This is a genomic window from Pedobacter sp. Leaf250 (assembly GCF_920984735.1).
In the GTDB taxonomy this organism is placed as follows: Bacteria; Bacteroidota; Bacteroidia; order Sphingobacteriales; family Sphingobacteriaceae; genus Pedobacter.
In genome coordinates this window covers 230,687-288,357 of the sequence record NZ_CAKLBU010000003.1, presented here as the reverse complement: position 1 = coordinate 288,357, position 57,671 = coordinate 230,687, and the positions used below count along the sequence as shown (strand labels likewise).

At 36.7% G+C, this 57,671-nt stretch carries 45 protein-coding genes (1 of these 45 cut by a window edge); 10 read left to right on the top strand and 35 right to left on the bottom strand.

Annotation, left to right across the window (positions count from 1 at the left end; all coding sequences use genetic code 11):
- From LUA91_RS04375 to truA, 5 genes are all read right to left on the bottom strand, one after another.
- Nucleotides 1–1,048, bottom strand: the start of a protein-coding gene (locus LUA91_RS04375; protein ID WP_231424808.1) for a SusC/RagA family TonB-linked outer membrane protein. It extends 2,354 nt beyond the left edge of the window; the window shows 1,048 of its 3,402 coding nt (coding positions 1–1,048); it begins with the start codon at nucleotides 1,046–1,048; its stop codon lies beyond the left edge, outside the window.
- A gap of 68 nt (nucleotides 1,049–1,116) precedes the next feature.
- Nucleotides 1,117–2,289, bottom strand: coding sequence for a FecR family protein (locus LUA91_RS04370; protein WP_231424807.1), 1,173 nt, complete (start codon nucleotides 2,287–2,289; stop codon nucleotides 1,117–1,119).
- Between the two features lie 95 nt (nucleotides 2,290–2,384).
- On the bottom strand, nucleotides 2,385–2,972 hold the full coding sequence (locus tag LUA91_RS04365) for an RNA polymerase sigma factor (protein ID WP_231424806.1): 588 nt from the start codon (nucleotides 2,970–2,972) through the stop codon (nucleotides 2,385–2,387).
- Nucleotides 2,973–3,009: 37 nt separating this feature from the next.
- Nucleotides 3,010–4,782 carry an ABC transporter ATP-binding protein gene (locus LUA91_RS04360; protein ID WP_231424805.1) on the bottom strand — a complete coding sequence of 591 codons (1,773 nt, stop codon included), beginning with the start codon at nucleotides 4,780–4,782 and terminating at the stop codon, nucleotides 3,010–3,012.
- Between the two features lie 174 nt (nucleotides 4,783–4,956).
- Nucleotides 4,957–5,724: a tRNA pseudouridine(38-40) synthase TruA gene (truA, locus tag LUA91_RS04355; RefSeq protein ID WP_231424804.1), complete on the bottom strand. Its 768-nt coding sequence runs from the start codon at nucleotides 5,722–5,724 to the stop codon at nucleotides 4,957–4,959.
- Nucleotides 5,725–5,845: 121 nt separating this feature from the next.
- Between truA and LUA91_RS04350 the strand changes: the two genes are divergently transcribed.
- Both LUA91_RS04350 and LUA91_RS04345 read left to right on the top strand, forming a co-directional pair.
- A complete protein-coding gene (locus LUA91_RS04350; protein WP_231424803.1) occupies nucleotides 5,846–6,313 on the top strand; it encodes a DUF4293 domain-containing protein in 468 nt (155 codons plus the stop codon).
- Between the two features lie 6 nt (nucleotides 6,314–6,319).
- Nucleotides 6,320–6,790 (top strand): DUF4293 domain-containing protein, encoded by a 471-nt coding sequence (locus LUA91_RS04345; RefSeq protein ID WP_231424802.1) that lies wholly within the window; start codon nucleotides 6,320–6,322, stop codon nucleotides 6,788–6,790.
- Between the two features lie 71 nt (nucleotides 6,791–6,861).
- Here LUA91_RS04345 and LUA91_RS04340 read toward each other — a convergent pair whose 3' ends face one another.
- The gene (locus LUA91_RS04340) at nucleotides 6,862–7,329 is read right to left on the bottom strand and encodes a HEAT repeat domain-containing protein (protein WP_231424801.1); all 468 of its coding nucleotides are present in this window, start codon (nucleotides 7,327–7,329) and stop codon (nucleotides 6,862–6,864) included.
- A gap of 11 nt (nucleotides 7,330–7,340) precedes the next feature.
- On the bottom strand, nucleotides 7,341–8,567 hold the full coding sequence (locus tag LUA91_RS04335; RefSeq protein ID WP_231424800.1) for a hypothetical protein: 1,227 nt from the start codon (nucleotides 8,565–8,567) through the stop codon (nucleotides 7,341–7,343).
- Between the two features lie 555 nt (nucleotides 8,568–9,122).
- Here LUA91_RS04335 and LUA91_RS04330 point away from each other — a divergent pair.
- From LUA91_RS04330 to LUA91_RS04305, 6 genes are all read left to right on the top strand, one after another.
- A complete protein-coding gene (locus LUA91_RS04330) occupies nucleotides 9,123–11,054 on the top strand; it encodes a DEAD/DEAH box helicase (protein ID WP_231424799.1) in 1,932 nt (643 codons plus the stop codon).
- A gap of 139 nt (nucleotides 11,055–11,193) precedes the next feature.
- Nucleotides 11,194–11,622 (top strand): putative quinol monooxygenase, encoded by a 429-nt coding sequence (locus LUA91_RS04325; RefSeq protein WP_231424798.1) that lies wholly within the window; start codon nucleotides 11,194–11,196, stop codon nucleotides 11,620–11,622.
- Between the two features lie 223 nt (nucleotides 11,623–11,845).
- Complete coding sequence (locus tag LUA91_RS04320) at nucleotides 11,846–13,360, top strand: heme peroxidase family protein (RefSeq protein ID WP_231424797.1); 1,515 nt, start codon at nucleotides 11,846–11,848, stop codon at nucleotides 13,358–13,360.
- 429 nt (nucleotides 13,361–13,789) lie between these two features.
- Complete coding sequence (locus LUA91_RS04315; RefSeq protein ID WP_231424796.1) at nucleotides 13,790–15,634, top strand: alpha-L-fucosidase; 1,845 nt, start codon at nucleotides 13,790–13,792, stop codon at nucleotides 15,632–15,634.
- Between the two features lie 69 nt (nucleotides 15,635–15,703).
- Nucleotides 15,704–17,290 carry a bacillithiol biosynthesis cysteine-adding enzyme BshC gene (gene bshC / locus LUA91_RS04310; protein WP_231424795.1) on the top strand — a complete coding sequence of 529 codons (1,587 nt, stop codon included), beginning with the start codon at nucleotides 15,704–15,706 and terminating at the stop codon, nucleotides 17,288–17,290.
- Nucleotides 17,291–17,304: 14 nt separating this feature from the next.
- Nucleotides 17,305–18,390, top strand: coding sequence for an Ldh family oxidoreductase (locus tag LUA91_RS04305; protein WP_231424794.1), 1,086 nt, complete (start codon nucleotides 17,305–17,307; stop codon nucleotides 18,388–18,390).
- 84 nt (nucleotides 18,391–18,474) lie between these two features.
- Here LUA91_RS04305 and LUA91_RS04300 read toward each other — a convergent pair whose 3' ends face one another.
- The 10 genes from LUA91_RS04300 to LUA91_RS04255 all read right to left on the bottom strand — a co-directional run bounded on the left by LUA91_RS04300 (nucleotide 18,475) and on the right by LUA91_RS04255 (nucleotide 33,528).
- Nucleotides 18,475–21,150, bottom strand: coding sequence for a glycoside hydrolase family 3 N-terminal domain-containing protein (locus LUA91_RS04300; RefSeq protein WP_231424793.1), 2,676 nt, complete (start codon nucleotides 21,148–21,150; stop codon nucleotides 18,475–18,477).
- Nucleotides 21,151–21,162: 12 nt separating this feature from the next.
- Entirely contained in the window at nucleotides 21,163–22,590 is a 1,428-nt protein-coding gene (locus LUA91_RS04295; RefSeq protein ID WP_231424792.1) for an alpha-L-fucosidase, read from the bottom strand.
- A 63-nt stretch (nucleotides 22,591–22,653) separates the two neighbouring features.
- Nucleotides 22,654–24,237: a SusD/RagB family nutrient-binding outer membrane lipoprotein gene (locus LUA91_RS04290; RefSeq protein WP_231424791.1), complete on the bottom strand. Its 1,584-nt coding sequence runs from the start codon at nucleotides 24,235–24,237 to the stop codon at nucleotides 22,654–22,656.
- A 27-nt stretch (nucleotides 24,238–24,264) separates the two neighbouring features.
- Nucleotides 24,265–27,546 carry a SusC/RagA family TonB-linked outer membrane protein gene (locus LUA91_RS04285; RefSeq protein WP_231424790.1) on the bottom strand — a complete coding sequence of 1,094 codons (3,282 nt, stop codon included), beginning with the start codon at nucleotides 27,544–27,546 and terminating at the stop codon, nucleotides 24,265–24,267.
- A gap of 135 nt (nucleotides 27,547–27,681) precedes the next feature.
- Entirely contained in the window at nucleotides 27,682–28,872 is a 1,191-nt protein-coding gene (locus LUA91_RS04280; protein WP_231424789.1) for an ROK family protein, read from the bottom strand.
- A 141-nt stretch (nucleotides 28,873–29,013) separates the two neighbouring features.
- A complete protein-coding gene (gene lepB, locus LUA91_RS04275) occupies nucleotides 29,014–30,213 on the bottom strand; it encodes a signal peptidase I (protein WP_231424788.1) in 1,200 nt (399 codons plus the stop codon).
- A 119-nt stretch (nucleotides 30,214–30,332) separates the two neighbouring features.
- Nucleotides 30,333–31,067 carry a 4-hydroxy-tetrahydrodipicolinate reductase gene (gene dapB / locus LUA91_RS04270; protein ID WP_231424787.1) on the bottom strand — a complete coding sequence of 245 codons (735 nt, stop codon included), beginning with the start codon at nucleotides 31,065–31,067 and terminating at the stop codon, nucleotides 30,333–30,335.
- 10 nt (nucleotides 31,068–31,077) lie between these two features.
- A complete protein-coding gene (locus tag LUA91_RS04265) occupies nucleotides 31,078–31,809 on the bottom strand; it encodes a DUF5683 domain-containing protein (protein WP_231424786.1) in 732 nt (243 codons plus the stop codon).
- Nucleotides 31,809–32,717, bottom strand: coding sequence for a ParB/RepB/Spo0J family partition protein (locus LUA91_RS04260; RefSeq protein WP_231424785.1), 909 nt, complete (start codon nucleotides 32,715–32,717; stop codon nucleotides 31,809–31,811). The genes LUA91_RS04265 and LUA91_RS04260 overlap by 1 nt, the downstream gene beginning before the upstream one ends.
- A 7-nt stretch (nucleotides 32,718–32,724) precedes the next feature.
- The gene (locus tag LUA91_RS04255) at nucleotides 32,725–33,528 is read right to left on the bottom strand and encodes a ParA family protein (protein WP_056870038.1); all 804 of its coding nucleotides are present in this window, start codon (nucleotides 33,526–33,528) and stop codon (nucleotides 32,725–32,727) included.
- 181 nt (nucleotides 33,529–33,709) lie between these two features.
- Between LUA91_RS04255 and LUA91_RS04250 the strand changes: the two genes are divergently transcribed.
- Nucleotides 33,710–34,231, top strand: coding sequence for an NADPH-dependent FMN reductase (locus LUA91_RS04250; RefSeq protein ID WP_231424784.1), 522 nt, complete (start codon nucleotides 33,710–33,712; stop codon nucleotides 34,229–34,231).
- A 170-nt stretch (nucleotides 34,232–34,401) separates the two neighbouring features.
- Here the strand turns inward: LUA91_RS04250 and LUA91_RS04245 are convergent, their stop codons facing one another.
- The gene (locus LUA91_RS04245; protein ID WP_231424783.1) at nucleotides 34,402–35,475 is read right to left on the bottom strand and encodes a DUF2891 domain-containing protein; all 1,074 of its coding nucleotides are present in this window, start codon (nucleotides 35,473–35,475) and stop codon (nucleotides 34,402–34,404) included.
- Nucleotides 35,476–35,579: 104 nt separating this feature from the next.
- Nucleotides 35,580–36,032 carry a hypothetical protein gene (locus LUA91_RS04240; RefSeq protein WP_231424782.1) on the bottom strand — a complete coding sequence of 151 codons (453 nt, stop codon included), beginning with the start codon at nucleotides 36,030–36,032 and terminating at the stop codon, nucleotides 35,580–35,582.
- 19 nt (nucleotides 36,033–36,051) lie between these two features.
- Between LUA91_RS04240 and LUA91_RS04235 the strand changes: the two genes are divergently transcribed.
- Nucleotides 36,052–37,713 carry an ABC transporter substrate-binding protein gene (locus tag LUA91_RS04235; RefSeq protein WP_370633596.1) on the top strand — a complete coding sequence of 554 codons (1,662 nt, stop codon included), beginning with the start codon at nucleotides 36,052–36,054 and terminating at the stop codon, nucleotides 37,711–37,713.
- Between the two features lie 21 nt (nucleotides 37,714–37,734).
- On the opposite strand, the gene LUA91_RS04230 is transcribed toward LUA91_RS04235, so the two are convergent.
- The 16 genes from LUA91_RS04230 to LUA91_RS04160 all read right to left on the bottom strand — a co-directional run bounded on the left by LUA91_RS04230 (nucleotide 37,735) and on the right by LUA91_RS04160 (nucleotide 57,494).
- Complete coding sequence (locus tag LUA91_RS04230; protein ID WP_231424781.1) at nucleotides 37,735–39,819, bottom strand: prolyl oligopeptidase family serine peptidase; 2,085 nt, start codon at nucleotides 39,817–39,819, stop codon at nucleotides 37,735–37,737.
- Nucleotides 39,820–39,902: 83 nt separating this feature from the next.
- Nucleotides 39,903–41,336: a SusD/RagB family nutrient-binding outer membrane lipoprotein gene (locus LUA91_RS04225; RefSeq protein WP_231424780.1), complete on the bottom strand. Its 1,434-nt coding sequence runs from the start codon at nucleotides 41,334–41,336 to the stop codon at nucleotides 39,903–39,905.
- A gap of 11 nt (nucleotides 41,337–41,347) precedes the next feature.
- Complete coding sequence (locus LUA91_RS04220; protein WP_231424779.1) at nucleotides 41,348–44,479, bottom strand: SusC/RagA family TonB-linked outer membrane protein; 3,132 nt, start codon at nucleotides 44,477–44,479, stop codon at nucleotides 41,348–41,350.
- Between the two features lie 294 nt (nucleotides 44,480–44,773).
- A complete protein-coding gene (locus LUA91_RS04215; protein ID WP_231424778.1) occupies nucleotides 44,774–47,212 on the bottom strand; it encodes a TonB-dependent receptor domain-containing protein in 2,439 nt (812 codons plus the stop codon).
- A 269-nt stretch (nucleotides 47,213–47,481) separates the two neighbouring features.
- Complete coding sequence (locus LUA91_RS04210; protein ID WP_231424777.1) at nucleotides 47,482–48,720, bottom strand: cyclopropane-fatty-acyl-phospholipid synthase family protein; 1,239 nt, start codon at nucleotides 48,718–48,720, stop codon at nucleotides 47,482–47,484.
- An 11-nt stretch (nucleotides 48,721–48,731) separates the two neighbouring features.
- A complete protein-coding gene (locus LUA91_RS04205; protein ID WP_231424776.1) occupies nucleotides 48,732–49,568 on the bottom strand; it encodes a DUF1365 domain-containing protein in 837 nt (278 codons plus the stop codon).
- 25 nt (nucleotides 49,569–49,593) lie between these two features.
- Entirely contained in the window at nucleotides 49,594–49,890 is a 297-nt protein-coding gene (locus LUA91_RS04200) for a four helix bundle protein (RefSeq protein ID WP_304622632.1), read from the bottom strand.
- Nucleotides 49,891–50,093: 203 nt separating this feature from the next.
- Nucleotides 50,094–51,368, bottom strand: coding sequence for an NAD(P)/FAD-dependent oxidoreductase (locus LUA91_RS04195; RefSeq protein WP_231424774.1), 1,275 nt, complete (start codon nucleotides 51,366–51,368; stop codon nucleotides 50,094–50,096).
- Nucleotides 51,369–51,505: 137 nt separating this feature from the next.
- A complete protein-coding gene (locus LUA91_RS04190; protein WP_231424773.1) occupies nucleotides 51,506–52,537 on the bottom strand; it encodes a cyclopropane-fatty-acyl-phospholipid synthase family protein in 1,032 nt (343 codons plus the stop codon).
- Between the two features lie 90 nt (nucleotides 52,538–52,627).
- Nucleotides 52,628–53,422 (bottom strand): DUF1295 domain-containing protein, encoded by a 795-nt coding sequence (locus tag LUA91_RS04185; RefSeq protein ID WP_231424772.1) that lies wholly within the window; start codon nucleotides 53,420–53,422, stop codon nucleotides 52,628–52,630.
- 71 nt (nucleotides 53,423–53,493) lie between these two features.
- Entirely contained in the window at nucleotides 53,494–53,823 is a 330-nt protein-coding gene (locus LUA91_RS04180; protein ID WP_231424771.1) for a DUF1475 family protein, read from the bottom strand.
- A gap of 279 nt (nucleotides 53,824–54,102) precedes the next feature.
- Nucleotides 54,103–54,831, bottom strand: a complete 729-nt coding sequence (locus LUA91_RS04175) for an acyl-CoA desaturase (protein WP_231424770.1) — start codon at nucleotides 54,829–54,831, stop codon at nucleotides 54,103–54,105.
- A gap of 127 nt (nucleotides 54,832–54,958) precedes the next feature.
- Nucleotides 54,959–55,456: a phosphoheptose isomerase gene (locus tag LUA91_RS04170; protein WP_231424769.1), complete on the bottom strand. Its 498-nt coding sequence runs from the start codon at nucleotides 55,454–55,456 to the stop codon at nucleotides 54,959–54,961.
- A 335-nt stretch (nucleotides 55,457–55,791) separates the two neighbouring features.
- Entirely contained in the window at nucleotides 55,792–56,370 is a 579-nt protein-coding gene (locus LUA91_RS04165; RefSeq protein ID WP_231424768.1) for a hypothetical protein, read from the bottom strand.
- Between the two features lie 539 nt (nucleotides 56,371–56,909).
- Nucleotides 56,910–57,128: an Ig-like domain-containing protein gene (locus LUA91_RS20715; protein ID WP_370633595.1), complete on the bottom strand. Its 219-nt coding sequence runs from the start codon at nucleotides 57,126–57,128 to the stop codon at nucleotides 56,910–56,912.
- Nucleotides 57,129–57,494 carry a hypothetical protein gene (locus tag LUA91_RS04160; RefSeq protein ID WP_231424767.1) on the bottom strand — a complete coding sequence of 122 codons (366 nt, stop codon included), beginning with the start codon at nucleotides 57,492–57,494 and terminating at the stop codon, nucleotides 57,129–57,131.
- Nucleotides 57,495–57,671: the final 177 nt, after the last annotated feature.

Sequence of the window (57,671 nt, the reverse complement as noted above, 5' to 3'; positions counted from 1 at the left end):
CAACTCTACCAATTTTACCTTTTTTTGAGGTCAATACAATCACACCATTCGATCCTCTTGAGCCATAAAGTGCTTTAGCCGAGGCATCTTTTAAAACCGTTGCTGATTCAATATCTTCTGGATTGATCGTTTGGAAAAATCCTGCTTCAATTGGCACACCATCCAAAACAAATAATGGCGTAGATGATCCATTTACGCTACCAATACCACGAATAACAACCGATGCACTTTGACCTGGCTGGCCAGAAGTAGAAATTACACTCATTCCTGGAACACGACCTTGTAATATCTGGTCAACCGTTAAACCTGGAACAGTATTAATTTTTTCGGAAGTAACCAAAGAACTTGCCGCAGCAGATTGTGTTTTGGTGTAGTTGGTGTAGCCCGTAACCACAACATCACTTAGGGTTCCGGCAGATGGAGTTAGTTTTAAAGCACCTAGCTGCGCTTTTGCAGCCGCTTCTCTATCTGTATAACCGATGTAAGAAATTACTAAAATTGCATTTTCATCAACATTTCTGATGGTGAAATTTCCATTTGCATCGGTAACAGAAATAGCCGATTGGCCTTTTACACGCACTGAAGCACCCGGCATTGGGTTTCCATTTTCATCAACAATTTTACCGGTAACATCAATGGCTTTTGCAGCTTCATTGATGTTCGATTTCGGAAAAATCAAAATGGTATTGTCCTTAATTTCCCAACCAAAAGGTTGTGATTTTAGTGCTTGAGTTAACACATCGTTTAATTCTGCATTTTTTAAATCGATGGTTACTGGTCTTGATTTTTGCTGAACCAAATCGGTATCATACAAAAAGAAATAGCCAGTTTGACGTTTAATTTCTATTAAAACGCGTACCAATGGTACATTTTTTTGGCTAATATTAATGCGTTGAGAAAATGCATTAGCACTTACCTGAACGCAGATAACAGTCATTAGAAAAATAAAAAGTTTCATAGCCCTAATAAATTGTTGGTTTAAGTAATTGGTAGTAAAGCCCTTTGGTTTTTCGGCCGTGGGAGAACTACTTCGAGTGTAAAAGTTCATACATTCAGTTGGGTTTAATGTTAAATTGATTAGTTATTGTTTGGTGGCAGTTAAGCCGATTATTGTGTTTAGTTAGTTTTTGGGATCACTTTTAAAGTACGGTTTTCTAAAAGTTCAAATTTGATATTACCCGTTTTCTCCAGCATTTTCAAAACTTCAGAAAGCTTCGATTTTCTGGGAACCATTCCGTTATATCTTTTATCAGGTATTGAAGAATAATCAATTTTAATATCATACCACCGCTCCAATTGATTCAAGATTATTTTCAAATCAGTATCGTTGAATTGAAATAAGCCATTTTTCCATGCAATTTCATCGTCGGTATCTACCTGCGAGGTAACTTGTATCAATGCATTTTCCGAAATTCCTGATATGGCTTGTTCTCCAGGTTTTAATTTTTTGGTAGATTTCAGATTGCTAACTTTGACAGCTCCCTCTAGTAGAGTTGTTTTAATGGTGTGATCATCCAGGTAACCATTGATATTGAAGTGCGTTCCTAAAACCTCTACATTTTGATTTTGGGTAAGTACATGGAAGGGTTTATCCTTGTCTTTCGCTACTTCGAAATAAGCTTCGCCTGTTAACGTTACCGAGCGTTTTTTACCTGCAAATACTTCAGGATATTTTAAAGATGATGCAGCATTTAACCAAACTTTAGTGCCATCGGGCAATATAACCTGATATTGACCGCCCTTTGGCGTTTGTATGGTGTTGAAGGCTGTTGAGTTTGGTAGATTTTCGTTATTGACTACAGTATACACCAGCTGGCCATCTTTGGTTTTCGATATTTTTACACCATGCGTATCACTGATATTTTCTGGTGTTTGATCATCCAAAATAACTTTTGATCCATTGGCTAATGTTAAAGTGGCTTTATCAGATCCGGGAAGGATATCAAGATTTTCAATTTTAGCCAGCGAATTGGAAGGAAATTTAGATGAATTTTTATTTAATAAAAAGTATAGCCCGCCACATAATAAAATGAATATTGCAGCAGCTGAAGCATATTTATAAAAGGATAACACTTTTGATTTTTGCTGCGAAGCGATTTTTGCTTGTATGGCTTGAAAAGTTTCCTGTTCAAAATTGTTGATATCATGAGTTTCACCAATCTCATTTTCTCCTTCGCTTAAAAATGTATAGTATTTTTCAATGAATTTTATTTCTTCGGCGGTAGCAGTACCAGCCAAATAACGTTTAATAATATTCTGAAGATCTTTTTGATGAGAAAAATGACTCATGATTTCTGGCGTTTATATACACATGTACCAGAATTAGGAAAATATCCCAAAAGAATTTTAAAATAAATTCAATTAAAAACTAAAAAGAAGAATAATTATTTTAAAAACACCAAATAAAGTGCACCAGCAATAGCAAATAGATGCGTTAACCGAAATTTTAAAGCATGGGTTGCAGTGGTTAATTGATTTTGAACAGTTTTTTGTGATATATTTAGCTCGACAGAAATTTTGGCCGTTGATAATCCCTCGAAATAATGCATCAGAAAAATTTTTCTGCGTTTTTCGGGCAGGGCTTTTATAAATAACTCCAATAAACCTTTAGCTTCCCGATCTAACAAGGCGCCATCTGCCTGAAGTGGCGAAATCAACTGGTTTTCAAATGATGTAGCGAAAAAACTGTTTTTTGGTGTTCTAGCGATGTGTTTAAGAATCTGAAAACGAACAGCGGTATGTAAATAAGCTGAAGGCTTCTCAAGATCCAGCTCTTTTCTTCTGTTCCACAGATCGGTAAAAACGTTTTGAATTACGTCCTGACATTTTTCTTTTTCGGGTAAACGCTTGTAAGCAGCGTTGTAAAGTTCGACCCAATAAAGTTTATAAATTTTACCAAATGCAGCCTCGTCTCCTTGCTTTAATAAGTCAAAAAGTGCGTTATCTTGCTCACAATTTCTCGAGGGATTCAATAATTAGGTTTGTTAGGAAAACCAAACATAATCATTTTTAAGAACTTTTAGCAATCCCTCCAGATGAGAACTGCAGATCATAAAGCTTTTTGTAGTAACCATTTAGCCTCAACAATTGTTGGTGGGTTCCTTTTTCTTTGATTTCGCCTTTATCAAGAACAATGATAAGGTTGGCTTTTTGAATGGTAGATAAACGGTGTGCAATTACAATGGAAGTGCGGCCTTCCATTAAATTATCAATAGCTTTTTGAATTAAGAGTTCGGTTTCGGTATCTACAGATGAGGTTGCCTCATCTAAAACCAAAATGGCCGGATTATGAACCAAGGCACGAATAAAGGATATCAGCTGCGCTTGGCCGGCAGAAAGGGTTGCTCCCCTTTCCATCACATTATATTGATAGCCGCCAGGCAATCGTTCGATAAATTCGTGCGCACCTACTTTCTTCGCCGCATTTACAACCTCCTCAATAGTAATTTCTGGATTATTTAAAGTGATGTTATTTAAAATGGTATCCGAAAAAAGGAAAACATCCTGAAGAACTGTAGCAATGTTGCTTCTTAAATAATCGAGGTCAAAATTTTCTATCCGAATGCCATCAACTGTAATATCGCCCTTTTTCACTTCGTAAAAGCGGTTGAGGATATTTATTGTAGATGATTTCCCTGCCCCGGTGGCACCAACCAAAGCGACCGTTTCCCCAGCTTTAACCTCGAAAGTTAAATCCTTTAAAACATAATTTTCATCATTGTAGGCAAACCAAACATTTTTAAATTCGATGTTCCCTTCAAGCTTAACAGGTTTTTGAGTGCCATTATTTACAGTTACCTCATCCGTATCCAAAACCTTGAAAACCCTTTCGGCACCTACCATACCCATTTGCAGCGTATTAAACTTATCTGCCAACTGGCGGATGGGCGTAAACACCATTCCCAGATACATGATAAATTGTGTGATGGTTCCTGGGGTTACATCTAATGGCTTTGCCAAAATACTTTTTGCCCCATACCACACTAATAAACCCAAGGACATTGCAGAAATCAATTCTACAACAGGAAAAAATATGGAATAATACCAATTGGAACGAATGTTTGCATCGCGGTAGCGTTTATTAATGGCATAAAACTTTTTATATTCCTGCCTTTCTCTGGCAAAATATTGAACAATGGAAACACCTGTGATGTGTTCCTGCAAAAAGGTATTGAGGTTAGAAACTTCATTTCTGATTTCCTGAAAAGCAACTTTAATGGCTTTTTGAAATTTCCGCGTTGCGATAATCAGTAAGGGAATGGGCAACAGCACCACCAGGCTCAATTCCCAATCAGTGTAGAGCATCACCCCGACAATTACCACCACTTGCAATGAATCGCCAATCATGGAAATCAAACCTTCAGAAAAGATATCGGCTATGGTTTCCAAATCAGAAACGGTGCGGGTAATCAACTGACCGATAGGCGTTTTATCGAAATACTTTAAGCGTAAGCTGGTAATGTGGTTGAAAACTTTTATCCTTAAATCTCGAATAACTGACTGTCCTAGAGTATTGGTTAACAGCGTATGATTATATTGAATCAGCGTTTGAAGAATCAACATGAAAATCATCAATATCGTCATTTGAATCAAGCCAGCATAATTGCCCAGCAGGATATAATGATCTAACGTATACTTAATTAGAAAAGGACGAACAGGTGAGATGGCTGCCAACAAAACGGTTAAAATAACCGACCAAACGAAAACACCACGATATGGCTTTACGTATTGAAAAATACGTTTAAGCAATCCTGTATTGTATACTTCGCCTGTTACTGCCATTTTTGGGTTATGGGTTATGGGTTATGGGTTATGGGTTATGGGTTATGGGTTATGGGTTATGGGTTATGGGTTATGGGTTTAGAATTTGAACAGAGCAATGGTTTAATCAATTGTGGATTTTTATTGTTTTTTTTGCACCCAAACTGGTAACTCATAACCCATAACGTGCAACACTTATACATACGGGTATTCTACTTTCACTAAATACAAACCACAGGCAGGTACCGACTGCCCGGCTTTGCTTCGGTTTTTGCTTTCTATAATTGCTTTAAATTCTTCCAGATTAATTTCTTTCTTACCTATTCTAACCAAAGTTCCCATAATTGCCCGAACCATGTTTCGAAGAAAACGATCTGCTTCAATGGTAAACACCAAACCACCATCCGTTTCTGCGAAAATAGCTTTTGTTATTTTACAGTTATTGGTAAATGTTTGCGTATTTGATTTACTGAAACACGAAAAATCAGTGTAATCTAACAATAAAAGAGCTGCTTGATTCATGAGATCAACGTCCAATTTATCTTTAACCAACCAAGATCGATTTAATTTGAACGGATTTTTTTCAAAATGAAGATAATACTTGTATGCTCTTGCTGTAGCATCAAAACGGGCATGCGCTTCCTTATGAACAGGGATAATTTTTTTCACTGCGATTTGATAAGACAACATGGCATTAATCCCAGCAACTGCCTGTACTACTTTTGTTTCTTCTAAATCCTCAATATCAAAGTGCGCAAAAAAATCAGTGGCATGCACACCTGCATCTGTTCGTCCGCAACCCAAAGTTTCAATTGGTTGGCGATAAAATGTAGACATGGCCTTATCCAGCAACTCCTGAACGGTTATTGCATTGGGTTGAATTTGCCAGCCGTGGTATTGGCTGCCATCATAAGCAATTTGTATGAAATACCGTTTTTTACTCAAAGCGATGCAAAAGTACATTATAAGGAGCAAGGATAAAAGCACAAGGTTTAAAGATTTTATATACGAGTGCTTCACTCCTGTTTACTTACTCTTTTATCATATTAATAAAAAGGCTAAGTTTGTTGCAAATACTTAATTCATGATACAAAGAATACAAACGATCTGGTTTTTTTTAGCCACTTTAATATTAGTGTTATTATTTTTTTTCCCGCTTGCAACTAAAATGGTTGATGGCTCATTAGAACAGATTTATACAAATGGCTTACATCATTACCTTCAAGGGAAAAATGGAAAAACATTAAATGTGGAAGTATTCTTACCATTACTAATCAGCCATATCGTACTTGTGATACTGTGTTTTGTCAATATTTTTCTTTTCAAAAAGAGAAGCTTGCAAAAAAGAATTGCCTTACTAAACATTGTATTGATTATTGGCTTTTCCTTTTGGTGCAGCATATATGCAAAAGAGTTAACTGGCGGTATTGAAGGCGCAAGTTTTGGCATTGGTGCCTACCTGCCAGCTATTGCAATTTTATTTATCACATTAGCCATTTTCGGCATTAATAAAGATGAAAGATTGATTCGCTCTGCTGAGCGGTTGCGATAAAATTAAATGCTCCAAAGAATTCAATCTATATGGCTCCTATCAGCAACGATTGCTTTAGCTTCAATGTTGTTTTTTCCAATACTAACGAAAAATATTAACGGGGTATACATGCCACTTCTTTATTCAGGAAGCTATATAGAAAGCTGGGACGTTGGAGAGTTTGTAGCTATTAGGACTAAGTCTAACTATCCACTTCTAATTACAAATATAGCTTTAGCAATACTGTGTTTTGTCAATATTTTTCTTTTCAAAAAGAGAAGCTTGCAAAAAAGAATTGCCTTACTAAACATTGTATTGATTATTGGCTTTGCCTTTTGGTGCAGCATACATGCAAAAGAGTTAACTGGTGGTATTGAAGGCGCAAGTTTTGGCATTGGTGCCTACCTGCCAGCTATTGCAATTTTATTTATCATATTAGCCATTTTCGGCATTAACAAAGATGAAAGATTAATTCGCTCTGCTGAGCGGTTGCGATAATTTGAGTAAAATCTAAATCAATTCAAAAAGCCAATCAAATTACTGACTGGCTTTTTGAATTTAAAACTTTTTTACTTAATCTTTTTGATTAAATCATTTGCAAAACCCTTCACATTCAAATCGAGCTGAACCTTGCCAATATTCCCTAGTTTGGCTTTAAAATTCTTTGCAATATTTAAGCTTTCAACTGATCGGATAGCTACTTTCAGTACACCAGGATCAACATCATCAAGTGATTTATCCAAAACTTTGGAAGCATCGGCGGCACTTAATTTTTGACTTCCATACGCGGCTGCAACCCTCACTGCTGTAAATTTATTTGAGGCTGCACTATTGATTATTTCAGCCACAGAATCATGTTTTATGTAGCCAGCCAAATACGCAGCTTTAATAGCCAAATTTTCATCATTCCCTTCAATAAGTGCTTTCAGTAAGGGTAAAACTGAAGCGCCGAATTTTGCTGCTGCTGCCGGATAATCCAGTTCATCTTGCCTTAAAAAAGCAATAACCTGTTCATTTAATTCTTCTATAGTTGGCATATTTTTTACATTTAAAGTTTAACACTTAAACCACTTGCAATCATTGTACTTTGCTCTCCGCTTGCCAAATCTGGTGGTGGATTCGTAATGTTGAAAGTTCCATTACCAGTCATTAACCTATTATTGTCGTTTACATGTGGCAAACCTAAAACATGTCCGAGTTCATGACCTAATGTCCACCTCGACGCCGTTCTAACCACAACTGCCCCAGGCCTGCCACTTGGATAAGATGCACAACCATTGTAGCCAGGAACTGTACTTCTTACCATGTAAACCACTACATCGTTGGTACCAACAAAATTTCGGTTCCCAAATAAAGTAACCTGTTCTGCAGAAACACTACCCATAGTACAGCCACCAACATCAACATCATTTAGTGAGGCCAGATTCAGATTTTCTGTGGTTGCCCAATCTACTTTTATTCCTGCAACGGCATAAACTTCCTGCATGGCAGCAAATTGCTCATTCATTGTAAAGCTTATTGGCTGCGATAATATTTTAATATGAACACGCAAGCGTTCTTTTAAAACTCTGGCACCTGCAGAAGTTGACCAATAAATGCTTCCGTGTTGAAAATTTGAGATTCTAGCCGCACCACCATAAACCACCATTTCATCGGATATAGGATATCCCAGTGCGCTTCGTTCCCAGCCTAATGACGACCAGTGGTTTCTGATCCAGCCATGAACCTCAAAAGCACCTGTAAACGGACTCCAATAAATACTACCACCTTGAAAATGATTGTACTTTCCTACGCCATCCGGACAAGTACTCTCGTTTGTTAGCGGATAACCTAAAAAGCTTTTCTCCCAGCCCAACTGGGAATATTTTGCCCTGATGGAGCCATGAATTTCCCAGGCACCTGATGAAGGGCTCCAATAAATACTGCCATTTTGAAAATGATTATAACGCCCAATATTATCCGGGCATTTAGATTCATCAGTAACAGGATACCCTAACACGCTACGCTCCCAACCCATGCTTTGCCATCTTGCCCGAATAAGTCCGTGTACTTCATGCGCTCCGGTATTCGGGTGCCAGTAAATAGAGCCATTGGCATAATGCTGATACCTGCCTACGCCATCAGGGCAGTTTGATATACCCGTTAGTGCTGGTCCGAGCCAGCCAGTTGCACCACCTAACGAACTATACTTAACCGTTATAGGGTGTAAAAAAATTTGAGGGAAATCTCGTTCAATAGCGAGTTTACCAGGGTCAATTTTGATCTGTTTTGACATTTCAGAAAAGTTTTGTTAAAGTTTCTTTAAATCGAAGCGATCGGAATAATAAAGAATGGGGGGATGTGCAACTTTATTAAGGATGGAATGATAAATAAATATAGCTATTATGTTTGAAATCAAAAATATTTTTAAAAAAATTTCTACAATAACCAATTGATTTATAGACATTCATGATTTTTGCTTCTATTTTAGCCATCTAAACCCTATTGAAACGGAAATACTTTTTATGCTTTTTAAAGTTACTAACGCTTATAAGCAAAACGCCTGTTAGCGTTAGTAACTTTGCATAAAAAGATTGTAGTGTAAAGCGGGGCTGCTTAAAGCGATGTTGCACAGGTTGTGCTTTACAAAAACTTAAAATATTATTAACAATTAGTAAAGAATTATTGGCCGAATGAACTTCAATCCACCATATATTGCCAAACATCGATATTACTTCATTCGTTTCTTCCTTATTTTCAAATATTTAGCCTAAAAAACTATTTCCCTAACAATCAATAAAATACCGATTATTAACCTTACCTTTGCGGCTCAATTAAAAATAAAAGACGAATGACAAACCCATTTCAATTATTGGGGATAAGTGATGACGTCGTTAATGCCGTAAAAGAGCTTGGATTTGAAACTCCAACGCCTATTCAGGAGCAAAGTATTCCTGTACTGTTAGAAGGCACTAATGATTTTGTTGGTTTGGCCCAAACAGGAACAGGAAAAACAGCCGCATTTGGTTTGCCGCTGTTAGAACTAATCGATTTTAAAGTTAATAAACCACAGGCATTGATTTTATGCCCTACCCGTGAGTTATGCTTGCAAATCGCTAACGACCTTAAAAACTTTTCTAAAAACGTTGCTAATGCCCACGTTGTTGCCGTTTACGGTGGCGCGAACATTATGCAACAACTACGCGAAATACGCCAAGGCGTTCAAATCGTAGTGGCCACGCCCGGCCGTATGTTGGATATCATTGGCCGTAAGGCGATTGATTTTTCAAACGTTAAATATGTTGTGCTTGATGAAGCTGACGAGATGTTAAACATGGGTTTCCAGGATGACATCAATGATATTTTATCAACTACTCCTGATGACAAAAAAACCTGGTTATTCTCGGCTACCATGCCGGCAGAAGTTCGCCGTATTGCTAAAAAATACATGAACGAGCCTGTTGAATTAACCATGGGCACAAAAAATACTGGTAACGTAAACATTGAACACGAATATTATATTGTTCGTGCCCGTGATAAATACGCTGCCTTAAAACGTATTGTAGATTTCAACCCTGAAATTTTTGCCGTAGTATTTTGTAAAACCAAATTGGATACACAAGATGTTGCCGAGCATTTAATTAAAGATGGTTACAATGCTGATGCTTTACACGGTGATTTATCGCAACAACAACGTGATAAAGTAATGCAACGTTTCCGTGAGCGTAACATGCAATTGCTTATTGCTACTGATGTTGCTGCCCGTGGTATTGATGTAAACAATGTTACTCACGTAATTAACTATTCTTTACCTGATGAGATTGAAAGTTATACCCACCGTTCTGGCCGTACTGGCCGTGCAGGTAAAACAGGTATTTCAATCTGTATCATCAACTCTAAAGAATTAGGAAAAATCCGCCAGTTGGAGCGCATTATTGGTAAACAATTTACCAAAGCAGAGTTACCTACAGGATTTGATGTTTGTGAAAAACAATTATTTTCTTTGGTACACAAAGTACATAACGTAGAAGTTAACGAAGAACAAATCGATCAGTACATTCCTCGTATTATGGATGAATTTAAAGATTTATCTAAAGAGGATGTTATTAAACGTTTTGCATCATTAGAATTTAACCGTTTCTTAGAATATTATTCGAAAGCACCTGATTTAAATGCAGCTGCTGGTGATGATCGTGGTGAAAGAGGTGAGCGTGGCGAGAGACGCGGACGCGGTAGCGAAGGTTACACCCGTTTGTTTATCAACCTGGGTTCGGTAGATGAATTTACCCGTGGCGATATGTTATCATTTATCTGTAACAACGGAAAAATTGCTGGTAAAAGCGTTGGTAAAATCGATTTAAAAGGTGTTTTCTCTTTCTTTGAAGTAGAAGATGATGTTGCTGATAAAGTTTTCGAAGGATTTAAATCTGTAGAATTCAACGGCCGTCAGGTTCGTATTGAAAAGAGCGGAGATAGCGGTCGCGGTGAAGGTGCTGGCGAAAGACGCGGTGGCGGGGAAAGACGTAGCGGTGGTTTCGGCGGAGAACGCAGAGGCGGCGGCGGTGGTTACCGTGGCGGAAGCGGCGGTGGCGACAGAAGAAGTTCTGGCGGAAGCGGTCGTAGAGAAGGTGGAAGAAGTGAAGGTGGAAATGCTGGTGGTGGTTTCAGAGATTTCTCTGGACGTAGCCGTGATGAAAAAGGTGGAAGCAGAGAAGGTGGTAGCGGACGCAGAGAAGGTGGAAGCAGAGAAGGCGGAAGTGGCGAACGCAGAAAAAAATGGTAAATCACTAAAACCAAATATTTTACAACCGGTCTTGTTTATTCAAGGCCGGTTTTTTTGTTTAGGTTTTTCTGACTTGATTTAAAAATCTTAATATTACAATGACTTAATCATATCAATAATTTACAAAAAACCTTAACCTATGAAAATCTCCAAATCGATTTATAAAATAAAACTAAGTCAATCTAATTTATTGAAGTTTACATTTATTTTAGCTTTATTGACCTTTTCATTAAGCCAAAATGCAATGTCGCAAGAAAAAAAGCAAATGGTTCGATTGGCCAAAATTAAAGTAGACCCATTGCAATTGGATAAATATAACAGTGCTTTAAAAGAACAAATGACTACCGCGATCCGCCTTGAAGAAGGCGTATTAACTTATTACGCCGTTTCAGATAAAAAAAATCCTTCGCACATTACCATACTCGAAATTTATGCTGATACTGCTGCTTACCAGGCGCACATTACAACTGCTCACTTCTTAAAATATAAAGAAACGGTTAAGGATATGGTTAAATCGTTAGAACTTGTTGATGTTGACCTTATTGCAGCTGCAAAGAAACCTGACTAATCATTCAAAGCTATCGATCACATGAGATAATAAATGCCTTAACATATTGATAATAAAATTTAATGCTAAAAATTAAAACCGTTTTAATGACTAATTATTAAATTGAAAATCATACCATAAAAAGCGTATTTTGAACTAAAATCATTCGATTTATGTGATAAATATCATGTAATCAGTACTTTCCTAATTATATTTAGTTCAATCATTAACTAAATATAAAATTATGAGCAGACATGGTGCACTTTATCAGGACATCGTTCCTTTTACTTCCCGATTTTATGACAAAGGAAAATTTGGAAGGATCTTCCCCTCGCTTCCACCCTTTGCAATGGATACAACAAAAGTTCGGGAGGCTTTGAAGGATATCGGTAAAAAGGGAGGTATAATGGATGCCAAGGATGACATGAATCAAAATCCTGTTAACCTAATTACTGATCCTACCTTACAAATAAACAACCCAAATTCTCCAGTTATGGGTGCTGGAATGACTTTTCTGGGCCAATTCATTGATCATGATATTACTTTTGACCCTACTTCAAGTTTGGAGCGGCAATCTGACCCCGAATTTATTGAAAATTTCAGAACGCCAAGTTTAGCATTAGATAATGTTTATGGTAGTGGTCCAGGCGCATCACCACATCTGTATGATCAATCTGATGGATTAGGGATTAAAATGCTTCTTCATCCTTTGGGAAGCCAGGGAAAAGATGGAATTGACAAATATGATTTACCTAGGAACAGCCAGAATACAGCTTTAATTGGTGATCCAAGAAATGATGAAAATCTTATCGTATCGCAGCTCCAGGTTCTTTTTCTGCAATTCCACAATAAATTGGTTGATGCCATCCGCACCAAGTACCCAACTAAATCTCCATCTATAGTATTTAATGAGGCACAAGAGCTTGTTCGATGGCATTACCAATGGATTTTGCTTCACGAATTTTTGCCATTACTTTGTGGTGAGGATGTAGTTAGAGATGTATTGACTAATGGAAGGAAATTTTATGGATGGCACAACCAACCTTACATTCCGGTTGAGTTTTCGGTAGCGGCTTATCGTTTTGGCCATAGTCAAATACGTCCATCCTATCGTGCAAATTTCGGAACGGCCAATAAGCCTAATCCAACAGCATTTTTTGCTGATATTTTTGATTTCGCTGCCGATCATAATAGTCCAGATCCCAACGATTTAAGGGGAGGAAAGCGAGCAGAAAGACGATTTATAGACTGGCATACCTTTTTTAATCTGGGCGATGGAAGCATGAGACCAAATAAACTCATTGATACAAAATTGTCATCACCATTATTCCAGTTACCTGGTTTTGCCTCGGGCGATGTAATCTCCCTAGCATCACGAAATTTGCTGCGAAGTTTAACATTTAGCATGCCGTCTGGACAAAGAGTGGCACACGCCATGCGGTTTACACCTATTGGCGCAGAGGTTTTTAGTGATTTAAAACATTATAAAGTGAATTTTGAAAATAGTACGCCATTGTGGTTTTATATTTTGAAAGAAGCAGAGGTGCAGCAAATGGGCCTCAAACTTGGTGATGTTGGAGCCAGAATAGTAACAGAAGTTTTTGTTGGTCTTTTAGAAGGTGATAATACTTCTTTCCTAAGTCAAAATCCTTTTTGGAAACCAAGTCTTCCTTGCTGTGAAGCCTACAGAACCAATAAACACTTCACCATGGCAGATCTGTGTAGGATTGCCGAAGGAAAAACACTTGTTGAATTCTAAATTTGGTAAAAAAATACTGCTCCAATCTGATTGATAATTAAATCCGATAGAAATTTTCTATCGGATTTTCCTATTAAGATTTCTTGTTCAATTAACAATGACCCAAAGCATTGAATTGTTACATTACCAATTTACAAACACAAGCTAAAATCGCTACATTCGCAACTCATCTTTGAGTTAATATTTGGTACCAGATTCAAAAGCAATAGACTTTTAATTCAGCTCGAACAAGTACTTTTAAAAGTGCATTTAATTAAATGCACCATGAGATAAACTATTGTTCATATAAATATCCCATTAACCGCTCTAAAATTTAGGGCGGTTTTTTTTATAATATTCAATAAAGTTAATTAATGCGAAACTGTGTTATAACATAATTTAAATTTTAAAAAGTAACGATTATCTTTAATCAATAATCAACAGAAATATATGCGTATCCTAAAATGCATTTTTGCAATATTACTTTTTATAAATATAAATCTTTTAGCTCAGGAGCGTACGGATCATGATCGTAAAATGGAATGGTTTTCCAATGCAAAATTGGGCATCTTTATTCACTGGGGAATATATTCTGTAAATGGCATCTCAGAATCGTGGTCGTTTTTTAATAATTACATCAACCACGATGCCTACATGAAACAATTGAATAGTTTTAATGCTCAAAAATACAATCCGCAGGAATGGGTAAATCTTATCCAGGAAAGTGGTGCTAAATATGCCGTGATTACCTCCAAACATCATGATGGAGTAGCACTTTGGGATAGCAAAATGCCACAGGCAATAACTACAGTAAATCATAGTGCCGCAAAAAAAGATTTAATTACACCATTTGTAAAGCATTTAAAACAAGCTGGATTAAAAACGGGCTTATATTTTTCTCTCCCGGATTGGAGTAATCCAGATTATGATGTTTTTACAAGGGAACGAAAACGTTATGATATTAATAAAGAACCTAAGAAATGGGATGCATTTTTAAATTACTATCACAACCAATTAAAAGAACTTTCTACACAGTATAATCCTGATTTACTTTGGTTTGATGGAGATTGGGAACATAATGCACAAGAATGGCAAACCGATAAAGTTAGAAGTTTATTAAAAGCCAAAAATCAAAATATTATTATCAACTCCAGGCTTGATAAGCACGGCGATTACGAAACACCCGAACAGGGTATACCAGTTTTCAAGCCTAACAACAAGTATTGGGAGCTTTGTTATACCATGAATGATTCATGGGGTTATCAGCCTTATGATAATCATTACAAATCATCTAACATGATCATCAGAACTTTGGTAGACTGCATCAGCATGGGTGGTAATTTGCTGCTGGATATTGGTCCGAAACCTGACGGAACTATTGCTCCGGAACAGGTAAAAATCTTGAAAGATTTAGGTCGTTGGACTAAGAAACATGCTGAAGGAATCTACGAAACACAAGCTGGCATACCTGACGGGCATTTTGAAGGCAAAACAGCCTTATCAAAAAACAAGGATATTTTATATCTGTACGTTGATTATAAAACAAAAAATGGAATTGTATTAACAGGTATAAAATCTAAAATCAATAAGGTAGAAATTTTGGGCAATGGTGCTTCCGTTAACATAAAAAAATTAAATGAAACCGATTATATTCTTCATGTTAATGAAAGTGATTTTGATAAAGATGTTACTGTTATAAAAGTCTCGCTTAACCAAGCTATTCAACTTTCTGAAGAAAAACAGCAAGCAATTTCGGTAGAAACATTATTTACCAAAACCCAGCAAGCCGATATGTCTAATTATAATTTAAGTAAACTATCATCTGATTTAAATTCGGGAACAAATATTTTTAAAAACATTAGTCTCGTTGCAGATGGTTTGGGTTTTAAGTCTGGAGTTAAGAATTTTAATCCAACGGTCAATGATTGGGTAATTAAAAATGCAGAGGCGTTATATCAAACTAAAGCTGGAATTCCTACTGGTCATTATTCAGGAAATACGGTTTTATCAGCTGATAATCAAACCTTGTATCTTTTTGTAGAAGGACAACACACCGGTCCAATTGCCATTAAAGGGCTGGTTAATAATATCAGTAGAATACGCATTGTTGGCGATGGAACCATGTTAAGCCATGAAATTTACAATAAACTTTATTGGAGCAAAATTCCCGGTGCGGTTTACATTGATATTCCAAAAGATAAATTAGATAAACAATTAACTGTTGTTGCCCTTCTGTTAGATGGGCCTGTTAAACTTTATCGCGAAAAAGTTGGGGCTATAGAAAGCAATCTATAATTATTTAACAATTGTAAAATAGTAGTTTAGCCTCATGAATATTCTTAAATTGCAGTACTTTCGCTAATTATGCAGGCAAAATATATCTCCTACCAAGAGACTGGTTCATTTTCGAAACTGGTTTTGGATTATATCAATAACGAAGAAGTGCTAAAGCCTTTCTATAGTTATCGCCCTGATATGGAAGGTTTGGCCGAAGCCATAGAAAAACGCAATTTTTTAGGTGATCGATCGATTTTGGTCGACGTTTTAAAAAATCAATACCAGCATATTCAAACCAATAAATCGGTTACCAAAAACATCGAACTATTAGCGTTAGAAAATACATTTACAGTTACTACAGGTCATCAACTCAATCTATTTACCGGGCCTTTATATTTCATTTATAAAATTGTAACAGCTATTAATTTAGCTATCGAATTAAAAATTGCTCATCCTGATAAGAACTTTGTGCCTGTATATTGGATGGCGACGGAAGATCATGATTTTGATGAAATAAACCACGTAAGTGTTGATGAAAAAAATATCAGCTGGATCCAAACCACCAATGGTGCTACGGGTAGGCTAAGTACGAAAACGGTTGCCGCAGCAGTTACCGCTTACAAAGGATATTTAGGTATATCTAAAAATGGCAAGCACATTGCAAAGCTGGTAGAAAAAGCATATTTAGAGCATGATAATTTAGCAGATGCCACACGTTATTTGGTAAATAAACTATTTGAAAAGTATGGTTTGGTCATCGTAAATGCTGACGAGCCTTCCTTAAAAAAACTTTTCACTCACATCATTACTGCTGATATTATTGAGCAAAATAGTTCAAAGAACATCGAGCTTAGCTCTAAAAATCTGGAAGGGAATGGTTACAAAACCCAGGTTAATGGTCGCGATATTAATTTCTTTTATCTGAAAGATGATTTACGTGAACGTTTGGTTTTTGAGAATGGCAAATACCTTGTCAATCATACTGATATCAGTTTTACGGAAGCTGAACTTAAAGCAGAAATCGAATTAAACCCGGAAAGGTTTAGTCCGAATGTGGTGATGCGCCCCATGTACCAGGAAGTAATTTTACCCAATATAGCCTACATTGGTGGCGGTGCAGAAATTGCTTACTGGATGCAGCTAAAGGAAAATTTCGATTTTTATAAAGTTGATTTTCCTGTATTGTTATTGAGAAATTCTGCCTTATTAATTGATAAACGAAGCGCAGAAAACTTGTATAATCTTGGTTTTTCTTTGGAGGATGTTTTCTTACCTATTGACGAACTGAAGAATTTATGGGTAAGAAAAAACGCGACAGCGCAATTGAGTTTAGCCGACGAAACCAGGGCCATTCATAGCATTTTTGATCAGATTAAACTTAATGCATATAAAATTGATAAAACACTTTCGGTTTCAACTGATACAGCCAAACAGAAAACCAATAGGTTGATCGAAAATTTAGAGAAAAAGTTGTTCAGGGCTGAAAAACGCAAGCATGAAACCGCTTTGATCCAAATCGAAAATGTAAAGAAAAGACTTTTTCCAAATGGCACCATGCAAGAAAGAACGCTAAATATTGCGCCAATGTATGTGAATTATGGGGAAGATTTTCTTTCTTCGTGCATCGAAAACTTTGAACCATTGGGCGGCGATTTTACCTTGCTGCTGCCTTAACCGAATTGCATAAAATGAAATTTATAACCTTTAACGAATCACACTTAAGAAACTTCACATACAACGTTTTCAAAAAAATAGGCTGTTCTGATGAACATGCCGAACTTGCTACCGATGTACTTATCCGGTCTGATTTACGTGGAATTGATTCGCATGGTGTTGCAAGGTTAAGTGGTTATGTACGCTTGTGGGAAAAGAACAGGATTAATGCCACACCCGATATAAAAATCGTTCATGAAACACCGACTACAGCAACTATTGATGGCGATGCGGGTTTAGGTTTAGTTGTGGCTCCTTTTGCAATGAAAGTAGCTATTGAAAAAGCTGAGAAATATGGAAGTGGCTGGGTATCTGTGAAAAATTCCAACCATTTCGGAATCGCTGGCTACCATGCTTTAATGGCGGTAGAAAAAGATATGATTGGCATTAGCATGACAAATGCAAGTCCGCTGGTGGCGCCAACTTACGCCAACGAACGTTTGTTAGGCACCAACCCAATGTGTTATGCCTTCCCTGCCGGCAAATATCCGCCTGTAATTGTAGATATGGCTACATCGGCTGCTGCCAATGGCAAGCTTGAAATTGCGCAAAGAGCCAACAAAGCTGTTCCCAAAGGTTGGGTACAAAACAAAGCAGGGGAAAATTCAACTGATCCGAATGAGTTGAAAAGTGGCGGTTCGCTTTTGCCATTGGGCAGCGATAAAGATCATGGTAGCCATAAAGGTTATGGATTAAGTGCTACGGTTGATATTTTATCGGCAGTACTTTCTGGCGCAAATTACGGACCTTGGGTTCCGCCATTTGTGGCATTTTTAGAACCTTCTGCAAATCCAGTTGGCGAAGGTTTAGGCCATTTTTTAGGTGCCATGCGGGTAGATGGCTTCCGCCCGGTTGAAGATTTTAAAAACCATTTAGACAATTGGGTAGAACGCTTCAAAAATGCTAAAACAGTTGATCCTGACAAGAAAGTAATTATTCCCGGCGAACCTGAACATGAATTTGAACAAGAAAGAAAAGTGAGTGGAATACCCTTAATTGATGTAGTGGTAAAAGATCTAAATGAATTAGCCGAAAAATTAGGAATTAATGGGCTGAGCTAAAATAAAAAGCCGCGAGTGTAACCAGCACTCACGGCGATAACTAACTAAGTACATATGGTTAACCTACCATAAAAAGGCAAAATCTTATAAAACGCGGAGCGTTTCTTTTAGTAATAATTCTTTACTTGAAGCGCCAATCATAATTCGGAAATCACCTGGCTCCACAACAGATTTCATTTCTGCGTTTAGCATTTTTAGCATATCAGGTGTAATTACAAAGCTGATTTCTTTGGTTTCACCGGCCTTTAAAGCAATTCGCTTAAAATCTTTTAATTCTAAAACCGGCCTTACCACTGTTGCCAGCATATCTTTAATATACAATTGAACAACTTCTTCACCAGGTACAGCTCCTGTATTTTTTAATTTGAATGTTGCAGTAACTTTTTCGTCAGTTTTAATTTCCTTTTTATTGATAACCAGATCGCTGTATTCAAATTTGGTATAACTCAAACCATAACCGAATGGAAATAATGGTTCACCGCTTAAATTATTGTAGTCGTCTCCCCTGCCTGTGGGTTTATGGTTATACACCAATGGTAATTGCGATTCATGCAAAGGATAGGTAATTGGCAATCTTCCGGCAGGATTATAATCTCCAAAAAGAGTTTCTGCTACAGCATTTCCACCTTCTTCACCAGGATACCAAACATTTAAAATGGCTGGAACCTGATCAATCCAGTTATTCATTGTTATTGCACTCCCACCAACCAATAAAACCACAACGGGCTTACCTGTTTTAGCTACTTCAGTAATCAATGTTTCCTGATTTCCAGGAAGATTCAACATTGCCCGATCTTGAAATTCGCCCTCTTTAATTCCTGCTGCAATTACGATAACATCGGCTTGTTTTGCTAAGGCAATCGCTTTGGCAAGTTCTTCATCTTGTTGATTTTCTACATCAAAATTCGAAATCAGTTTGATGTAAGCATTGCCTTTTGTTTCACGAAATTCTACGCGAATGGCATATTCTTTTCCTTTGTCAAAATTGAACGAAGCCAATCGTGTGTGATAAGATGTTTTTTCCCATTGATCAACTATCAATTTATTGTTAATGAATAAGCGAAAGCCGTCATTCCCATCCAAACCAATTTTAAATTCCCCAGTTTTTGGGGCGATTAATTTACCTGTCCAACGGGCAGAATAATGATCTTTTGATAACTTCCGATCCGGCGCATAGAGTGTCCACATGAAATTTACCTGCTCATCAATTCTGGTTATTGAAGGCGTTCCTGATAAATTCAGATTATCGAAATATTCTGCTTTTAAACCGCTGGAAGTATCTGTTTTTAAATATTCTTTTGAAATGGGCTTATACCATTGTGGATCGCGGCTACTGCCTTTTGAATAGCTAACTTTTACCTTATCGCCAGCTCTGTTTTTGATTCCGTCCAAAATATTGATCTTGCCATTTCCAGAACCGCTATAGCCACCTAAACGGGCCTCAATTGCGTCTTCGCCTAAAACAAGAATACTTTTTACATTTTTAAATGGTAAAACAGACTCGTTATTCTTCAACAACACTAAAGATTTTTGGGCTGCTTGTTTTGCTATAATTTTATGGCTTTTATCGTCGACCGCTTTTTGAGCCTCTTTTTCAGAAACGTAAGGATTTTCGAATAAGCCAAGCTCAAACTTTGCCCGTAATACTCTTGAAACTGCATCATCTATCCTTTGTTGGGAAATGGAACCATCTAAAAACGGTGGAATAAATAATTTATAGTGATCGTATTCAGTCTGAAAAATCACATCAAGTCCACCTTCAATAGCTTGAATTGTTGATTGTGAATATCCACTTGCGGTATGATGCAATACACTTGCCCCGCCAACAGCGCCAGCATCAGAAATTACGAAACCTTTAAATCCCCAATCATTTTTTAATTTTTGTGTAAGCAGTTGATAGTTTGAAGTGGCTGGAGTTCCATCTAAGGAGTTATAAGCTGTCATTAATGATCTGCTTTTGCCTTGCTTTATAGTGGTTTCAAACGGAGGAAAATAAATTTCTTCCATCAATCTTTTATTATAATGTATCGGATAACTATCGCGACCTCCATCGCCAACATTGGCAATAAAATGTTTGGGTGTGGTAACGATATTTTGTTTTTCAAAGGCACTTACAAAGGCTAATCCCATTTGAGATGAAAGAAAAGGATCTTCGCCATAAGTCTCCTCGGTTCTCCCCCAGCGCACATCGGAAGCGATGTTTACCACTGGAGTAAGAATATCTCTGATTCCCCGCAATTTGGTTTCTTGCGCTATGGCATTGGCTACCTTTGCCATATTTTCTGGATCAAAACCTGCAGCCAAACCAATGGCTTGAGGAAAAGCGGTAGCACCTTGCCTTACCAAACCATGCAAGGCTTCGTCAAAAGCTATAATAGGAATGCCTAAGCGTGTTTCATTTACAAAATATTTTTGAATGGCATTTATTTTCTTGGCAAGTGTAAAGGCATTTTCGGTAGTATTATAACTTAACATTTGGTTGGCGCCACCGCCGCCCTGTGATACAGCACTTACCTGCAAACCAAATATTCCATTTTGGTAACGCTTTTTATCTACACCATCCAAATCACCAGGAATCATAAATAACTGCCAGAATTTTTCTTCCGGAGTCATTCTTGCCAATAGATCTTTTACCCGATCGTCAATACTTGCTTTTGCATCTTTGTAAATCAACTTAGATTTGTTTTGAGCGGAAGCAGATTGACCAATTATAGCGAAAAAGCCTAATCCAATAAAAAGGATGATGTTTTTTATTCTCATTTTCTTGGAATTTTATTGAGGCGTAAATTCGAAAGCCAAAGCAGCTGTTGGATTAACTTTTGGAAGAGAAACTATTGTTTCGCCATTTACATTTTGCCACTTAACTTTTTTACCGGTAGATAAAAGAATGATGTCGCCCCCTTTTTTGGGTGTATTGCCTTTCCATTTTAATACTGTCGGGGCTGATTCATTTGATTTTAAACAGTAAATGGCAAATATCTTTTTAGCATCCTTACTTTGAGTAAACCAGGTTTGTTCATTGTGGTAATCCTTTGTAATCCGCGTACCATAAATAGCTTTCCCATTTGTTGAAGTCCATTTACCAATCTCATTTAGTTGTTTGGTTACTTCATCTGGCAAAGTTCCATCAGGTTTCGGCCCTACGCCAAGTAATAAACTTCCGCCTTTGGCCACAATCTCTACTAATTTATGAACCACCTCGGTTGATGATTTATATTGATCGTTAGGAACAAAACCCCAAGCACCGCCTAAAGTCATGCAGCTTTCCCAAGGGTAATCCAGCTGCTTTTCCGGAATACGTTGTTCTGGAGTTTGATAATTTTCATAAGGGCCATGAACAGTTCTATCGACCATTAATAAGCCAGGTTGCGCCTTTCTGGCCATGTTAGCAATCTTCGGCATATCAATATCCTGACTCCATTTTGGGATGTTTGCACCCCACGATAAAACTTCTTCGTTCACGGTTTCCAAAGGACGAACCCAACCACCATCAAGCCAAAGAATATCCACGCTGCCGTAATTATTCATTAACTCGCCAATTTGGTTGTAGGTAAAATCTTTAAACTTGTTCCACCTCCACGGATATTTTCTGATATCGTAGTTATTATTTCGATCTGCCGTAGCATATTTTTGCCACCAGTAATATTGCGAGTGCCAATCTGGTTTAGAAAAGTAGGCACCAATCATGAAACCATCTTTTCTAAATGCATCAAAAACATATTTCGCAACATCAGCTTTTGGGTTATTGGCAAAAGGACCTTTGGCAATACTAAAATCACTTTGTTTAGTGTCGAACATTGCAAATCCATCGTGGTGTTTGGTGGTGAAAACCAGATATTTCATACCGGCATTTTTCCCTGCCGCCGACCATTGTTCGGGATTAAATTTTGTAGGATTAAATTGTTTGCTAAAATCCCAATACCATTTTTTATAATTTTCGTAAGAAATTGTAGAATCTCTTTCAATCCAATCTTCAGAACAAATAGACCAGGATTCGATAATTCCAGGAACAGCATACAATCCCCAGTGGATAATCATTCCAAACTTTTTATCCTGCCATTGATCTAGTTTTTCCTTAATCAACGGATCTTTTGGCCATTCGTAAGTAGCCGATTGCTGCATAATATCATTACGTTCTTGAGCATTGGCAAAAGTTACAACAAAGAGAAGTGGCAGAAAAAATTTGAAAGGGGTTTTCATTGTGATATAATTAAATCCCAGCCCTTTTTATCGAGCTGGGATTATGTGATGAATTAAAATAGTTTAGTTAACATCCCAAAATATTTTGGTAGCTAAATTATCCTTTCCAGATACCGCAGCATAATTAGCTGCGTTAAATGAGATTTCCTGTGCCGGGTAAACCCATCTAAATGGTGGTTGTTTTTGCTGACTAGAATTATCAACCTGGTAAGTTAAAGCTGGTAAATCCAATCTTCTTAACTCTGCCCAACCTTCAATTGGTTCAATTACATTATAGTGCAACCATTTCTGATTAGCAAGTAAGCCTAATTTTACGGCATTGGTTCCAGCCCAGGCAATAGCTGGTTTTGCAACATAAAGATTAATTTCTGCATCGCTGGTAGCAGTTAAAGCTCCGGCAGTATTATCATTACTCACAGTTCTAACCCAGTAATAAAAATTGATTGATTGTTTAATCCCTGCTTCGTAAGTTGATTTGGCCAAAGCATCGTTATTGGCTTTTAAGTAATATTCAGACAATAAAAAATTAACTTCTGCTGCAGTAATTAACACGCCTGGAAAGAACTGATTACGACTAACTGTCGAACGATTATAAATCGAGATTGTTCCGCCGTTAATTAAAGTAGTCTGAGTTGTAGCATCTAACGATTGATCTAAGCCATTATAAACACCAGCAGCATTTAAACCAGGTTCGAATAAGGCTCTTAAACGTGGATCAGCATTGGTTTTCATGTGATCTATCATTCGTTTTCCTGCAATGTTTCCATTCCAGTCTTCCAATCCGGTTTGGAAACCTCTTGCATTGATATCACTTGCTACATCAGTAACTTTTAACAAAATGTTATCATCATTAACCAATGATAAAGGATACTTTGTAGGATTTGCAAGTATAGCAGCAATTTCTGAATTTGATCTCGATGTTAATGAAGCAACCGCCGAAACGCGTGTTAACATACGCAACCTTAAGGAATTGCAGTATTTCTGCCAAAGTACAAGGTTTCCTTTATTGATTAAATCTTGTGTTTTAAAAGTTGCTAAAGAAGCTGCTGGTACAGAAATGGTCGATAAATCGTCAGAAAATTTCTTCAAATCATCTAACATGGTTGTATAGATACTTTCTGCGCCTTGATACTTTGCATAAGAGCTACTGTAATCGCCACCATTTGCACTTAATTTACCAGCATCTGCCCAAGGAATATCGCCATGCAAATCGATAACTTTTTGTGTATGATCATAGAAATATATGGCTGCCGTAATCATAAAAATACGATTATCAGCCTGCTCAGTTGGCGTAGATGCATTATAAATTTTCTGCAATTCTCTATACTGCGTTAAAAAATTATAATAGTTAGACCATCTATCATTTACACCTCCCGATGGTGGTACATATTGACCAATGGCATTTGCCCAACCCACAGCCTGGGTATATTGATTAACTGAAGTACGTTGAACTACAAAATAGTTCCAATAACTAGGCACCACATATTCGCGATTGGTATAAATCATACCTGCAAATTGTTTGGCTACGGTTGATGTGGTAACTTTTGATGGATCACGGTAAGCATCTCCAAATTCGGATTTTTTACACGAGGTGATAACTAATGCCGAGCATAAAGTTATCGCTATATTTGATAATATCTTTTTCATCTTAATTTTCTTTACAATTCACACTCATTAAAATCCAGCTCTTATCATAAAACCAAAAGTTCTGGTTGCTGGGTTAGAACCCGCATTGGTAATGGTTTGTGTCCATCTTGAACCTGATGTTAATTGCTCTGGATCTAAATCTTTAATCGTTCTGTATACATAAAATAGATTTCTTCCGAAGGCCGAAACTTGTAAGTTTTTAGCGCCAATTTTCTTAGCTAAACTCACCGGAATTTTATAACCTAAAGTTATTTCACGCATTTTTACATAATTGTTTTTAATTACATAAAGCTCGTAGCGAGCTGAACTATATTGTGGTCCGCCCCAGTTATAAGTGTTCCAATAATAGTATGATTGAGAAATTACGTTGGTATTTGCCTGCCCGTTATCCAATACGCCTGGCATCAACATACCATCGTGAAAAACTTTTTCTCCGTTTGGCCCTTGAGTACCTGTTGTTTGTACACCAATACCAGCAGCATTTCTGTAATAAGTTAAACCTCCACTTTCGGTATCCATAAAGTTTAAACTTTCCTCTAATAAACCACGACTAATCATCCAGTTAATACCTGTAGGCATTACATGGCCACCATATCGAAAATCCATTACAACATCCATTGAGAAGTTTTTGTATGCGAAACTGTTGATAAAACCACCAATTACTTTTGGCATTGCATTACCAGCTTTTATCATATTATTTGCATCAAGTTTATACAAACCATCGCTATTGATAATTGCATTTCCATTTCCATCTCTTGCAATAGGGTGCACATAAATATCACCCATTGGCTGACCAACAATCGATTTTAATTGTGCTGCATTACCATCGTAATCGGCATGAATCAATTCTGTTGCACCATTTGCTAATTTTTCTACAACGTTTTTATTATTAGAGAAATTAATGGTAGAATTCCAGCTGAAATCAGCAGTTCTGATTGGCGTACCACTCAATGCTATCTCTAAACCTTTATTTCTAAGTGTACCTACATTGGCTAAAATTGAGGTTGCACCTGATGATGAAGGAATGGTTAATGGTAAAATCTGATCGTTTATTTGTGCGTTATAATACGACATATCTAAACGTAAACGATCTTTCAAGAAACGCATTTCCAAACCAAATTCAAACTCTTTTTTACGTTCAGGTTTGATAAGCTCATTACCATAAGACGTTGGAATAGTAGTGTAAAGCACTGAATTTGAACCACCTTGTGTACCCAAAGTATTTTGTGTGTAAGCAACGTTAGCAAGATAAATTGATGGATAATTACCCACAATACCCCACGACGCTCTTAATTTACCATAGCTAATTGCTTCTGGCAATTTAAACGCTTCAGAAAATACGAAACCAGAATTCACCGATGGATAAATAAAGCTATTATCATTAGGGTTCATGGTTGATGTTCTATCTCTACGAACAGTACCTTCAATAAATAAATAATCTCTAAAACTAGCATTCAATGTACCTAAAAGTGCATCTTTAACCAATGTTCTGCGATAATTTAAGCCATTATTAAAAGTTGCCATGTTGTTCGATGCGCTTAAATCAAACCAATTCTCAACGCTTAAACCACCATTGGTTTCTCTTTGTACCGAATTATAAGTTTCGCGTGTGGCTGTATAACCACCCATTGCCGTTATGCCAATATCTTTTGTGATTTTTTTAGTGTAGGTTAACAATGCATCACCATAAAGAATTTTGCTGTTGTAATTCATTAAACCAAAAAAGCCAGAGTTTGGATTGAAGGCAATTGGAACCTCATTGGGTTTTGCTGTTTCCGTTTTTTGTGAAGTAATATCAGATGAAACACGGGCTCTCAATTTTAAACCATCAACAATGCTCCAAGTGTTGGTTAAGCTTCCGATGATACGATCGCTAAACTCATTTTCATTATTTTCCCTAACGTTCCAGATATAATCTGCAACATCGGCTTTAAAGCCAGGATAAATAATGTTTTCTGATGGGGTTAAACTTTGGTTGGTACCAGTTACAAATTTATAACCTCTACTTGTTTTATACCTGGCATTATACCATTCTGGGTTATCAAAACGCCCAATCATTCCAGTAAAGTTATTAATCATACGATCTACCATGAACGGTCTGTTGTGTGTGTATTGATTAATGTAGTTTACAATTAGATCTGTAGTGAATTTCTGTCCCAATTTGAATGAGGTATTTAAGTTCACTATATTTTTTTCGTTTTTTGTACCATAACTTACAGCCTGATTATCTTGGCGGGTAAGTGATAAACGGATATTAGAATTATCTGTTGTGTTTGATATTGCAACGTTTACATTTGAATTGTTTGCCGTTTGGAAAAACTTTGCATAATTATCAATTTGAGCATCGTAAGGTCTGATTTGACCATCCCAGGCTAATGTTGGTTTACCATCGAAAAGCGGCCCGAAGTTAATGCTAAACGCACCCACGCCTCTAGTTTCTTTAGTTCCGTTGCCATCCAAATCCTGATACACAAAACCATCAGCCGCTTGACCAGCATTTGAATAAAAAGGATCAATACCAGGACCTCTAACATTTTGATATCTTGGTAAATAAGCTACTTTATCGTTTGTATAATTTGCATTGAAATCTACACTAAATCCTTTTGCTCCTTTACCGCTTTTTGTAGTGATTAAAACAACACCATTTACTGCTTCAGAACCATAAAGCGCCGCTGCAGAAGCACCTTTTAAAATGGAAATACTTTCAATATCTTCATTATTGATATCTAATAAACCATTACCTCGCATTCTTTGATCGCCCCAATAATCGCTATTTGCATATTCACCATCGCGAATAGGCACACCATCCAATACAATTAGTGGTTGTGTTTTATTTGTAATTGAGTTTACGCCACGAATGTTGATGTTAACTCCACTTGTAGCACCCCCTGGCGCAGATGAAATTCGAACTCCAGGTGCTTTTCCGTACATGGCGCCTGCAAAATTCGTTGCTCCAGCTTGTGTAAGCTCTTTAGATGTTATCGTACTCACCGCGTAGCCTAATGATTTTGCATCACGCTTTACGCCCAAAGCCGTTACTACAACATCGTTAAGTGCATTTGCATCTTCAATCAATGTGATACTTAATGTACTTTGATTATTTATCGATATTTCATTTCTGCGATAGCCCACTGCAGTGAATACCAGAATTTCGTTAGGCTGTGTATTGATGGAAAACTTTCCGGAAGCATCAGTTTGAGTTGCTCTGGAAGTTCCCTTAATGGAAACGCTTACACCTGGAAGAGGTCCGGATGCATCTCTCACCGTTCCGGTGATTGCTTTTTGTGCATATGCAGATATTGTTAACATAGTTAACAACATTATACTTAAGCACGTTAAGTACATTCTTTTCATAATTTTGTTTAGTTAAGGTTTTGATTAGTTGTTTAGGGAGGTTTTGGTTTGTTTCTTTTTTTTATCCATACTTATGTTAGTTTGTTATGCTTATTCAAATAGACAGTTCTCTACAATCAAACTTGCTGCTGCCAATAATTCTGCTTCATCTGTTAGTGTAGATAATTTTATGGTGGTTTGCCCGGCAATTCGTGGGATACAGAATTCGTTAATGGCTTGTTGAATAGATGGCAATAGCATTTGCCCTGCCTTTGCGCCTCTTCCACTTAGCACAATACACTCTGGATTCAGGATATGAATCAATGTGGCCAATCCTTTACCCAATTGAAAACCAGCTTTTGAAAGAATAGAAATTGCCAAAGGATCTTGCGCAATTACAGCATCTAAAAAATGATCGCGGGGATGTTTGCTATTGTCTTTGAAGAGTTCTTTCATGCTCGATTCAGTACCATCTGCCAAAGCTTTCTCTGCTTTTTCTGCCATTACAAGCAAAGAGGTATCAACTTCCAAACACCCACGTTTACCGCATGAGCATAAGTTATTGCTATCGGATAGTGGAATATGACTAAACTCTCCTGCATAACCGCTACTTCCACGGTATAATTGGCCATTAACGATCATCCCAAGCCCTGTACCCCAACCAATATTAACAACCATTACATCCTTCAAATCAATAGCTTCACCAAAATTTAATTCGGCTAAAGCAATTAAACTCGAATCATTATCAATAAATACCGGTAGTTTTATTTTTTTTGTGAGGTATTCGCGAAGTGGCGATCCTTTTTTTACAGGTAAATAGGATAAATTCACACCTAATTCAGCATTTACAAAACCCGGCATCCCTACACCAACACCTACAATATCTTTCTTATCGATGCTTGATTCTTCGATACTTTTATTAATAAAATCGATGAGTTCAGCAACATCGCTGTTTTCATCAGACATGTTGAATTCCAAATATTGCATCGGAATTACTACATTTCTTGATAGATCATAAATGGTTAGCCGGGTAATGAGCTGATCCATTGCCACTGCTACAATATATTTTTTATGTTCGGAATTAAGTAAATATATAGATGGTCTTCTGCCTCCTGTTGATGGCGCCAAACCTTGTTCGAGTATGTAACCTTCTAAAATTAAACCATTAACAATCGAGGTAACCAATGGCAGACTCTTCTTGGTGAGTTTACTCAAATCGGTTAACGACAAAGCCTTTTTATAATAAAGATGTTTGATGATATCGGCTCTTAAGCGCTGACTCTTTTCAATTATTACAGACATTCTTATTTGGTTTAAGAGCAAACTTAATAAATAAATTTAAAACATTAATAAACTTATTAATTTTTTTTAAAAGTATTTTTCCAAACAAAAAAAGGCTTAAATTTCTTTAAGCCTTTTTTTGTTTGGAAATTGAAGGAGGAACTAGTCAATTCCTCTGAATAATCTGCTCCAACGTATTTTATTAAGGAAAGAACCATTACTATCCCAACTCATCCATATAAATAATGCTTTACCTACAATGTGATCTTCTGGAACAAAACCCCAATATCGGGAATCGGCTGAATTGTGGCGATTATCACCCATCATCCAATAATAGTTCATTTTAAAAGTATAATTGGTTGCAACTTTATCATTGATATACCAAACACCCTCTTTCTTCTCTACCTTATTGCCTTCATAGGTTCTGATGGCTCTATAATAAAGTGGCATGGTTAGGCTATCAATTTTAACCGTCCATCCTTTGGAAGGAACTTTTATCGGCCCGAAATTATCCCTGTTCCAAACACGGTTAGGATCATGAGGAAAAACACCACCTTGCTCTGGTCCGGCAGGATCAGGACTTAAAGTTACTGATTTAATAAAATCTAAAGTTTTCAGTTTATCTACCATCTCTGGAGAGGCATTGGCTACGTAGCTACTTGGGTCGCCTACTACCTGCTGCATAGCTCCTGTTTCAAAACCCAATTCGGTAAGGGCATTTATATTAAAATCTGTCGTTTTAAAAGAAATGCGATAAGGCATCATGCCTGTATTTTTTAGAGGCTCCTGTTTTCCATTCACAGTGGCTACTCCATTGCTCATTGCAATAACATCGCCCGATATGGCAATACAACGTTTTATAAAATTCTCTCTTTTATCAACAGGACGATCAACAATGGTAAAATTACTTCTTACCTGTTCTCTGCCCATGTTTCGCACCATATTGTAGTAGCTATCTGATTGATTTTCCACGGCAACGGTATCGCCTTCCGGGAAATTGAAAACAACAACATCGTTTCTTTTAATTTCAGATAAGCCGGGTAAACGGTGGTATTTCCATTGAACACCATCCCAGTATGCTTTTGTAGATGTGGTTAATGGCATGGTATGATGTGCAAAAGGGAAAGCAACTGGCGTCATCGGGATACGGGCACCATAATTAACTTTGCTCACAAAAAGAAAATCGCCAATTAATAAAGAGCGCTCCATTGATCCAGATGGAATGGTATAGGCTTCAATAAAGAAAACACGAATAATGGTTGCTGCAACCACAGCGAAAACAATGGCATCAACCCATTCTCTTGTTTTAGTTTTTTTCTTTTTGGTGGCATCTTTTTTTCGTTGCCAGAATTTATAATTCATATTCTGATATGCTAATAAGCCTCAATTCTTCCCAGAAGGAAGTTGCAAAGCGTTTATTTATTTCAATTATTTAGGCACTAAATTAAGAGCCTATGCATCCTTATTCCTTGCCTGTGTTTCTACTCAAAAATATCGGTAATATTGAAAAATCCTTTTTTATCTTTCAACCATTCTGCTGCAACTACAGCACCTAAAGCAAAACCGGCTCTACTGTGTGCGGTGTGCTTAATTTCAATTTCATCAACCTCACTACTGTAAATTACCGTATGCGTTCCTGGTATGTTTTCAATACGGTGCGATTCGATAAGCAATTGTTCTGCTTTCGGAAAAGCCTCCACATCAGTTCCTACCACTTCATTTAGCCATTCTGTTTTTCGCTCCAAATTATCTACAATTCCTTCGGCTATTGTAATAGCCGTACCACTTGGTGCATCTAACTTTTGGGTGTGATGAATTTCCTCAACCTGCACTTCATACGCCGGATAATTGTTCATCAGCTTTGCTAAAGTTTGATTTAACTTAAAAAACAAATTAACGCCAATACTGAAATTAGACCCATACAACAACGTATTGTTACTGGTATTGCAATCATTTTTAACTTCCTGTAATTTGCCGTACCAACCTGTAGTGCCAACCACAACTGGAACATTGGCATCAAAACAGGCACTAATGTTATTTAAAACCGAATCAGGTGTACTAAAATCGATAGCAACATCTGCCGATTTAAGGTTTTGCCTGGTTAAATCTTCCTGATTATCAATAGATATTTTTAGTACGATTTCGTGACCGCGTTCGAGGGCAAACTTTTCGATAATCTGTCCCATTTTGCCATAACCTAAAAGCGCAATTTTCATGTATTTATTTTTAAAAAGTTAGCGATAATTTTAAAGCTGGCATGGCATTAAAACTGTACATGCTGTTCGAATTTATTAAAGTAGGCATCACCCTAAAGGATAGTTTATCATCGATATTAAAGAAGTGTAAACGAGCTGCAACATATGCATCAACAACATTTGCGATATAAACTAATCCATATGAGAACAATACAATTTGCTTGTTTCTTCTGTAAGTATCTTTACCTGTTGTTATTCCCGATGTTGAGAATTCAGTTCCGTCTGCTTTGATAAATGGTCCATTTGGATCTGCTTTGCCACCATTTGCATTACGGTATTGCAATTCCTTAAGGTATAAATTATATTGTTTGCTACTTTCAATAAAAGATAAGGTTAACACCGTAAAACCACCATAAATAGCACCTATTTTACCGATGGTATAGATACGTTGAAAAGTGAGGTTTTTACCTGCTCTTGAGCCATCATTTAATAACTGCAGATTATATATTTGGCCAAGTCCTGGCAGGATCAATGATTTTATTACCGCTTTTCTACCAGCAATCTTCCCGGGGTTAACATATTTTGATTTTACAGAATCGCGGCGAGTCATTACCTTAGGCGAATCTACTTTCATTGGCCGGTAATTAAGATTCTTTAAGGTATCTGTAGCTTTTGATACAGTATCTCCTACCTGAGCCGAAGCCTGGTTTACAAGAAAAAATGTAAATAAAGAACCCAGTATTAAAAGCTTATTGAAATGCATTACCAGTCTAATAATTCTAAGATTCGGTTTAAATCATCATCGCTCATGAAAGGAATTTCAATGGCACCTTTACCATTTTGCGAAACTTTAAGTTTTACACGGGTAGCAAACTTAGAGGCCAAATCATCCTGTAGTTTTTGATACTGAAAGGAAACACTTTTAGATTTTGGTTTATCCTCAACTTTAAGTGGTGCATGTTGTAAATTACGAACCAACTCTTCTACTTTACGAACCGACAAACCTTTTTCCAGAATCTCCTGATGGATGAATAATTGTTTATCCACACCATCAACATTAATTAAAGCACGGGCGTGGCCCATGGAAATGCGTTGATCGCGGATAGAAGCCTGAATAGCAGGCGGAAGTTTTAGCAAACGCAAATAGTTGGTTACCGTTGTGCGGTTTTTACCCACACGCTCGCCCAGTTGTTCCTGTTTTAATCCCACTTCATCAATCATCCTTTGAAAACTTAAAGCCACTTCAATTGCATTTAAATTTTCTCTTTGGATATTTTCAATCAATGCCATCTCCAACATTTGCTGGTCGTTAGCACTGCGAATATATGCTGGCACTTGTGTTAAGCCTGCAAGTTTTGAAGCCCTAAATCTGCGCTCACCAGAAATTAACTGGTATTTATTTGCACCAATTTTCCTTACTGTAATGGGTTGGATTAAACCTTGCACTTTGATACTATCTGCTAACTCGTTTAAAGCTACCTGATCAAACTCGGTACGTGGCTGATAGGGGTTGGTTTCAACTTCAGTTAAACTTACATGACTGATATTACCAATCTGCTCGGTTTCACTTACAGCATTTACCTGCTGCTTTGGTGGGTGAGAAGATTCGCTATCATCTAAAAGCGCACTTAACCCTCTTCCTAAACCTGTTTTTCGCTGAAAAGATGTCATCTATAATTTATAAAGTTGCTGTATCTATGTTTTCTTCTTCTTTTAATAATCCGTTTTTCTTAACGATTTCTCGTGCAAGATTTAAGTAGTTAATTGCGCCTTTGCAATTTGCATCATGCATAATTACTGAAACGCCATAACTTGGCGCCTCACTTAAACGGGTATTGCGCTGGATAATGGTATCAAAAACCAACTCATGGAAATGTGTACGAACTTCTTCAACCACTTGGTTTGATAAACGCAAACGAACATCGTACATGGTTAACAAAATTCCTTCAATTTCTAATTCAGGGTTTAAACGGTTTTGAACAATTTTAATTGTATTTAACAATTTACCCAAACCCTCTAAAGCGAAATATTCGCATTGCACAGGAATAATTACCGAATCTGCAGCCGTTAAAGCATTGATGGTAATTAAGCCTAAAGATGGAGAACAATCGATAATGATGAAATCATACTGATCTTTAATTTTCTCTAAAACCGCTTTCATTTTGTACTCACGGTTATTAAGGTTGATCATTTCAATTTCGGCACCTACCAAATCAATATGCGCTGGCAGTAAGTCTAAATTTGGTGTATCGGTTTTTTGAATAGCTTGTAGAGGATCGATATCGTTGATGATACATTCGTAAATACTGTCCTTAATGTTTCGGGGATCAAAACCAATACCTGAAGTTGAATTCGCTTGAGGATCAGCATCTACCAATAAAGTTTTGTATTCTAGTACGGCTAAACTAGCAGCCAGGTTTATAGATGAAGTTGTTTTACCAACACCACCTTTTTGATTTGCTAATGCAATTATTTTGCTCATCTATCTATCCGAAATTTAATAACGCGTATTTGGGCGCTGTTTATTTATGCCATTTAATCGACAAAATGTTCTATTTTTGCGTTGTTTACGGCCTTTTTATCAATCAGCTAAGATACAAACTATATGGCAATTTTAGCAATAAGGGTACTCGGGTTTTAAACATCTTATTAACAATTCATCCATGATTACAATTATAGCGGCCACCAACAGACCCAACAGCAATACGTTAAAAGTTGCCAAATATTACCAGGAGCAACTTAAAATAAAAGGCCAAAAAACTACTTTGCTTAGCTTGGAACATTTGCCAGCCGACGTTTTGAACACAGATATGTATGGCAAAAGATCTCCAGAATTCCAGAAAATACAGGATCTACTTACTTCTTCAGAAAAGTTTATTTTTGTAATGCCAGAATACAATGGAAGCTATCCTGGGGTGCTAAAGGTAATGATCGATGCCGCAAATTTCCCTGAAAGTTTTTACGATAAAAAAGCAGCATTAGTAGGTATATCATCAGGTAAATACGGCAATATTCGTGGGGTTGATCATTTTACGGGTGTTTGCCACTACATTCATTTAAACGTTTTGCCATTGAGAATTCATATTCCAAATATTAAGCAAGAGTTAAATGAAAATTATAACCTGTATAAAGATGATACAGTTAAGTTTACGGATGAGCAGATAGAGAAGTTCATTAAGTTCTAGATCAGGATTTGTAGGATTTTTTGATTTCAAGATCAATGATTATTAAGATTCTTGAAGATAAAATCCGCAGATTAAAAAGGATTGAAGAACGACCATTATATACGCTTGCGCCCGTATCTAACGAGCGCATAATAGCTTTACCATTTTATAGAAATTTTTAAAACTTCACCTTACTTTTCTAACGCATAAACCGCAAAAGATGCCAACCAATGATCGCCGCCATAATTACCGGCAAATACCAAAGGCAAAGCGTTGGCTAAAAATTTATCAGTGGTAACCTGAAAATGTTTTTTCCATTTATGGTTTTGAGGCAATTCTTTAGCAACTCCTTTCATGCACCATGCCCGGGTAAAAGATAAACCAACCAAGTGAACACCCTGATAATCGTTAATATCACTAATGATGGGCAAATCACTAATGCGATCGATGCTTCTCTTTTCGTAAAATTTATTTAGCCAGCTTACAAACTCTTTGTTCGGCAAAACCCTTCTCATTAAATCAGCTATTTCTAAACTTGGCGAAAAAAAGTCTGAACCATCCGGTTCCAAATAAGCAGGTGTTGCCGTATTATCTAAATAGAATGACTTGGCCTTATCATTAATTTGTTTTTCAAAAGTTATATCCTTAAAAGTTCTTGCCCAATCTAACGCGAACACCAATCCAAAAGCAGTATTTGGATGCACACCCGTTCTGTTTGGATAAGTTTGTTTAGGCAAATAAGCTTTCCAAAGTTTTAAAATTTGCTGGGTTAAGGGTTGTAGAGATGCATACCATCTTTTTGCGTCAGGATTACCCCAAGTGTACAACTCCTGATCGAGTTTCAATAACCAAGCCCAACCGTATGTACGCTCGTAAGTATTGGCAACCTGATATTTTGTAAAATATTCCGCTTCGGCTTTCATTTTATCGGGCGAGAAGGTTGTATTTAAAATCGCAATAATCTCAGCTTTGTTTTTTAAATCCGGAACGGTTTTAAGTAACCTTAACAACATCCAATGTCCATGAACTGAACTGTGCCAATCCAAGCAGCCATAAAAAGCAGGGTGTAGTTCGCTAGGCAATAATCTACCGTCAACTGCTGTATTGGCAACATGCGAGGTTTTGTTTGGAAACTCCTGACCGATACAGCCCATTGGCATTTTCGAAAGCTTTTCCGCAACATCGGCTGTTAATGTGGGTACAACCTGTGCATTTACAAACAAAAAAGAGAGTGCAAAAATAATAGTAGCGAAGATTTTTTTCATAGTTGAATTTAAAATATCCAGTTGATCTTTCTAAAGATAAAATGACGCATGTCTATATAAAAGAATTCCATCTCCCGTTATAGATTTTACATCGCCCATCAATTTTACGCTCCAAATCTAATCCACTTATCACCTTCATGACCGAAAATAAATGATCCAGGATGCAACATTTCAGCCATATCTTCGATTAATGAAACAGCATTTTCTGCAGAACGCTCACGGTCTACATCATCATTAAGCAAAATAATTCGGTTGTTCTTAACGGCCTGCCAATCTTCGTTTAACACCGAAGGAACTTCACGCATTAAATCTGTAAGCGTTTTTCCTGGTTGATAATAAATAATAAAAGCCGCACTCATTATATCAGATTCAATCATTCCTCCTGCCAAGGCAATTTCTTCAGATAGGTAATAACTTGGGTTATTGTTTACATCCAACAGCGCAACGGGCATTTTATCCATAAACTTAATTTTGTGCTCCACAATATCTAAACGTTCTTGTAAATCTTCTTGCTTTGTGGCATCCAGGCCAATAAATAAATCGTTTAAAAAAGACATCTGCATTAAATTTATTAATTTGTGCAAAAATAACATTCCTTACCGCATGCAGGGCTCATTAAAATATATATTTTGGATTTTTTGTTGTGTATTCTTTATTTCCTGCAAGCAGGAAAGCGATCATGGCAATAAAAAAACCTTCAATATTAATTTAGATCAGGGCTTAACATCATTGGATCCTGCCTTTGCCCGCAATCAAAATGCCATCTGGATGACGAACCAGATTTTTAACGGTTTGGTGCAGATAGATTCTTCTCTACAAACTGTTCCATGTATTGCCAAAAACTGGACGGTATCTGCCGATGCGATGACTTATACTTTTAACCTTCGCAATGATGTTTACTTTCAAGACGATGAAATTTTTAAAAATGGCAAGGGAAGAAAAGTTGTTTCCAGTGATTTCGCCTATTCATTTTATAGGTTGATCGACCCAAAAGTAGCCTCATCTGGAGGATGGATTTTTAGTGACAAAGTGAAAGATCAAACCAGTTTTAGCGCCTTGAACGATACTACTTTTCAAATCAAGTTGGTTCGCCCCTTTCCACCGTTTATGAATTTGCTTACTACCCAATATTGTTCGGTGGTACCTAAGGAAGTAGTGGAGCATTATGGAAAGGATTTTAGAAGCCATCCCGTTGGTACGGGCCCGTTTAAATTTAAATACTGGAAAGAGGGAGAAATTTTAGTTTTGCTTAAAAATGAGCACTACTTTGAAAAAGATAAAACCGGCAGAAAATTACCCTATCTGGATGCAGTTAAAGCTACTTTCATCACCGATAAACAAAGTGGCTTTATGAGTTTTTTAAAAAAAGACCTTGATTTTTATTACAATGTTGATGGCAGTTACCGGGATGATATTTTAACTAAAAGTGGGAATATGAGTTCGAAATATAAGGGCAAATTCACTTTAACTAAAAGCCCTTATTTATGCACTGAATATGTTGGGATTTTAGTTGATACCAATTTAGCACTTGTAAAAAACTCACCTTTAAAAATCAAAAAAATTAGGCAGGCCATTAATTATGCCATCGACCGAGATAAGCTGATTCGCTACTTGCGAAACGGAATCGGTATTGCAGCAACATCTGGATTTATACCGAAAGGAATGCCTGGTTTTGATAGCCTTGCTGTTCGCGGTTACTCGTATAACCCTAAACTTTCGGCAAAATTATTAACTGAAGCAGGTTTTAAGGAAGGCAAAGGATTGCCTGAAATTACTTTAAACACCACTACAACTTATAAAGATTTGATCGAATTTATTCAGGGTGAATTAACAAACGTTGGCATTAAAGTAAAAATTGATGTGAGTCCGAGCGCAAGCTTAAGGGATTTAATGTCGAAAAACAGCGTAAACTTTTTCCGTGGATCATGGCTTGCAGATTACGCTGATGGAGAAAATTTCCTTTCGATGTTTTACTCTAAAAACAAAGTTCCATTTGGACCAAATTATTTTGCTTTTTACAATAAAGAATTTGATCAATTATTTGAGCAAAGCTATTACGAAACGGATGATGAAAAACGTTTTACACTTTACCGCAAGATGGATCAGTTGGTGATGGATAATTCGCCAGTGGTACCGCTATTTTACGATCAATCTGTAGTGATGTTGCAAAATAACATCAGTGGATATGCTTTTAACGCATTAAGTTTGATGATTTTGAAGGGAATTAAAAAGGACTAAATTTCTTAGGAGATTACTAATCTATTTCTTATCCATTAATTTGCGTTTTAAAAAATCAGCTGTCGCATCACTCACTTTTACGCCATTCGAAAACTTCATCCAATGATGGGTATCATCAGGAATAGCTAAAAATTCAAACGCTATTTTCAAATCTTCAAACCGCTTGGCCAAATCAATACTTTGATTAAAAGCTACATTTCGGTCATCATCAGCATGTATAATTAAAGTTGGTGAAGTCCAGGTTTTAATATAAGTAACGGGTGATGATTCTGTTGCCACTTTCGCTGCCAGCTCGGCATCAGGAGCAGGTAACTTACCCTCTGTGGCAGCACTGCTGAATCTGTTATTTACTCCATGAATATCTACACCGGCAGCAAAAAGTTTCGAATCTTTTCCAAGTGCCAGTGCTGTTAAATAACCACCATAAGAACCCCCATAAATGCCTATTTTTTTTGGATCGATGTGAGGTAAATTGGCCAGCCATTCACCCGCGGCTTTAACATCCTGATATTCGGATGCACCTTGCGCACCCGCATTTCGGGGTTTGTGAAAATCGTAACCATAACCCAAACCCAAACGATAATTTACAGATAACACCGTAAAGCCCATACTCACCAAATATTGATTCAAAGCATAATCAATGGAATAATAATCCATCGGGCTCCAACCTAAATACATTTGCCGTTGAGGACCACCATGAACATAAACAACAGCAGGTTGATTCTTAGCAGTCTTTTTTGGAGAAAACAGTTGCCCATAAACGGTATTTCCATCTGCAGCTTTGAAATTTACGTGTTTAGGGGTAACCAATTCACCAATAGGAAAATCATTTGGAATCAAATCCTTACCAATTAATTGTGGTTTTTTGCCATTTTCTAATACCGCAGGTAATAATGGTCTCTGTGCCGTTGCACTTAAGCAAAAAACCTGATTTCCATCAGCAGAAAAAACAGGATAAGCCTCTATACCTAAACCCGAACTTAAAGGTTTCATATTTGCTTTATCCACTGAAACGGAAAAAATATGCCTACGATCCAAATCGTGAACATCTTTACCGGTATTTGATGCAAAAACCAAAGTCTTTTTATCGTTACTCAATTTGATATTTTCTACCGTAAAATTACCAGGAGTCAGTAGTATCTTATTCGATCCATCAGTTTTCATTGTGTATAGATGTGGCCACCCGTCTTCATACGAAGCAAAAACAATTTTATCGTTTGCCCACATTAAATTTGCACCACCTTCTATTGATGGAAAAGATCCACGTAAAGTTTCTGGCGCTTTCCAGATTTGCTTGCCCTTTTCCGTTTTGAGATCTACCGTCCAAATTCCCCAAGCCTGGTGTTTAGCTTTTAAAATAGAATCTGTTTCACCTCCAGTTCCTTGTATTCTAATAAAAGCGATGGAATTTCCATCAGGAGACCAAACAGGGGCATTATCTTTAGAAAAAGATGGCAGGATCCATTTGATTGGTGTTTTTTGCTCTTGATAAATACCAATAAAAGAATGATCGGTGCGGTTACTTACGAAAGCAACTTTCTCGCCATCAGGCGACCATTTGTAAGCGCTATTGGTTCCCTTTATGGTAATGATATTTTTAGCTGATGAAGAACCATCAATTGGACTTAAAAATATTTGACCTCCTTTGGCAAATAGTAGCTGGTTGCTTTTAGGTGAAATCAGAGGATAATCTCCTTCGGCAATTAAGTTAACCTTCCCTCCAGCAAACGGAATTGTAAAAACTTCAACTTTAGGCGCAATTGCAGATGATGCTGCATTTACAGGACCACCATCTCTGCCACCATGATCACCACCACGAACAAATACTATCCATTTTCCATCTGCAGAAATAGAAAGGCTGGTAAGCTCCTGTCCATCATCTTCATTGTAATTGGTAATTTTAACTGCCTTATAACTGGGTGCTTCTGCAGTATATATATTCCTTTTGCCTTGTTCATTTGCCGCCCATGCAATTTTAGAACCAATTTGCGATGATACCAATTGTGTTGGAAATGGGTAACTCAAAACTGATTTTATAGAAAAAGATTGAGCAAATATATTGAACGATAAGGCTGCAAGAAATAGAAAAAGCAAAGATTTTTTCATGACTAGGATTTGAAGATAAATTACAAAAAAAGCCCCAACCGAAACACGATTGGAGCTTAAAACTTAATTTTTCTATAATATTGTTACTGATCCCACCACAACTTGGTAGTTCTTGGAACTTCGGCCGGAACATTGGCACCGTTTTTACTTCTTTCGCCTTGAGGATAATCGTTTCTGCGAATAAAATCTGGCAAGGTTACATTTGCTGGAAGTGTAAAATCTTTATACTTATAATCAGATCTTCTTGCATCATTCCATGCTTCAGGATTCAAATAGGTTGATACATATTTTTCCTTGAAAATTAAATCTTTTGTGAAAGCAGCAACACCAACTGAAACCCTCACATCGGCAAGATATGTAGCTTTATCGGCTGCTGCAACCTGAAATTTATCCATGTTTGCAGAAATCGCAGCCAAGTACGCATTGTAAGATCTTGTTTTATCAGTTGTAAAAGAAGCCTCCGCTTCAATGAATTTCATCTCAGCATAAGTGGCAATAAAAATTGGTGAGGTTGGGCTAGTCCATGGTGAATTTACCGAAATATAACATTCATCTTTCACTGTGTTTGCACCCGGCAGTCGATTACCTGCACCATTTACCGTTCCGATATAAACATTATTTACTGTTCTATCCGTAATCTTAGCAATACGTGGATCAAATACACCGTAAGTTGTTCCATTTAAATGGTCAATCAATTGTTCTGATAACCATCCACCTAAAGATTGCGATGCATTGCTGATGGCAACACCTGCCCAAAAGTTACGTACACTGAAAGTTGCCATTTGAGCATCTTCTGCATTGGAAGCGAATGAACTACCAACTGCCGACAATACCGATGTAGGATTGTAAGTACTGGTTTTACTAACCTTATTTAACAATCTGGCTTTTAATGCATAAGCAAATTTTAGCCAGTTTGCCCGCTCATTTGCACCTGTAGTTCCATAAATTAAATCGCTGGTTGCGGCTAATTTTATGGTGGCATTGGTTTTAGCTAACTCTACAATGGCTTCATCTACCAATGCCATACTTTGGTTATAAACCTCCTGAGCCGAATCGTACTTAGGAAAGAACGTGGTAATATCAAATGCCTGAGAAAATGGTGCACTACCCCATAAATCATTTACCATAATTAGGTTGTAAGCAATTAACACATCTGCCACACCTTTGTACTCACTAGAACCTTGTGCAACTGCCATCTTTTTCATCTCATTGGCATCGGCCATTGCAAAATAAAGTGCATCCCAGGTTCCGCTAAAATCAATAGATTGATAGGTATCGCCAGCACCCGCAGCAGCAGGGTTTGCTGTATATTGCACATAAGGCACAATGGCGCTGGCTACATTATAATTATTAACTCCTGCTTTACTTGTTGAGGTAGCAAGCAGCGATGCCAGTGTTGGCGTAGTTACCTGATTGGGGTTTTTAGCAACATCATCAAAATAGCTGTCTTTGCAGCCTTGAAGCGTAACACTAGCTACCAACGCTGATAATACTGTATATTTTAAAATCTTTTTCATCTTAAATCAAATTAAAAACCAACGTTTAGAGAGAACATAATTGTACGTGCTGTTGGATAGGTAAATCCAGCAGAGCCATCATTGTTACTTCCGGCATCATACGAACTTGATTCTGGATCAACACCGTAATATTTAGTCCATAGCCACAAGTTATTTCCTGTAACAGCTACAGATGCAGATCTGATGGATTTTTTAGGTAACCAGCTTGTCGGCAAAGCATAACTTAAACTTGCCGAACGAAGGCGAACCCACGATGCATCAGTTACAAATGGCTCAGAAACGTTCCTGTAAAATCTACGGTAATAACCTTCTCCGTAATCCACGTTATCAGGCCCTAAACGCTGACCTAACCAAACTTGCTTAGTATTTGGTGTTCCATTGGCCAGTACACCTTCAAAAGTCCTGAATGATCTGCGATCAGCAGTATAATCCGGCAAACCGAAAGCCGAGTAAAAATCTTCCAGCCAATTGTATTTTTCAAATCCTAAACGGGCATCAAACAAAACATTTAAACTAAATCTTTTGTAACTGAAATTATTACCCATGCCGATCACGTAATCGGGTTGCGAATTACCCAAAATTCTTTGTGTACCGCCTGAAATGATTGGAAAACCATCAGCACCGATCAACAATGGCAAATCTTTATCCAGGAAATTAGGATCTTGTGGTTGTCCGCCTGAATATCTGTTAAAATAAGAGCCATAAATGTTACCAAAAGCTTGTCCTTCAACCAACTTCATGGTTACACCTGCATTTCCATATCCTCTGGCAGAGCCATAAATGATATCTGTTGGTAAATAAAGGATTTTATTTCTATTGGCAGATACATTTAAATTAACGCCCCATTTAAAATCTTTTCCATCAATTGGCTTTCCATTGATCACCAGTTCTACACCACGGTTACGGATATTACCTGCATTAATTGAAGTAGTGACATAACCAGTTGCCGAAGTGATTTGAGCCTGGATAATTTGGTCTTTACTTAATGAATAGTAGTATGTAAAGTCAAATCCTAAGCGACCTTTAAAGAAAGACATTTCCAAACCGGTTTCAAAAGTGTTTGTAAATTCAGGGCGAAGATTTGGATTGCCAAGGTTGGAAGCCAATGTTAAACCGGTTGTGCCGGTTGGTAAGCTGCCATAAGTAGCAAAACCTGATGATGCTCCCGCATAAATAGGTGCATCTTTTCCAAGTTTAGCATAAGATAATCTCAACTTAGCCTGACTGATTGCAGTTGGAAGCTTAAATTGATCTGAAAATACATAACTGATACTTGCTGATGGATAGAAGAATGATCTGTTCTCTTTTGATAACGTTGAGGTAATATCATTTCTACCGGTTAGCGTTAAAAACAGGTAGTTTTTATAATCGAAAGTGGCCTCGCCAAAATAACCGATTAACCTTTTTTGGGTGATTGATTGAGAAACCGTTACAACTTTTGAGTTAGCCAGGTTGAAGAAATTGTAAATACTCAACTGACTACCTAATGTGCCAATATTTTTCAATCGGGTATCGTACATCTCTTGTCCTAACCTCAAAGTTCCATTTAAATCCTTTGCTATTTTAGTGGTTAAAGTAGCTAAAAAAGTACCATTTAGCGTTCTAACTTTGGAGTTGTACTCACCATAAAAACCCTGATCGTTATCATAAACTTGCTCACCCGTAATACCCATTGGACCTGGCGCAGTTCTCACCCGGTTATCATTGTAGGTATCTAAACCAAAACGATAAGAAAAGTTTAGCCATTTAGTTGGCTCATACGTTAACGCGGCACCTCCTATGAAGCGATTTACATCACCTTTAAGCTGGTTGGTTTTAGTACCCCAGATCGGGTTATTTGTTCCAATATATTTCTGTGTACCATTTTCATTGATATAATCGGATACATCATAACGCGGAGACCAATAAGCCAAACCTTCACCAAAACGATCAGCACTATAGGTATAACCACCGGCATTACTGAAATTCATGTTAACCGAAGCCTTAAATTTCGGGCTAATAGTTACATCGGTATTTAATCTTCCTGATAAATTCTTGTAATCAGTATTTGGCATCATCCCTTTTTGATAGAGTTGAGATACAGAAGAGAAAAACTTCACCAGTTCGCTTCCACCAGCAACCGAAACAGAATTTTTAATCTGCTGCCCTGTTCCAAATGCCTGATCGTAATTATCATATAGCTGATCCGGATGGGTTGGGTCAATTAATTTTGCTTCTGCAATAGTTGGGCCCCAGGCGGGTCCAATACCACTTGGTGGATTTGCGTAAACACCTAAAACACCTTGTGTATATTCTTTTTGAACAGCTGGTTTTTTCAACACCTCATCAAAACCATAACTACTGCTTAGGTTAATGCTCAAACCACCGTTTTTGCCTTTTTTAGTGGTAATGACCACCACACCATTCACACCTCTTAAACCGTATAATGCAGTTGCTGCACCACCTTTTAAAATGTTGATGGTTTCAATATCTTCAGGATTAATATCAGATGCCCTGTTACTCACACCCCTGGCTCCATAAGCTGTACCGCCTGGATTAGCACCCAATGTAGAAGTAGAATTATCAATCTGCACACCATCAATCACATAAAGTGGATCACTTGGAATACTCGGATCGATGGAGTTTACCCCTCTGATTCTGATATTGGCACCCTGACCAGGACCACCACCCATACTCGATATGGTTGCGCCTGCTACTTTACCTTGCAAAGCATTAATTAGATTTGGCTGGCGATTGAAGTTTAAATCTTCGCTATTTACCTGTTGGGCAGCATAGCCTAATGATTTTGCCTGCCTGGTTATGCCAAGCCCGGTTGAAACGGTTACCTCCTGCAGTTCTTGTGCATCAGAAACTAGCGTCAAAGTAATCGTAGTTTTGTTACCAACCGTAACCTCCTGTGTTTTGTAGCCTATTAAACTGATTACTAAAACCGCATTCGAAGATGGAACTTGAATGGTAAAATTACCACTTCCATCAGTTGATGCTCCGGAATTTGTACCTTTAACTTTGATACTTGCACCTGGTAGCGGTCCAGAATCATCAGAAGAAGTAATTTTTCCTGTAATGGTTTTTACCTGGGCCATTAATGGTAGCCCAATTAGTAATATACACAGAAAAAATAGTGAAGTAAAGATTTTTCTCATATCTCTATTATTTAGGTTAATGTTTGTTAGTTACATGCAATATATAGTTTTTAAAAATAAATAACCGCATAAAACTGCTCAAAGTGGAAACATCAACTAAAAAAAATAAAGACATTTGATTGAAACCCGCAGAAAAAATTATACTGATTTGATTTATTCGAGAAAAACACGCATTAAAATTAATCTTTGGAATAAATTGGGTGAATATCCTTAATACTAAGTGTACATTTTACACCTAAAGCAAAAAAGTCTTCGATTTGCATCGAAGACTTTACCATATCATTTAAAATAATGTTATTGTTGAACGCCACCCATTCCACCACCACCTTGTTGTTGGTCTTGTTTAGCATCATCATTCTTAATTTTTTTCTTCTCAGTAAATTTCAATTTACCAAAACTATAGCTAAAGTTAACTCCAAAAGAACGGATTGGATAGTAAATATTTACACTTTGAAAAATCGTACCTGTTGGATTTACCGCATTGTTAACCGTTTTAATATGTAAATCCTTTGTAAACGGATTTAAAACATTTAAACCAACACTCCCTTTTTTCTTGAATAAATCTTTTTTAAGTGATGCTCCATAAATATAAAATGGTTCTGTAACACCTTGGTATGTACGCACTCTTGATGTAATTACATTAAAGAGTTCAAAGTTGTATCCTGTGCCAAAACCGTAAGCTGAACGAACAAACCAGTTGAAATTGAAATAAGTACCTGTATTAACGTTTGTTTGATTATTGGTTACAGAATATGTGCTGCCCACGAAATTGGTCATCAATGTCCATTTTGGTTTTGGGTTGTATGAACCAAAGAGGTTAAAGCCATAAGTTTCGGCTGTACCTACATTAATATAAGAGCTTAAAGTTTTATTGATGCCATTTTCTGTTACTGGCGAAATTGACCTCTCAATAACACCGCCAGTACGACGGTAAAATAATGAAGCTGTAATTACTGATCCTTTAACGTAAGTATTGTATCCCAACTCAAAATTCTGACTCAATTCAGGATCCAATTGTGGATTACCCTGCATAATATTAAACTGATCGCTTTCGTTGCGGAAAGGATTTAAATAATTTTGTGTTGGCCTTTGTACACGGCGATTGTAGCTCAATTTCAAAGTTGCACCACCTTTTAATGTTCTCGAAAGTATAGCACTTGGAAACAAGTTCAAATAATCATTTTTTTGGATACCACTATTTTGGGTGTTGAAATCAATTTGAGTATACTCTGCCCTTAAACCACCCTTAAATTTCCATTTTTTTGATAAGTCAAAAGCAATTACACCGTATGCTGCTCCAACGTTTTGATTGTAATCAAAATCTTGTGCTGCGATATCAAATTGACTTTTTATATCTCTCAAAATAGCTTTAGCACCAACTTCTAAAATGGTAGCTTTTGTAAATGGATACGTGTAGTCGGTTTGAAAAGTGTATTCATTATTTTTACCAGTATTGTTACTATTGGTAATTAATCCGGTTGGAAAAGCGGCAGAAGTTAGCGTATTGCTAAAACGTGTCGGATTTCTACCTGTTGATAATTGTGCTGAAATAGAAAATTCCTCTCCTTCTTTCTTACTGGTTTTACGATAATCAACATTCCAATCCAGATTCCTAAAAGTCATATCCATATCGCCAATGTTTGCTGCAGCAATGTTATTGATGATGTAACTGGTTTCACTTGGGCCACCATTAGAAAAACTGTTGATTTTAGCTGTAGTACTAATATTATTATAAGCATTGAAATCGTAATCCAAACCTACACTTCCATTATAACCATTACGGCTCCATCTCGAAAAGCCACTTTGCGCAATGCTATTGGTTGTACCGTTTAAATAGGTGGTATTGGTAATAAATTCTGTTAACGATTTTTGTGGATAAGCCAGGTTTGTACCTAAACTCGTGTTTACACTTAAACGCCCTGTTTTTGCAGTTAAATTAAATGCACCATTGTTCTGGCGTGTACCTACAGAGGTATTTACACTTCCACTTACGCCTTGTGCTGTAGATTTTTTAGTGATGATGTTGATGATACCACCCGAACCTTCCGCATCGTATTTTGCAGATGGACTGGTAATTACTTCCACACTTTTTATCTGCTCTGCAGGGATCATTTTTAAGGCATCAGCTACGCTACTTGCCATTGTACCAGAAGGCTTACCGTTAATCAATACACGAACTGCACCTCCGCGAAGTTGAACATTTCCAGTAGCATCAACCGATAACATTGGCACTTTACGCATCACATCGGTAGCATCGCCACCTGCATTTGTACCATCGGCTTCCGCATTGTAAACCATTCTATCAATTTTATTTTCGATAATGGCTTTTGTACCTTGAACCTGAACATCAGCTAAAGTATTTTCGGTTGATGAGATATAAATGGTTCCTAAATTTTGATCTGGTTTTGCAGGCGTTGTGGTAACTAAAATAGATTTCGTTTTATAACCCATAAAACCGATCATCAATTTATATGAATCAGGTGCAACATTTTGCAGCGATAACTTTCCTTTTGGATCGGTTACGCCACCATTTACAGATTTATTATCCTTTACATTAATTAAAGAAACGGTTGCGTAATCAATAGGTTGCTTGGTAACAGAATCTAAAATGGTAGCTGTTACGCGACCAAAAACTGCTGGTTTTTTTGCGCCCCCACCTAAACCACCAGGAAATTGTGCTTGTGCGTTAATAAATATTCCTAAAGACAGGATTAAGAGTAAAATTCGTTTCATGTTAGTTTGTTAATCTTTGGTTATTAGTCGACATAAATTACCATTTGTTACAATGGTGTAGGATACTTTTTACGCGACTTCGTTAATTTAGTCGGCAAAGGTGCAAATTTTCCCGACAAAAAAATTAGGGGAAGATGGAAAAAGATAGAAAATCGAAAAATATGAGAGGAAAAATGTAGGATAGATAACGGCAAATACAAAAAATGGACAACAAGCCTCTCGCCCATTATCCATCTTATATCATCCAGTTTACCCTGCTACACTTTACATCACCTTGAAGTATTATTTGGCCTGGTGTAAACCAATTGCATTACATTTATATTTCGCATGGCGAAAGCAGCTTCGCAGTAGTTTAAGTAATAATTCCACTTGCGAATAAAAGTTTCATCAAAACCGAGGGCTTTAACTTTATCAATATGTTTATTAAATTCTAAATACCAAAGGTGAAGTGTTCTGGCGTAATCTAAACCCATATCCTTTAAATCAACTAAAGTTAAATCGCCAGTGTTGTTTATAGCCTTATTAATTGCGGCAACCGATGGAAGCAAAGAACCAGGAAAAATGTGTTTCTGTATCCAATCTACACCATTTCTCAATTTATCATACCTGCTATCAGGCGAAGTAATTACTTGAAATGCAAAAATCCCGTCATGTTTCAGAAGTGACTGGCATTTTTCAAAGTAGGTTTCCAAATATTGGTGACCAACAGCCTCCAGCATTTCGATGGAAACAATTTTATCGAAAGTTCCTTCGATATTTCTATAATCCTGAATGATAATTGAAACCTTATCTTCCAATTTTTCTTCCTTTACACGTTCGATTGCCAATTTCTGTTGTTCTCTGGAAATGGTTACAGAAGTAACCTTACAGCCGTAATTTTTAGCCAAAAAGATTGCATTTCCGCCCCAACCGCTTCCAATTTCTAAAACATGATCGGTTGATTTAACTTTTAGCTGTTTCGCTAAACGATCATATTTCGCATATTGAGAATCTTCTAAACCAACATCATCATTCAAAAAATAGCCGCTAGAATAGGTCATGGTTTTATCGAGAAAAGTTGCGAAGAAATCGTTGTTTAAATCGTAATGTTCTGAAATATTTTTTTGCGAACCAGCCAGGGTGTTTGCCCTGCGTACATGGGTAAACTTGTTTACAATTTTAAATAGATTTAGTGCTATCGATTTCACTTTACTTCCCGTAACTGATGGTGCATTTTCAATATTTAAAAGCACCCACTTAATTACATTTGTAATATTTGATGAATCCCACAAACGTGTTGTGTAGCCTTCGCCAAAACCAATGTCGCCATATAAAGCAATAGATTTAAAAAAATCGGGATGATTGACCTGAATATTCGCTGCAATTTTATCCTCGCCATTTCCAAAAACCAACATTTCGCCGCTTGGCAAAGTAAGTTCAAGCTTCCCCAAGTTCATTTTCGATAGTGCATTAAGCACTACTTTTTCAAAAAAACCTGTTGATGTTTTAGTAGCAGCAAGCGTATTCATAATCTTTTAATCTATTTTGTTTGCGGTTTATATGGTTTATATACGTTACGTTGCAGTTCAGGGTTTTCTGCTTTCGGATGAAAAGATAGTTTTTTTAACCATAACCTCAAAGCTTGCCAATGTATCATGCCCATTATTTGCAACGGAATTAATGGAATAGAAAAGAAACATTTTAACAGGTTGGCGTTTGTGATCGGCCTGGAATCACCTTTTAAAGTAGTGAAGAAAAATTTCTTACCCGTTTTATCAATGTCATCAATTTTGATATCAAGTTTATCTGCAGGTACTTTTAAATTGAAATCGAACGAATCATCATGATCGATAAACGGTGAAACGTAAAAGTATTTTGTTGTGATTTTTTTAAAGATATCGCCATGTAATTCTTCTTTTCCGAAGAAAAAAAGCTTCATTTCACGATAAGTATTGCTGATTTCGGCCACACAACATACAGGCATTGCATTCTCATCAAAACAGAAATAGAAAGAAACAGGATTGAAATTATAGCCCAAAACATTCAGGTTGGTGAGCAATTTTATTTTCAACTTAGTGCCATCCACTCCATATCCTTTTAAATAAGTTTCTAAATGTTGTCTTGTGGTTTTGGCTTTATCAGGATTTTCTTTGGGAAGCTGCAAATGTTCTGAATCTCTAAAAGAAAACAAATTGAATTTATTTCTACTGAACCATATCAGCTTTTCTGCCAGTAAGTCTATTTCATCCAAATCGATATAAAACATATACACATTGTACCAAAAGGAATGCTTTTTCGGCGCAAGTCGATGATGCATCACTTTGGCGGTATATATCTTTGATGTAAGATGTGGGATGGATAATGGATGATGGGGCATATTTATTAAACTGGGCTCAAAATTTCTATTTGTTGGATGAAATTTTGACTGATGTAAATATTTTCTTCAACTCTATTGCTTCTGCTTTAAACTTTTCAAAATCTACCTGATATTTTTCATCAGTGTAGAGTTCATATAGTGTTCTTAGCCAATAAACACTTTCTCTAGCTTCCCTGTAAGAAATTCCAATTTTATGACTGAAGTCTCTCTTGCTCACCGCACCTTGAGCCTCTTCATAATTTGCTCCAATAGATGTAGCGCACCTACTTAATTGCAACATCGGAACTTTATAAATAAAATTGTAAGGAAGGTGCTTAAAAATTTCAAAACATCAACGCCAAAGCGAAATGTTCGTTCTAATAATTGAGTTGTCTTTTCGTTCATCTTTAAAAAAATTAAATAAATAAAATCTTTAAGGGTGACCTCATAAAGTTAGTAAAAAAATGTAAAATGTATGGATATAGAATGGTTGAGGAAATATAAAAGCTACTAGCTCATTACCCATCTTACTTCATCCATCTTCCATTATCCCTCATCCATCTTACCTCTTCCATCTTCCATCATTAAGCACAAATCAACCGCACTCTTGTATGCATCTTCATGAAACCCAAACTTAAAATAACTTCCGCAGTAATAAACAGGCCCATTCTCATTTAGCTCCTGCAACCGTTCCTGTGCCTGCATTGCCGGAACATCAAAAAGCGGATGGTGATAATCTATTTCCTTAATCACTTTATCAGGATTCAAGGTTTCTGTAGGATTTATAGAAACAAAATAATTCGCTTTTTTGGAAACACCCTGCAAGTTATTCATCCAATAAATGGTGCTTGGCAATAACCGATCTCCTTGCTTTTCCACTCGATAATTCCAACTACTCCAGGCTAACTTAGCTTTTGGCATTTGGTTTTCATCGGTATGCACAACAGCTTTGTTAAGCTGGTATTTAAACTTAGAAAGTAATTCGGTTTCCAAAGGTGTTTTATCTTTCACAATTTCGAAAGTCTGGTCGGCATGACTGGCCATAATCACTTTATCAAACTCAAATTTTTCTCCTTTCGAATTTACAACCTCCACCTTCCCATTTTCTAATCTTTTAACGGAAACGATTTTATTGTTTATTTTAATTCTATCGCGGAAAGGCGCAATCAGTTTTTCACGATATGCCTGACTTCCATTTTCAAGTGTATACCATTGGTGTTGAGTATCTAAACCTAAAAAGCCATGATTCTTAAAAAACCGAATTAAAGTAACTGCTGGAAAATCCAAAATCTGCTCCATTGGCGCACTCCAAACCGCAGCACTCATGGGAACCAAATATTGCCAGAGCATGTCATCACTATAACCAAATTCCTTAAAAAATCTGCCAATAGAATAATCCTGGTATTCAGGTTTATCTAAAATTTCAACACTTTGTTTATTGAAGCGGTTAATCTGCATCAGCATTTTCAAATAAGAAATATTGAACAAATTTTTCCGCTGAGCGAATAAATGGTTTAAACTCGAACCGCTGTATTCTAACTTTTTGGGCAAGAATTGAACACTGAAAGACATATCCGTTTTAATTACTGGCGCATCAATTTCGGCGAACATTTCAGTTAAATTCGGATAGGTTTGATAATTAAAAACCATAAAACCGCTATCAAGATAAATTGGTTTTCCATCTTCTTCAAGCGTAATCGTATTGGTATGGCCGCCAATATAATCAGCTTCTTCAAAAACAGTGATATCGTATTTATGTTGCAGCTTGTGGGCACAACCCATACCTGCTATTCCAGAGCCAATAATGGCGAGCTTTTGCATAATAAATGTAAGATGTTAGATGTAAACTGGATGATGTAATACGCATGATGACAACAGAATGTAAATCCTTTCATGAATTATTGGCGAGCTAAATCTCTTCCCTATCATCCGTTTTACATCATTTGCTATTTCCTTCATTATTTATTTTTTACAAATAAATAATGACAAACCATCCACTCGTTACCCTTATTATAATTGAATAATTCGGCACAGCTCATGTAAAATAACCGCCAGTAAACCCACCATTTCACCGCCTGATCTTTACCATAGGTATTTTCCAAAATTGGCATAATTTCCTTTTTATGTTTATCCATATTGCTCAGCCAAGCTTCAGAAGTTTTGCCATAGTTGGTACCGTTTACCACCCAATGTTTATCAATTTTGAGGTCATCATTGAAGTAAAAAAATAAATGGTTTGAAGGCATAATTCCACCTGTAAAAAAATATTTACTCATCCAATCCGTTTCATCAATTACCTCAAATTTATAGGCTAAAGTTTTGTGCGTAAAAATATGGACGAATAGTTTTCCGTCGGCTTTTAAAAAGCCAGCAACTTTATTCAGCAAAAATTTATAGTTGCGCATGTGCTCAAACATTTCTACAGAAACAATTCTATCGAAACTATCGGCAATGGTAAACGTGTTCATATCGGCAGTTAAAACCGTTAAGTTTTGGATGCCTCTTTGCCTTGCCGTTTCATCGATAAAAATTTTCTGAGTAGCCGAATTTGAAACAACAGTAAACGTGCTTTTAGGAAACTTCGCTGCCATATACAATGATAACGAACCCCAGCCACAACCTAATTCCAACACGTTCTGGCCACTTTGTAAATCTGCCCTTTTACAAGTTAAAGCCAACATATCATCCTCCGATGTATCAATATCTTTAACTCCAGGTTTCCAGTAACCGCTACTATATTTCAGGTTTTTACCCAAACAGTATTGAAAAAATTCAGTTGGTAATTCGTAATGTTGCTCATTGGCATCAGCAGTATTAACGGCAATTGGCGATTGTTTTAACTCATCAACCAAATCCATAAATTTTTCTTGCTGCAATTCTTCATCGCCTAAAGTTTCATCATCTAAACGCTGTTTGCAAAGTTTTCTAATTCCCATACGCAAAGCCGTATCAGGAAGTTTGTCATTTTCTAAAAGTTTATCGTACCACATTTGAGTTGAAAGTTATAAGTTAAAAGTTATAGGTTTGGATGTAAAAACAGGCTGTGCAATTTTAGGCTTGTAACCCGCAACCCGTAACTTTTACCCCTTTTTTCCCCACGGGAAAAAGGCAGATGTTGTTTCTTGATATTTTTTATAGGCTTCAGGCTTGCTCCTTAAATTTTGCTCTTCATTATTCGGAACGCCCGTTACTTTGGTTAATAAGTATAAAATTATTGCAGGACTAATGATGGCCAAAACTCCCCAAGGTGATGCTAACGCAAAGATGAAATAAGCCATCCAGGTTAACCATTCGAAGAAATAATTCGGGTGGCGACTATAATACCACAATCCGGTATCGCAAACTTTCCCCTTATTTTTTGGATCTTTTTTAAAGGCAGCAAGTTGTCTGTCGGCAATCATTTCGCCTACAAATGCAATTGCCCAAATGGCTAAACCAATATATTCTATTATCGAGATTTCTGTTGAAGTATTGGCAGTTATAATAAAAAAAGGAATGGCAAGCAACACATTCGAAATGGCCTGAAACTGAAAGAAAATAAAGAAATTCCTATCGGCATGCTCCCCCCATTCACTGCGAAGCTGTTGGTACCGGCCCTCTTCTTCATCTAAATGGCCAATTACCCTTTGCCATAAATGAACTCCAAGCCTTAATTCCGCTAATAGAAAAATTGTGCAGATTAATATTTTACGGGTTTCAAATCCCTCAGCTAAAAAAAAAGTGATGATGGTAATTACAGGAAAATTGAGGGCCCAAAAAACATCTACAACGCCTGCATTTTTAATTTTTTTAGCCCAAAGCCAAACCAGGGCCATAATGGTACAACAAGAAATTAACGATATGAGGGCAATAAAAAGTAAGTGGCGGTAATCCATTGTTCGGTTTAGATTTTGTTGCTAAAGATCTAAGAATATGGATAATACCCGAGGTTTCTATCCGCTATCTTCTACCTTTTTACAAGTAATTCTTTAATACCTTCGCCATCTTTTAGTTTAAATAAGTGAACCAAAACATAGGCTAAAGTTGCTATACTACCTAAACATACGAACAAAATTGCAATAGAGATTTTAAGAATAATATTTTTTTCTTTATAAAACATCCACAGCGTAATGATAAAGATGTTGGCATAAAAATCCCAAAGTGTGGCACGCATCCAAGGGATACTACCTAGAAAATCCCACTGCTCAAAAAGGTTACTTTCAAGAGAAGTAGATATTACTTTATAGCACATAAAAATTAATAGTGCCGAGAAAACGATTTTGAGGAAATTTATCATAACTGAGGTTTAATTTTATTCGAAAAGCAAGGTTCTGTTAAAATCGGTTCCGCCAGCCCCGCCATCCGCTTTACTTCGTTACACTTCGTGTCCGCTACTGTCGGGTTTAATTATCGAAGAACGGTGCAAGAAAATAAATAGCAAATGGCATATCTTCAGCCAGAAATTTATTGCCGTTGGTTTCAACCAAAAGTCTTTTTAAAGCAAATAAACAACCCAACATGCGGGTATATCTCAAGAAGAAGAAAAAGCAAATCGTAGATACTAACCCTACAAAAACTACACCTTCCTAATCTTAATAATCTTCATCCAATGAAGCATTTTCATCACCGGATATGTTGGATCAAACTCCCACCATTTAGTCGCAAAATTCGGGCTATTTGGTCTCTTATGGTGATTGTTCTGAAACAATTCGCCCATTAAAAGGAAATCCCATGGTAAAGAATTTTTACTATGGTCGTCGTTATCATGGTTCGAATAACCATATTTATGACCACACCAGTTTACAATAGCGCCATGCAATGGACCCATTAAAAAATGAACAGGCAATAAAATAAACAACCACCAATGATTGGCAAACATTATATAAAAACCGATATAAAATAAACCACAGGCGATTCTCCACAACCACGAATTTCCAATTTTATCAACAACTGGCCATTCGGGATAATTTCCTTGAAAAGCAGGTTCAGGTTGAATCTTAAATTGTAAATAGTTCATGTACATATTCTTTGTAGCAATCATCATCCCGAAAACATCCTTAAAGAAATGAGGCGAGTGTGGGTCTTTTTCCGTGTCGCTATAAGCATGGTGCATACGATGCAGAATGGCATATGCTCTGGGGTTTAAAAATGAAGAACCTTGAGAAATCAGCAAAACCAGATAAAAGAATTTTTCCCAGAAAGGCTCCATCTTAAACATTTTGTGCGATGAATAACGGTGAAGGAAAAAGGTTTGGCTAAATAATGATAGGAACCAGTGGCAAAGAAAGAAAATGAGGATAATCATGTATGGTGTGTATGCTTTATTAACGTATTTTATCTACGTTTAGTTTTGGTGGTTAGAAAACCAAAGTATGGAAGGCTAGAATAATAACGATCCTGCTCAAATTAAATGAGCAGGATCGAGCAAAATTTTATCTACCGAAATCGTCTTGAACACGAACGATATCGCTTTCATCTGATGGGTTTGAAGCATCAGTATGTTGCCAAATCTCTGCAACAACTCCCCAATCATCTAAACCAATTAAACGGTGACGTTCACCTTGTTGTAATTTAATCTGATCTTTCGGAGCATATTTTTTCACTTCGCCCTCTTCATCAGTTTCGCTGGTTTTAATGCCAACTGTACCTGTAACCACCTGCCAAATTTCGGCTCTGCGGTGGTGGTATTGCCAAGATAAACGTGTATTTGGTGCAACAATTAATATTTTTGGACTTAATTTACCCCCGATTTTTAAACTCTCTACATTCAATCCGTCAAAATAAGTATCGGCAAATTGTTGAGCCTGTGCTTCATCAATTACAAAGAAACCACCCCAAGGACGGGTTTCATCGCGATTTACTACATTAAAGCCTTCAATTTTTAAACGTTGTGCAACGTTATCAAATATTTCTTTTTTATCGTTTGTCATTATTAGCTAGGTTGTTTTTTAAAATGTATGCAGGATCTATCACCGACAGGAATCTACAATTTTGCCAAAAATAAGGCTAATAAATTAAAAAAGCCATTTTGCAGTTTTTATTTTAATGAAATTTCTGGTTATACACAATTAACAAATAGGTATAAGTTTGATCAAGCAGAAGGTGGAACACATTGTAGACTAGAATCATAACAGTATTTTTACACTCTTATAATTAATTCAACGGAGTAATAGAAATTAATGTTAAGCCTCTAAGAATTTGGGAGGACAATTTATTTCTAAGAAATAAGGTATTGATATAAAAGTAATGATCGCTGATTGGACCATTATTGTATTTTAGCCAATGCAATAGTTTGAAGGCCATTATCTTTTGAATCCCCTGTAGGAGTTTCAATTTTATTCATCGCCATTTCTATTGTTACAGAAGCATTTGGTTTCTGATATTGGTCTGAAATAGATGCTGTTAATGATAATATTTGTTTAAGTGCCGAAAAATATTGGCGATCTTTATTTTTAACATATTGCAAATCTCTTGTTGATTTGTTATATGTGCTATTCACATCTTCAGCACAGCTTTTTTGAAAAGCATCTAACATTAAGAGTTTATTGGTAATGGCTGATAATGTAGTTTTAGATAATAAAAATCCTTTTATTTCAACCACTTCATTATTCTTTAAAACATAAGCATGTCCATCAAAAACTAATGTTGATCCTGAAGCAAAAATAGATTTGGCTTCTGGTAGCTGGATACGTGATCTTTTAATTAAACTCTTATTAAATTGATATCGTTGATCAGCAAGTTGTTTAACATATTTATTACCATCAATGGTAGCGATATTTTCTTGTGCATCAGCACGATGTATAAAACTTAAGATGAGAATGGCGAAAATATAGATGTTCTTCATGATTGATGATTATATCACAAAATAACACAAAAATTTTCAAATTATGTATAATAAAGTTTACAATTCAATCTACATCTGAACAACTAATAGTTGTAAACTCTTATTTTCTAAAATTTTAAGTAAAAAAAAGCCGATTCAGTAGATCCTGATTACTAATTCGCCTTCTACCTACTACAGCAACTCATCGCACTGTATGTGGTACACCATTATAATGATCGTAAATGAACCGAAAAAACTTAAATTATAGTTGAGCTGCTTATACCCATTGAAATGTTGAAATAGCACAGGAAGTTCAAAATTTCAATGAACTTCGTAGCAAAGCATAAATACAGCACCAGAATAGTAAAGGTAATGCCCTTTTTCAATCCGCCAAATTTAGCCAAAAAGTGTTCATGACACATGAATAGGGTCTTACTTTTGTGTCACAACGGAGAATGATGTTTATTAAGTTATTAATCCTACAAGTGCAAAAATGAGAAATGCTCAATAAAAAAACAATGTTTCGTAATCACTTTAATTGTTTTAACAGTCGCTAATATCTATTTAATAACCTTGATAATACATTTAACTATTAAATTTGTCGCAGTAACTCCAGATATAGTTGCGTCCCCTACTTTAATAGCGGTGATCTTTGCGCTCTGATTAACATTGACAACTGTTGAGTCTGATGAAGACCAAACTACCGACTTATCTTTAGCAACGAATGGCGTGATAACAGGATTTAATTGGAGAGACTGTCCCTCTTTTAAGGTTGCCACTCATGGTACCAGGGAAATTGCAGTTACAGTGCCATCTACAATAACAACGGTAAATCTATCCAATTCTGTGTTTCCCAACATCGCCTTTACAGCAGTTGTACCAGGGGCAAGTGACTGAACAGTTCTCTCATCAAGAATCTTTACTTTACCTTCATCCAAGGATTCAAACCTGATCGCAGGAAAAGGATAATTCGTTATGCTTTCCCTAAGTTCAAAAGTCTGTTTTTCGCCAGTAAGAAGACGCATAGTATAATTCTGGAAGTTAAAAAAGCGCTCTACTGGAGCTTCAACATCATTTGTCTTGGAACAACCTGAAAAAAATATAATTGAAAAAATAAAAATAAATAAGCTTTTTGTAATCTTCATGTGGCAATATTTAATTATCGAATAAAGATCAAAACATCATGTTTATTTTATATTACGGGTAGATTAAATGTTTGACGATCATTATGGTTAATTCCTTGATTATCAAAACCCAAAAGCATTTAATGCAATATATATAAGTTCCACCACAAGATGATGTGATCCTCCACTTTATTTTCC

Bases quoted from the DNA above. Each gene is read 5' to 3' on its own strand.
- LUA91_RS04370 (WP_231424807.1), bottom strand. From the start codon at position 2,289: ATGAGTCATTTTTCTCATCAAAAAGATCTTCAGAATATTATTAAACGT.
- LUA91_RS04360 (WP_231424805.1), bottom strand. From the start codon at position 4,782: ATGGCAGTAACAGGCGAAGTATACAATACAGGATTGCTTAAACGTATT.
- truA (WP_231424804.1), bottom strand. From the start codon at position 5,724: ATGTACTTTTGCATCGCTTTGAGTAAAAAACGGTATTTCATACAAATT.
- LUA91_RS04350 (WP_231424803.1), top strand. From the start codon at position 5,846: ATGATACAAAGAATACAAACGATCTGGTTTTTTTTAGCCACTTTAATA.
- LUA91_RS04345 (WP_231424802.1), top strand. From the start codon at position 6,320: ATGCTCCAAAGAATTCAATCTATATGGCTCCTATCAGCAACGATTGCT.
- LUA91_RS04340 (WP_231424801.1), bottom strand. From the start codon at position 7,329: ATGCCAACTATAGAAGAATTAAATGAACAGGTTATTGCTTTTTTAAGG.
- LUA91_RS04335 (WP_231424800.1), bottom strand. From the start codon at position 8,567: ATGTCAAAACAGATCAAAATTGACCCTGGTAAACTCGCTATTGAACGA.
- LUA91_RS04330 (WP_231424799.1), top strand. From the start codon at position 9,123: ATGACAAACCCATTTCAATTATTGGGGATAAGTGATGACGTCGTTAAT.
- LUA91_RS04325 (WP_231424798.1), top strand. From the start codon at position 11,194: ATGAAAATCTCCAAATCGATTTATAAAATAAAACTAAGTCAATCTAAT.
- LUA91_RS04320 (WP_231424797.1), top strand. From the start codon at position 11,846: ATGAGCAGACATGGTGCACTTTATCAGGACATCGTTCCTTTTACTTCC.
- LUA91_RS04315 (WP_231424796.1), top strand. From the start codon at position 13,790: ATGCGTATCCTAAAATGCATTTTTGCAATATTACTTTTTATAAATATA.
- bshC (WP_231424795.1), top strand. From the start codon at position 15,704: ATGCAGGCAAAATATATCTCCTACCAAGAGACTGGTTCATTTTCGAAA.
- LUA91_RS04305 (WP_231424794.1), top strand. From the start codon at position 17,305: ATGAAATTTATAACCTTTAACGAATCACACTTAAGAAACTTCACATAC.
- LUA91_RS04300 (WP_231424793.1), bottom strand. From the start codon at position 21,150: ATGAGAATAAAAAACATCATCCTTTTTATTGGATTAGGCTTTTTCGCT.
- LUA91_RS04295 (WP_231424792.1), bottom strand. From the start codon at position 22,590: ATGAAAACCCCTTTCAAATTTTTTCTGCCACTTCTCTTTGTTGTAACT.
- LUA91_RS04290 (WP_231424791.1), bottom strand. From the start codon at position 24,237: ATGAAAAAGATATTATCAAATATAGCGATAACTTTATGCTCGGCATTA.
- LUA91_RS04285 (WP_231424790.1), bottom strand. From the start codon at position 27,546: ATGTTAACAATATCTGCATATGCACAAAAAGCAATCACCGGAACGGTG.
- LUA91_RS04280 (WP_231424789.1), bottom strand. From the start codon at position 28,872: ATGTCTGTAATAATTGAAAAGAGTCAGCGCTTAAGAGCCGATATCATC.
- lepB (WP_231424788.1), bottom strand. From the start codon at position 30,213: ATGAATTATAAATTCTGGCAACGAAAAAAAGATGCCACCAAAAAGAAA.
- dapB (WP_231424787.1), bottom strand. From the start codon at position 31,067: ATGAAAATTGCGCTTTTAGGTTATGGCAAAATGGGACAGATTATCGAA.
- LUA91_RS04265 (WP_231424786.1), bottom strand. From the start codon at position 31,809: ATGCATTTCAATAAGCTTTTAATACTGGGTTCTTTATTTACATTTTTT.
- LUA91_RS04260 (WP_231424785.1), bottom strand. From the start codon at position 32,717: ATGACATCTTTTCAGCGAAAAACAGGTTTAGGAAGAGGGTTAAGTGCG.
- LUA91_RS04255 (WP_056870038.1), bottom strand. From the start codon at position 33,528: ATGAGCAAAATAATTGCATTAGCAAATCAAAAAGGTGGTGTTGGTAAA.
- LUA91_RS04250 (WP_231424784.1), top strand. From the start codon at position 33,710: ATGATTACAATTATAGCGGCCACCAACAGACCCAACAGCAATACGTTA.
- LUA91_RS04245 (WP_231424783.1), bottom strand. From the start codon at position 35,475: ATGAAAAAAATCTTCGCTACTATTATTTTTGCACTCTCTTTTTTGTTT.
- LUA91_RS04240 (WP_231424782.1), bottom strand. From the start codon at position 36,032: ATGTCTTTTTTAAACGATTTATTTATTGGCCTGGATGCCACAAAGCAA.
- LUA91_RS04230 (WP_231424781.1), bottom strand. From the start codon at position 39,819: ATGAAAAAATCTTTGCTTTTTCTATTTCTTGCAGCCTTATCGTTCAAT.
- LUA91_RS04225 (WP_231424780.1), bottom strand. From the start codon at position 41,336: ATGAAAAAGATTTTAAAATATACAGTATTATCAGCGTTGGTAGCTAGT.
- LUA91_RS04220 (WP_231424779.1), bottom strand. From the start codon at position 44,479: ATGAGAAAAATCTTTACTTCACTATTTTTTCTGTGTATATTACTAATT.
- LUA91_RS04215 (WP_231424778.1), bottom strand. From the start codon at position 47,212: ATGAAACGAATTTTACTCTTAATCCTGTCTTTAGGAATATTTATTAAC.
- LUA91_RS04210 (WP_231424777.1), bottom strand. From the start codon at position 48,720: ATGAATACGCTTGCTGCTACTAAAACATCAACAGGTTTTTTTGAAAAA.
- LUA91_RS04205 (WP_231424776.1), bottom strand. From the start codon at position 49,568: ATGCCCCATCATCCATTATCCATCCCACATCTTACATCAAAGATATAT.
- LUA91_RS04195 (WP_231424774.1), bottom strand. From the start codon at position 51,368: ATGCAAAAGCTCGCCATTATTGGCTCTGGAATAGCAGGTATGGGTTGT.
- LUA91_RS04190 (WP_231424773.1), bottom strand. From the start codon at position 52,537: ATGTGGTACGATAAACTTTTAGAAAATGACAAACTTCCTGATACGGCT.
- LUA91_RS04185 (WP_231424772.1), bottom strand. From the start codon at position 53,422: ATGGATTACCGCCACTTACTTTTTATTGCCCTCATATCGTTAATTTCT.
- LUA91_RS04180 (WP_231424771.1), bottom strand. From the start codon at position 53,823: ATGATAAATTTCCTCAAAATCGTTTTCTCGGCACTATTAATTTTTATG.
- LUA91_RS04175 (WP_231424770.1), bottom strand. From the start codon at position 54,831: ATGATTATCCTCATTTTCTTTCTTTGCCACTGGTTCCTATCATTATTT.
- LUA91_RS04170 (WP_231424769.1), bottom strand. From the start codon at position 55,456: ATGACAAACGATAAAAAAGAAATATTTGATAACGTTGCACAACGTTTA.
- LUA91_RS04165 (WP_231424768.1), bottom strand. From the start codon at position 56,370: ATGAAGAACATCTATATTTTCGCCATTCTCATCTTAAGTTTTATACAT.
- LUA91_RS04160 (WP_231424767.1), bottom strand. From the start codon at position 57,494: ATGAAGATTACAAAAAGCTTATTTATTTTTATTTTTTCAATTATATTT.